At 39.4% G+C, this 57671-nt stretch carries 51 protein-coding genes and 1 pseudogene (2 of these 52 cut by a window edge); 25 read left to right on the plus strand and 27 right to left on the minus strand.

The window, feature by feature from the left end; all coding sequences use genetic code 11:
• Together AOG26_RS11280 and AOG26_RS11285 are read right to left on the minus strand one after the other, a co-directional pair.
• Positions 1–1140: the 5' portion of a diaminopropionate ammonia-lyase gene (locus AOG26_RS11280; protein ID WP_054562575.1), read on the minus strand. It extends 54 nt beyond the left edge of the window; only the first 1140 of its 1194 coding nucleotides appear in the window; it begins with the start codon at positions 1138–1140; its stop codon lies beyond the left edge, outside the window.
• 21 nt (positions 1141–1161) lie between these two features.
• Positions 1162–2409: a Zn-dependent hydrolase gene (locus AOG26_RS11285; RefSeq protein WP_054562576.1), complete on the minus strand. Its 1248-nt coding sequence runs from the start codon at positions 2407–2409 to the stop codon at positions 1162–1164.
• Between the two features lie 138 nt (positions 2410–2547).
• Between AOG26_RS11285 and AOG26_RS11290 the strand changes: the two genes are divergently transcribed.
• The gene (locus AOG26_RS11290; protein WP_054562577.1) at positions 2548–3009 is read left to right on the plus strand and encodes an Lrp/AsnC family transcriptional regulator; all 462 of its coding nucleotides are present in this window, start codon (positions 2548–2550) and stop codon (positions 3007–3009) included.
• 1237 nt (positions 3010–4246) lie between these two features.
• Here AOG26_RS11290 and AOG26_RS11305 read toward each other — a convergent pair.
• Positions 4247–4492: a hypothetical protein gene (locus AOG26_RS11305; RefSeq protein ID WP_054562580.1), complete on the minus strand. Its 246-nt coding sequence runs from the start codon at positions 4490–4492 to the stop codon at positions 4247–4249.
• Complete coding sequence (locus AOG26_RS11310) at positions 4482–4682, minus strand: hypothetical protein (protein WP_054562581.1); 201 nt, start codon at positions 4680–4682, stop codon at positions 4482–4484. The genes AOG26_RS11305 and AOG26_RS11310 overlap by 11 nt, the downstream gene beginning before the upstream one ends.
• A 784-nt stretch (positions 4683–5466) precedes the next feature.
• On the opposite strand from AOG26_RS11310, the gene AOG26_RS11315 reads away from it, so the two are divergent.
• Complete coding sequence (locus AOG26_RS11315; protein ID WP_054562582.1) at positions 5467–6342, plus strand: hypothetical protein; 876 nt, start codon at positions 5467–5469, stop codon at positions 6340–6342.
• Between the two features lie 171 nt (positions 6343–6513).
• Here the strand turns inward: AOG26_RS11315 and AOG26_RS11320 are convergent, their stop codons facing one another.
• The 12 genes from AOG26_RS11320 to AOG26_RS11375 all read right to left on the minus strand — a co-directional run bounded on the left by AOG26_RS11320 (position 6514) and on the right by AOG26_RS11375 (position 24412).
• On the minus strand, positions 6514–6891 hold the full coding sequence (locus AOG26_RS11320; RefSeq protein WP_054562583.1) for a hypothetical protein: 378 nt from the start codon (positions 6889–6891) through the stop codon (positions 6514–6516).
• A 1-nt stretch (position 6892) separates the two neighbouring features.
• Positions 6893–7291: a hypothetical protein gene (locus AOG26_RS20790; RefSeq protein WP_054562584.1), complete on the minus strand. Its 399-nt coding sequence runs from the start codon at positions 7289–7291 to the stop codon at positions 6893–6895.
• A 508-nt stretch (positions 7292–7799) separates the two neighbouring features.
• The gene (locus AOG26_RS11330) at positions 7800–8864 is read right to left on the minus strand and encodes a HEPN domain-containing protein (RefSeq protein ID WP_054562585.1); all 1065 of its coding nucleotides are present in this window, start codon (positions 8862–8864) and stop codon (positions 7800–7802) included.
• A gap of 79 nt (positions 8865–8943) precedes the next feature.
• Positions 8944–9630 (minus strand): hypothetical protein, encoded by a 687-nt coding sequence (locus AOG26_RS11335; RefSeq protein WP_054562586.1) that lies wholly within the window; start codon positions 9628–9630, stop codon positions 8944–8946.
• 571 nt (positions 9631–10201) lie between these two features.
• Entirely contained in the window at positions 10202–11734 is a 1533-nt protein-coding gene (locus AOG26_RS11340) for a sialate O-acetylesterase (RefSeq protein ID WP_152966960.1), read from the minus strand.
• Between the two features lie 14 nt (positions 11735–11748).
• Positions 11749–12669, minus strand: a complete 921-nt coding sequence (locus AOG26_RS11345) for a dihydrodipicolinate synthase family protein (protein ID WP_054562588.1) — start codon at positions 12667–12669, stop codon at positions 11749–11751.
• Positions 12670–12681: 12 nt separating this feature from the next.
• On the minus strand, positions 12682–13812 hold the full coding sequence (gene nagA / locus AOG26_RS11350) for an N-acetylglucosamine-6-phosphate deacetylase (RefSeq protein WP_054562589.1): 1131 nt from the start codon (positions 13810–13812) through the stop codon (positions 12682–12684).
• A gap of 55 nt (positions 13813–13867) precedes the next feature.
• Positions 13868–16702 (minus strand): TonB-dependent receptor domain-containing protein, encoded by a 2835-nt coding sequence (locus AOG26_RS11355; RefSeq protein ID WP_054562590.1) that lies wholly within the window; start codon positions 16700–16702, stop codon positions 13868–13870.
• A gap of 202 nt (positions 16703–16904) precedes the next feature.
• A complete protein-coding gene (locus AOG26_RS11360) occupies positions 16905–19157 on the minus strand; it encodes an exo-alpha-sialidase (RefSeq protein WP_054562591.1) in 2253 nt (750 codons plus the stop codon).
• Between the two features lie 182 nt (positions 19158–19339).
• The gene (locus AOG26_RS11365) at positions 19340–20440 is read right to left on the minus strand and encodes a cyclically-permuted mutarotase family protein (protein WP_054562592.1); all 1101 of its coding nucleotides are present in this window, start codon (positions 20438–20440) and stop codon (positions 19340–19342) included.
• 123 nt (positions 20441–20563) lie between these two features.
• Positions 20564–23470 (minus strand): TonB-dependent receptor domain-containing protein, encoded by a 2907-nt coding sequence (locus AOG26_RS11370; RefSeq protein ID WP_054562593.1) that lies wholly within the window; start codon positions 23468–23470, stop codon positions 20564–20566.
• Positions 23471–23635: 165 nt separating this feature from the next.
• Positions 23636–24412, minus strand: coding sequence for an alpha/beta hydrolase (locus AOG26_RS11375; protein WP_054562594.1), 777 nt, complete (start codon positions 24410–24412; stop codon positions 23636–23638).
• Between the two features lie 139 nt (positions 24413–24551).
• On the opposite strand from AOG26_RS11375, the gene AOG26_RS11380 reads away from it, so the two are divergent.
• The 7 genes from AOG26_RS11380 (at position 24552) to azu (ending at position 31974) form a co-directional block, all read left to right on the plus strand.
• Positions 24552–25517, plus strand: coding sequence for a DUF4862 family protein (locus AOG26_RS11380; protein WP_054562595.1), 966 nt, complete (start codon positions 24552–24554; stop codon positions 25515–25517).
• 82 nt (positions 25518–25599) lie between these two features.
• On the plus strand, positions 25600–26304 hold the full coding sequence (locus AOG26_RS11385; protein WP_054562596.1) for a transcriptional regulator NanR: 705 nt from the start codon (positions 25600–25602) through the stop codon (positions 26302–26304).
• 141 nt (positions 26305–26445) lie between these two features.
• A complete protein-coding gene (locus tag AOG26_RS11390) occupies positions 26446–28791 on the plus strand; it encodes a sodium:solute symporter (RefSeq protein WP_082401614.1) in 2346 nt (781 codons plus the stop codon).
• 14 nt (positions 28792–28805) lie between these two features.
• Positions 28806–29507 carry an N-acetylmannosamine-6-phosphate 2-epimerase gene (locus AOG26_RS11395; RefSeq protein WP_054562597.1) on the plus strand — a complete coding sequence of 234 codons (702 nt, stop codon included), beginning with the start codon at positions 28806–28808 and terminating at the stop codon, positions 29505–29507.
• A 5-nt stretch (positions 29508–29512) separates the two neighbouring features.
• Positions 29513–30397 (plus strand): ROK family protein, encoded by an 885-nt coding sequence (locus tag AOG26_RS11400; RefSeq protein ID WP_054562598.1) that lies wholly within the window; start codon positions 29513–29515, stop codon positions 30395–30397.
• Entirely contained in the window at positions 30385–31191 is an 807-nt protein-coding gene (gene nagB / locus AOG26_RS11405) for a glucosamine-6-phosphate deaminase (RefSeq protein ID WP_054562599.1), read from the plus strand. Before AOG26_RS11400 ends, nagB begins: the two co-directional genes overlap by 13 nt.
• A 327-nt stretch (positions 31192–31518) precedes the next feature.
• Positions 31519–31974, plus strand: coding sequence for an azurin (azu, locus tag AOG26_RS11410; protein ID WP_054562600.1), 456 nt, complete (start codon positions 31519–31521; stop codon positions 31972–31974).
• A gap of 345 nt (positions 31975–32319) precedes the next feature.
• On the opposite strand, the gene AOG26_RS11415 is transcribed toward azu, so the two are convergent.
• The 7 genes from AOG26_RS11415 to AOG26_RS11455 form a co-directional block, all read right to left on the minus strand.
• On the minus strand, positions 32320–32766 hold the full coding sequence (locus AOG26_RS11415; RefSeq protein WP_054562601.1) for a hypothetical protein: 447 nt from the start codon (positions 32764–32766) through the stop codon (positions 32320–32322).
• 111 nt (positions 32767–32877) lie between these two features.
• Complete coding sequence (locus tag AOG26_RS11420) at positions 32878–33279, minus strand: hypothetical protein (protein ID WP_054562602.1); 402 nt, start codon at positions 33277–33279, stop codon at positions 32878–32880.
• A 960-nt stretch (positions 33280–34239) separates the two neighbouring features.
• The gene (locus AOG26_RS11425) at positions 34240–34863 is read right to left on the minus strand and encodes a hypothetical protein (protein WP_054562603.1); all 624 of its coding nucleotides are present in this window, start codon (positions 34861–34863) and stop codon (positions 34240–34242) included.
• A gap of 528 nt (positions 34864–35391) precedes the next feature.
• Positions 35392–35721: a hypothetical protein gene (locus AOG26_RS11435; RefSeq protein ID WP_152966961.1), complete on the minus strand. Its 330-nt coding sequence runs from the start codon at positions 35719–35721 to the stop codon at positions 35392–35394.
• 102 nt (positions 35722–35823) lie between these two features.
• Positions 35824–36138 carry a DUF6572 domain-containing protein gene (locus tag AOG26_RS11440; RefSeq protein WP_054562606.1) on the minus strand — a complete coding sequence of 105 codons (315 nt, stop codon included), beginning with the start codon at positions 36136–36138 and terminating at the stop codon, positions 35824–35826.
• Positions 36139–36601: 463 nt separating this feature from the next.
• The gene (locus AOG26_RS11450) at positions 36602–37900 is read right to left on the minus strand and encodes a PAS domain-containing methyl-accepting chemotaxis protein (RefSeq protein ID WP_054562608.1); all 1299 of its coding nucleotides are present in this window, start codon (positions 37898–37900) and stop codon (positions 36602–36604) included.
• Between the two features lie 450 nt (positions 37901–38350).
• Positions 38351–40450 (minus strand): TonB-dependent siderophore receptor, encoded by a 2100-nt coding sequence (locus tag AOG26_RS11455; RefSeq protein ID WP_054562609.1) that lies wholly within the window; start codon positions 40448–40450, stop codon positions 38351–38353.
• Between the two features lie 207 nt (positions 40451–40657).
• On the opposite strand from AOG26_RS11455, the gene AOG26_RS11460 reads away from it, so the two are divergent.
• The 4 genes from AOG26_RS11460 to AOG26_RS11475 all read left to right on the plus strand — a co-directional run bounded on the left by AOG26_RS11460 (position 40658) and on the right by AOG26_RS11475 (position 44486).
• The gene (locus AOG26_RS11460) at positions 40658–41395 is read left to right on the plus strand and encodes a DUF4198 domain-containing protein (RefSeq protein ID WP_054562610.1); all 738 of its coding nucleotides are present in this window, start codon (positions 40658–40660) and stop codon (positions 41393–41395) included.
• 362 nt (positions 41396–41757) lie between these two features.
• Complete coding sequence (locus AOG26_RS11465) at positions 41758–41970, plus strand: DUF2061 domain-containing protein (RefSeq protein WP_054562611.1); 213 nt, start codon at positions 41758–41760, stop codon at positions 41968–41970.
• A gap of 414 nt (positions 41971–42384) precedes the next feature.
• Positions 42385–43428 (plus strand): flavin reductase family protein, encoded by a 1044-nt coding sequence (locus AOG26_RS11470; protein ID WP_082401615.1) that lies wholly within the window; start codon positions 42385–42387, stop codon positions 43426–43428.
• A complete protein-coding gene (locus AOG26_RS11475; protein WP_054562612.1) occupies positions 43425–44486 on the plus strand; it encodes a fatty acid desaturase family protein in 1062 nt (353 codons plus the stop codon). The genes AOG26_RS11470 and AOG26_RS11475 overlap by 4 nt, the downstream gene beginning before the upstream one ends.
• Positions 44487–44797: 311 nt before the next feature.
• Here the strand turns inward: AOG26_RS11475 and AOG26_RS11480 are convergent, their stop codons facing one another.
• Positions 44798–44983 (minus strand): hypothetical protein, encoded by a 186-nt coding sequence (locus tag AOG26_RS11480; RefSeq protein ID WP_054562613.1) that lies wholly within the window; start codon positions 44981–44983, stop codon positions 44798–44800.
• Positions 44984–45004: 21 nt separating this feature from the next.
• Positions 45005–45361, minus strand: coding sequence for a winged helix-turn-helix transcriptional regulator (locus tag AOG26_RS11485; RefSeq protein WP_054553546.1), 357 nt, complete (start codon positions 45359–45361; stop codon positions 45005–45007).
• A gap of 127 nt (positions 45362–45488) precedes the next feature.
• Here AOG26_RS11485 and AOG26_RS11490 point away from each other — a divergent pair, with 127 nt between their 5' ends.
• The 7 genes and pseudogenes from AOG26_RS11490 (at position 45489) to AOG26_RS11520 (ending at position 51050) form a co-directional block, all read left to right on the plus strand.
• The gene (locus AOG26_RS11490) at positions 45489–46070 is read left to right on the plus strand and encodes an NAD(P)H-dependent oxidoreductase (protein ID WP_054562614.1); all 582 of its coding nucleotides are present in this window, start codon (positions 45489–45491) and stop codon (positions 46068–46070) included.
• 9 nt (positions 46071–46079) lie between these two features.
• Positions 46080–46628, plus strand: a complete 549-nt coding sequence (locus AOG26_RS11495) for a redoxin domain-containing protein (RefSeq protein WP_054562615.1) — start codon at positions 46080–46082, stop codon at positions 46626–46628.
• Between the two features lie 9 nt (positions 46629–46637).
• Positions 46638–47003, plus strand: a complete 366-nt coding sequence (locus AOG26_RS11500; RefSeq protein WP_054562616.1) for a hypothetical protein — start codon at positions 46638–46640, stop codon at positions 47001–47003.
• Positions 47004–47015: 12 nt separating this feature from the next.
• On the plus strand, positions 47016–48218 hold the full coding sequence (locus tag AOG26_RS11505) for a low temperature requirement protein A (protein WP_054562617.1): 1203 nt from the start codon (positions 47016–47018) through the stop codon (positions 48216–48218).
• A 168-nt stretch (positions 48219–48386) separates the two neighbouring features.
• Positions 48387–49289 (plus strand): TIGR03571 family LLM class oxidoreductase, encoded by a 903-nt coding sequence (locus AOG26_RS11510; protein WP_054562618.1) that lies wholly within the window; start codon positions 48387–48389, stop codon positions 49287–49289.
• Between the two features lie 9 nt (positions 49290–49298).
• Positions 49299–50105, plus strand: a pseudogene (gene dkgB, locus AOG26_RS20965) (2,5-didehydrogluconate reductase DkgB); the annotation flags it as partial.
• Positions 50106–50165: 60 nt separating this feature from the next.
• Positions 50166–51050, plus strand: coding sequence for an alcohol dehydrogenase catalytic domain-containing protein (locus AOG26_RS11520; protein WP_054562651.1), 885 nt, complete (start codon positions 50166–50168; stop codon positions 51048–51050).
• A 37-nt stretch (positions 51051–51087) separates the two neighbouring features.
• Here the strand turns inward: AOG26_RS11520 and AOG26_RS11525 are convergent, their stop codons facing one another.
• Positions 51088–51942 carry a DUF417 family protein gene (locus AOG26_RS11525; protein WP_054562619.1) on the minus strand — a complete coding sequence of 285 codons (855 nt, stop codon included), beginning with the start codon at positions 51940–51942 and terminating at the stop codon, positions 51088–51090.
• Positions 51943–52205: 263 nt separating this feature from the next.
• On the opposite strand from AOG26_RS11525, the gene AOG26_RS11530 reads away from it, so the two are divergent.
• From AOG26_RS11530 to AOG26_RS11550, 5 genes are all read left to right on the plus strand, one after another.
• Positions 52206–53036 carry a helix-turn-helix transcriptional regulator gene (locus tag AOG26_RS11530; protein ID WP_054562620.1) on the plus strand — a complete coding sequence of 277 codons (831 nt, stop codon included), beginning with the start codon at positions 52206–52208 and terminating at the stop codon, positions 53034–53036.
• A 26-nt stretch (positions 53037–53062) separates the two neighbouring features.
• A complete protein-coding gene (locus AOG26_RS11535; protein WP_054562621.1) occupies positions 53063–53665 on the plus strand; it encodes a LysE family translocator in 603 nt (200 codons plus the stop codon).
• 62 nt (positions 53666–53727) lie between these two features.
• On the plus strand, positions 53728–54435 hold the full coding sequence (locus AOG26_RS11540; protein ID WP_054562622.1) for an AraC family transcriptional regulator: 708 nt from the start codon (positions 53728–53730) through the stop codon (positions 54433–54435).
• Between the two features lie 98 nt (positions 54436–54533).
• Positions 54534–55454, plus strand: coding sequence for a DMT family transporter (locus tag AOG26_RS11545; RefSeq protein WP_054562623.1), 921 nt, complete (start codon positions 54534–54536; stop codon positions 55452–55454).
• Between the two features lies 1 nt (position 55455).
• Positions 55456–55869, plus strand: coding sequence for an Rrf2 family transcriptional regulator (locus AOG26_RS11550; RefSeq protein ID WP_054562624.1), 414 nt, complete (start codon positions 55456–55458; stop codon positions 55867–55869).
• A gap of 2 nt (positions 55870–55871) precedes the next feature.
• Here the strand turns inward: AOG26_RS11550 and AOG26_RS11555 are convergent, their stop codons facing one another.
• On the minus strand, positions 55872–57671 hold the 3' portion of the coding sequence (locus AOG26_RS11555; RefSeq protein ID WP_054562625.1) for a bifunctional diguanylate cyclase/phosphodiesterase. The gene runs 1509 nt beyond the window's last position; the window shows 1800 of its 3309 coding nt (coding positions 1510–3309); the start codon falls outside the window, past its right edge; the stop codon is at positions 55872–55874.

The raw sequence follows: 57671 nt of genomic DNA on the forward strand, positions 1-57671 counted from the left end.
GAATAGCGCTGGCGCTGTGGCACCTTCGGTGTTAAAAACCAGTACGCTTGATTCGCGGTTGATACCGATTTCTTTCAATTGACCTTGTTTAGCAAGTTTGTTCAACAGCGCCAATCCTGCAACACCAGATTCACCACCAACAATTGGCTTATCGCCGTGTTCGCCATGAGCCAGTTGTTTCATTGCATCAATGGCATCTTCGTCATCAATTAAGGCAAAGAAGTCGACGCAGGGTTGCAAAAATTCCCAAGCAATTTTTGAGGTTTCACCGCAGGCCAATCCAGCCATCACAGAGTCAACAGAGCCAGTTGCTGATGCAGGCTTGCCTTGAATAGCGCTTTGGTACAAGCAGTTTGCTTGACTTGGCTCGACAACAATAAACGTTGGGCGATTCGAGCTGTATTGCTCCCAAAAATAACTGAATACTCCTGCTGCTAAACCACCAACACCGCCTTGAAGAATAATATGGGTTGGTATTTGTTGTTGCGCTTCGAGTTGTTCAGCCGTTTCCGCAGCCATCACACCATAACCTTGCATAACATCTCGAGGTATTTCCGTGTATCCTTCATAAGAAGTATCCGAGACGACAATCCAGCCATTTTCTTTCGCAATACGGTCTGCTTCTTCTACCGACTCATCATAGTTTCCAGTGATACGAACCATGGTTGCACCATATTCAGCAATGGCATCTTCCCTTTCTTGGCTTACTTGAGCATGTATCACTATGGTACAAGGGCACCCACTCGATTGTGCTGCTGCAGCTAATGCGCGTCCGTGGTTACCGTCAGTTGCACTGACCACAGCAAAGTCTGCAAGTTGTTCTCGGTATTCGCCCAGTAGAATTTTTTCCGCGTCGAGTGAAGGGAAATGTTTAAGGATTAAATTTATTAATGCATTGGGAGCGCCTAAAGCTTTAAAACTTCCTAGTTTGGAGCGTTTGGATTCATCCTTTATCCAAAGCATGTCTATGCCTAAAGCATGGGCGGTTCCCATCATTGAGCAGAGTGGCGTAGCATTGGCATTGAGTAAAGGCCAACTGGAAAGCCATTGCTTACTTTTCTGAGCCGTTTCTCTGTTTAGCACTCCCGCCAGTTCAACAGGATAAGGGGCATGTGTTGCATTTGGATTTTTAAATAACATAGTAACTTCTCTCAAAACGAATTATTGCTGGGTAGGATTCAGTAACGCTGCCACAGTAGCTAGAAGCACCTTTGCGCCTTGGACCAAATCTTCAGCTTCGGTGAACTCTTTAGGGTTGTGACTAATGCCATCTTTACTTGGTACAAAAATCATCGCTGATGGCGCAATGCGGGCTATCATTTGTGCGTCGTGACCAGCGCCTGACGTCATTCGGCGATGCGGGATATTGAGTGTATTGGCAGCTTGCTCGATTGCATTCACCAAGTGTTCGTCGAAAGTAACAGGATCAAAGCGAGCTAGTACTTCTGTTTCTATCGTGACACCTTCCTCTTGACGCAAGGCTTCTAGGTGTTCTGTTAACGCCTGCTCAGCTTCGTGTAAGGTCGAATTATCGGGATTACGTATATCGACAGTCAATTCGGCAGCTCTGGGGATAACATTAATCGCGTTCGGCTCGAATTTGATACTCCCAATCGTCGCTAAAGTGCCAGATTTACGTTGAGTGACATCACGTAAAAACGTCATGATAGATGCCGCTGCATAACCTGCATCATGGCGCATGGACATTGGTGTAGTCCCTGCGTGGTTGGCCTTACCCTTAATATAAATTTTTTGCCAGGAAATTCCCTGAAGATTAGCAACAGCTCCAATCTTAATACCTTCTTTGTCTAGAACTGGACCTTGTTCAATATGCAACTCAAGATACTGGCTCGGAACTAAAGTGCCTAACGGCATATCGCCATCGTAGCCAATACGTTGTAGTTCATCCCCCAAACGCGTACCATCTGTACCAACACTATTTAGGACTTGTTCTACGCTTAAGCCTCCTGCATGAGCAAGTGATCCCATCATATCTGGCTGATACCGGACACCTTCCTCATTCGTGAATGCCGCGACGATAATTGGCCGAGAAGGGACTATCTTTTTATCGCGAAACGCTTTAGTCACTGCCAATCCAGCTAATACGCCATAGCAACCATCCAGAGCTCCAGCATTGAACACACTGTCAATGTGAGAGCCAATCATTAAAGCATTGTGTTTTGTGTTGCCAGATTGATCTGGCAGTATGCCAAATATATTGCCGATTTCATCAATATGGACCACCAAGTCCAGTGCCTTCATCCATGAGACGACTTGGTCTCGACCTAGCTTTTCCGTATCCGTTAAGGCAATGCGTGAACGGCCTCCATTTACACTGTCTAAGCCAATGCTTCCTAAAGTCTCGATATGTTCAAGCAATGTGTTTGCATCTAATGTAAGTGCTGTCATATAAGCAATCCTATATTGCAGGGCGAATAGTAACTTTTGATATGACTAGTATAGTGAGACGTAATCGTATAAATTCTCTAAATAAACCACTCAAACGCAAATTTATTGCGTTATTTAGTCATTTAATTGGAAAGTATTGTGATTGAAGTTGATGAATTTGATTTAAAGATACTGCGAGCCATCCAAAAGGACGCCCGGATCGTCCAAAGCGAATTAGGTGAAGATGTAAATTTGTCTACGGCCGCTGTGAACAGACGCTTAAAGAAACTTAAGACTAATGGTGTGATCAAACAATACACGGCATTGCTTGATCAGGAAGCCTTAGGATTTGGTTTAACCATTATTGCGAACATTGAAGTCGAGTCAGAGCAAATACATGAACTAGACTCGACAAGACGTGATTTTGAAAATTGCCCGTACGTACAACAATGTTATTACGTGACAGGAGAATGGGACTTTGTGTTGATTTTTGCAGTAAAAAGCATGGATCAATACAACGAATTGACCCGAGAGCTGTTTTTCCAAAAGACTAACGTCAAACGTTTCAAAACCCTTGTCGCTATGTCCAAAGCGAAAGTTGGCGTGGGTATAGCGTTGTAGAGTAGCTACCTCGACCGTGTATAAAGTTAAACGTATCTAGTCTTGCATGTTCATTTTGAAACTAAAAGTACGGTATGCAATCCATAGGAACTAAGAATACCTCCGGAAGAGAATTGCTGCGGCATAGTAAACTTGGCCATATTGTGAGAGTTCAAATCATAAGGAAAAGTAAGTCGAAATACAGAGAATGAAATTAAGTTGAATTCTGTTCTGAAACACTTTGGGGCAATTGTGAGTTAATTAAACCAAGTGATTGTTGCTAGTAATTGCTAAATCACTAAATATTTATATTTTTTGTCAGGTATTTATAAGTAAAAAAAGTTGTAGTTGAGGCAACGAAACCTCCTACTCCATAATAAAAGGCTACTATTGCGGGTGGAGGAAACTGATAAAACACTATCGAAATGACCATTATTCCACATATAGAACCGACAATTGACATCGTATAGATGTTGAACAAATTTAACCTAAATAACAAAAGAGATGTTGGGTAGCCAATTATGAAGGTGATAGGAACAACAAATATTGGCAATATTAACAACAATAAATCAATCCATTGAAACGAATAATGATGCCATGTTACACCATCAATAGAAGTCTGAGGAGTATATCCTCCCAAAAGTGCAAGCGTTATCGTTGCCATAATTGAAGCGAGAACCAATGCTTTCAATATTGCTCTATTATTCATAATAGTTGTGGCCAGAACTTTCGATAAACAAAGACCGTAGCATACCTACATAAATTACTTAAGATAACTTCATTAAATTCCTCAAAGCTGTCCTTAGAGTAATTCGCCTTAACTCGTTTTGAGGCAATAACAAGTAAGCCTTCATCCAATAAACTATAAATTATCACCTAACAAACATACGTATTTGCACAGTACAAATGAGGAGAACCTGTGTGAAGACATTTTGTTTAGAGCTCGTACTTGGGTTAGTACGAGTCGGTGTGAATAGTATTTATTTGTTTATTTCACTTGCGATATTTTTGTGGGTTCTTGATTACCCCGAAACTTCTAGACTGGCGTCTGTTGACTTACTCGAAGGTTATGAGCAAATTATTTTGGCATACATATGTGCTGATATTTTAAGTTTCATAGAATCAAAATTACGAGACAAATACCTTTAATTCTAAGCGCCCTATGGGCGCTTTTTTAAATTCTGATATAACTACGATTTTACTCTCTTATAAACCGAAAAAGCGCCATAGAGGCGCTTTGGTGGACAAACATAGGAGGTTAGTAAAACCTTAGTAACACATACTCAAGCATCTTTTTCATGCTGGGTGTGTGCTTTTCTGCATAGAGATAGTAGCCCGTTGCACCCATTACAAATTTGGTGCAAAACAGGCTCATTACGATTAGCCAAACGAGATTTTCTGTGGTCTTAAGCTGATAAAACGTAAATCCAACACCACTGAATAGAATCAGTGAGATAACAATCTCTATACGATTGCGATAGATAAATGAGTGTTTAAAACTCATCAATTCCACCGCAAGAAATATCTATCCCCCAATCAGTATCATCAAATACAGAGAAAGAATCACAGTTTGTTGTATCAGAAAAATCACTGTTATCTGTGCCAAATACGTTGCCACCTATATCAACACAATTGCCATTATCAGCATCATTGATAGGTAAACCGGTTGCAGGATTAATCGATGTAGTCGTCATTTTTTAACCTCTTAGAGTGGGTGAGTTCTCTTTAAAAGTTAATGATTTTGTGATAAAAAACAAACTCGTTTGACTGCGAAGCTCAGCAACAAACAGTTTGGATTATCACTTTCTTCTTTTCTATTTATCTCACTATTCACAGACAATATTACTTTGTTTTGTTACGAAGTAGACTTACTTTTTCGTCTGAAAGACATCAAATCCAGCCTAATTCGGAACGAAATTAGGCAATAAAAAGCGTCTCAGAATGAGACCAATAAGTCGCGTAATGTGCCTTAGGCGAAGCCGAAGAAACATGGAGCAGCGCGAATGTACAGCTGGTCTGTACTCACCGCGATGATGTTTCGCCCTAGCGAAATTCGGTTGAAATTGGAACAAATTGAAAAGCGAACCACCTTTGCGATAGAAAAGTAAGCGATATGATGAAGGCGGATAATGGGGCACCCATCGCCTGTTCATAAAGCGGCATTGTGGCGGTGAGTACAGAGCGTAGCTCGGTACATTCGCGCTATGGCTTAATACGCTAGAGCGGTAGCTCGTCGAGTCAGCTCGTTGCGGAGCAACATCAGAGATGACGGGCGTTTTAAGCCATATGTTTGAACAACAACGTTGTGAAGACATCAGCTGAAAGCTGCCTGTTGTTGCGATAATCATCGCGACAACTCTGCCGGGCACGCGTACAAAGCATCCCGGTAGGAAAATCGGCAAACAATCGCTAAAAAGCGATAATTTGCAAGGTAGGTTGTTAGTTAAAGATTCAAACTAACAACCAAGGTCTTTAAACATGAAAAACATCCAAAACAACAATACCAGTAGCCAACTGCAGCTCGCCTACCCTCGCTTTTTTGATATTGATATGCGCTACTATGAAGGTGCAAACAATCATCAAAAGTTTAGCAATCGCCTGAGGCTCTCAATCCTCATTGCCATTCGATTTACAATCATCACACCAGGCCTTGTGAGTTGGCTTTATGCCATCTCACACCGATTAGCCTTAGAGCATTTAAATAGACTCACCAATGATGGCTTTTTAAAGCTCGTTAAAACACATCGCAGCCCCGATGGGCGCGTCTATGTTCCAACCTACAGTGCTGCAAAGTACGCTGAAGAAATAATGAATATTGATGTGTACTTCAGAGCGAATACCAACCCAGCTTTACAGTTTAACCATAACAACGTAATGCATAACTTAATTAACGCCTTCGTGATGCTAAGAGGTATTCACAATTATCACAGTGATGGCACCTACGCCCCCATGTGGCAAAGCTTTATCACTGAACCCGAATTCAAACGCGCCAATACAAGCACAGAGACCCGAACAGTCGATGGCGCAGTTCGCTTATTAGATGACTCAATTGCAGCCATAGAAGTCGAACACTCCTTCAAGAACAAAGCAGCACGGCAAGCCATTCTTTTAAAGTACCTAGCCTCACTTAAAAATGGCGACTACGACAAAGTGTTTTTATTCTCCCAATCGCAGCAAATTTTTGACGACATAAAACGCCTGCACGAACAATTATTCGAAGAAATGACAACTCGATTCGATAAGAAAACTCGCCACCCTCTCCTATCACCTGAAGATGTCGAGATACTGCAATCATCGATTATCTATCGAACCAAGCTATGTGATGAATTAAGTGAGAGGTTTTATGATGACTAAGTGAGTTTTCGGTGTGGGCAGTAGTCATAAGGGCATAACTAGTTACTGGACAAAACACGTTAGAGTATTTAAACAGTAACGCCAGCTTAAACGGTGAAAAATTATGGCGCATATTTTTGCGTGTCTTTGCAAAAAGTGCGACATAATTTTGAATCCGATTTCAAGCGTTTGTTAGGCGATTTGTTTAGGGATTGACTCGTGCAAAGCTCTTGCTATATAAGCATTCCTTCCTTTAGCAGAGTTTTGTTGAAGTGCGGAAGTTATAATAGAGCGGTGCGGGTCTTCCATATCACTTAAAGCCTCATCAAGAATCATCTCTATTTCTTTCAAGTGCATATTTAAGACTTCTTCATCCGTTCTTTTACTATCAACGTTATCAATCTCTTCAAGCATCATCATCAACTCTCGATGCTTGATTAAGCGCTCATGCAAACTACTACGAAACAACTGCTCAGTAGCCACCCTGCGTTTAACAGAAAAAAAGGACAAAGCGACCCCGAGCACTGAAGTCAAAACACCAAGGATTGCTAATATATTTGCAAATTCCATGTTAATTACTCACCCTTCCAAAGTCCCAAAATGGAACACAATCTACAACATGCCTATTGTATCTTTCTAGAGTGTGTATGATGAACACAAACAAAATACTTAGACCTGAATAAAGTTTTAAATCTGACAGTTGAGTGGACGAACCAGCACTAACAATTCCAAATACAACTGAAAAAATAATACTAACAAGTATACATAAACCAAGCATAGCAGCACTCCGCGAAGATAGCCCTATGGCAATTGAATACATTGAAGCTGTTATCGCCAATGTACTATCGGTAGGAGCCCCTTTCATCCAAAACTCTATGAGTAAAGGAAGCAAAGGCAAAAGCATGTGCAATAAAACACAGGTAAAAAAATCTCCCCATTCATTCGGAAGTGCGGGAATCCGTTTAGCCAAGATTATTTTTCCTTCTTTTTCGCTGCATTCTATAACACACCGATAACAACGTCTATAATACGGAGATTGCCTAACATGTTTATAGCGAGCTAATCGCGCGTTTTTCTACCACAGCGTAGCTCGTTTTTCTTATTAGATTATTTCTAACAAACTTCTTAACTAATTGCCATTACTACTAAAATGCAGTAATTCTAGCTTTTGTCTCAGGACAAAAACGAGCGATTGGGTCGTTTTCCTGACTATGCAAGCAATATGCTTTGACGAAATAGAACAGTAATTTCGAACGGCCGAAGCTCGCTCTTTTGAGTCATGCGCCTAAACACGTTTAGGGGCAAATACGCGTAGGCGAAAATTGGACAAAAACAATTTAGCGCCGAAGGATGACTCTGTGCCAAAAGCGAACCTTCACGCCGCACTAAGCGGACTAAAATTGTGGGTAATACTGTGGAGCGAAGCGGAACCAACTATTTTAGTTTCGTTTAAGTTAAGTTTAAGTGCCTTGTTATAGCTATATTCCGGGGATCACATTTGTTTTCATTACAAATTTAAGTAGTGAATATCTAATAATCCTTTCCATACCAATAAACGTAGGGGAACGCTTAATAGCTTTTTTCATATCTTTATCTTCCAACACAGGAGTTCCGTGATGTACTTCTTCATTGTTATTTAAATAATCAACTGACATCCAACCTGAAGGAGTTTTTCCTGCGTGCACATATTTACTTCGTAAATTATAAGCTGCTTTCAATCGTTGTTTGATATCAGATTTAGTTAATTTTGAAAAATCTTGTTGAGACTCAGTTCTCTCAAAAAATTCATCATCCAAACAATCGATTAAGAATTTACAGAATGCCTCTGAAATACCCATTAATTTTTTACTAACTTGCTTATGAAGTTGCTCTCCGTCCTCACCTAAAGTTTTCAACTTTTCTAGTAGTTCTTTACTGTTACTATCGAGGAGCTCATCAACGCTATATTTGAAATATGAAGCTAATATTTCACCAGCAGTAATTAAGCTTAGAAATGCAAGTTCTGGATTTTCTTCAACTATACGAAGTGATTGAACATAGAAACGTCCTGCATACCAAAAGGTCGACTGGGCATCAACAGTATCCTCATCATGTTGAAACAATACATTTTCTATTAATTTTATATTCTCAAGAGCTAATTCTATTTCATAATCAACTCTAGGATCAGAACTGTTTATAGTAAGGTTTTTATTGTGTATCTTGTGATTTGAATTGAGATCTGGGAGGTAAGCCCTGCCATGCTGTTGCAAAAGCCCATGTGAATCAAATACTTTTCCAAAAAGCACTGACATTGCAATACAAAAGTTCTCTCCAATTTGGCTATAATCAGGAACTACTATAGTATCATTTTTATACTCTGGAGTTTCTACTGTCACCTCTATGTACTGCTTGTATGTCCTCTCATCTCTTCTCGCCGATTTCACTCCTAAATTTTCATTGGCCACTACAGCTCTAAACACTTCATTTTCATAGTGCCCAACAAAATGAGATGGAGTAGAGATTAATAGCTTTGTAATATCTTTTCTGGGGATAGGAAGTGCCATATTTACTCCTTAGCTATAACGCCCGCATTTGCGGTTGGTTTGGAGCACAGCGGAAAACAAGTCCGACAACATGCGCTTGTTAGGAGCCATTAGCTAGCTTATGCCTGAATGCTGCATGGACGCCATTAAAAAAATCACTCAAATAATCTAATACCTCTTGGATTGTACTTAGTGCATCAGCATCCAAGTCATACGTTTCTATCAGCTCATCGTTTTGATCGAACATTAATACTAATTTTGCGGGCTTATCCTTATCGTCAAAAGCACCTTCAAACTTTGTCTTTTGAATCCGTGACTTTTTGGCATCCTGATGAGCACTGCCGGATTTTGGATACCTAAAAAACGTGCTTTTAGGGTCAGTTCCACTGACCATGTCAATTTTGGATTTAATATCCGCAGGCATATCCCAGCAAATTGTTTCTGGAAGTACACCTTTGCAATCTTCGTAAGTCACCTCGAAGTATGAATACAGGTCAGATAAGTTGTGGGTATTGTCCATAGGCCGCCACTTATCTCCGACTTTAATTGCTGGCCTGTCTAAACTGAATCCTTCACCGAATTCAATAGAATACTTCTTGTGTAGAATAAAAATCATTGACTTTAAAAATAACTCTATTGCATGTCGATGTAGATAACAAAGAGGGAGAACTCCATCCAAGGATGAACCATGCTCTTTTAGAATGTCAGCAGCATGCCTGAAATTACAGCCTGTAATACCAATGCCGCCGTCATAGTGAGTTACTGGTGGAGTAATTAAATAGTTCATCTAAAACGAGAGCCCTAACAATTTTATAGTGCGCCAATCGCGCATCTTTCTGCCGATGTTACGCGCATGTATTAATAAATCTATCTTTAACAAATAACGTAACACAATGCCAACTATAATATTTTTATTGACACTAAAGGTATTCAGAAAAAGAAAATACGCTCATCGCTCATTTTCTTGAATATATGTGTGAGCTACACAGTGCGGTAATCAATTAACTCTTATTTTAAGCAAAACTCAATGTTTAGCTATTTCTGAAAAATCGACATTTTGAGTATTTATTCCAACTCGTTTTGGGGCAGAAACAAGTTGAAATACTAGTCATGTTTCTAATTACATTAAATGATAAGTAAACAAAAAGGAGTAGCACGCTACTCCTTCATTGCCCTTTAGCCTCGCCTTACATTATCGTTGGCAATACGCTTTTGCATTACCACAATGGAAAAGTATATTTGCGTACAATTCCCTCACTAGTATTATCAGAGCGAACTCTGACTACCCAGATATTGAGTAGTGAGCCGGCAACGTGCGGCTCGCAGTGAATTTAGAGTAAGCGATTAAGGGCCTACATTTATTGTTTGGAGTATATAAATGGTGCAATGGGATCACTTAGCTTTGTAACTAAGTTGGCCTTATCTTTTGGGTCATCAAACCACGCATATCTAATGGCAGCGGGGTTACTAACACTCTCACTCCAAGCGACTAGTAAGTTACCAACAAGCCTAGTTTGTGCACTGTAAAATTTTCCTTGCTGGTCCCCTATCTCAATTCCAATGGCATTGGCTGCAACCGACTTATTTATCATAATTATATCTGTGAATCTGATCACAATTTGTGTGTTTCTAAAGCTAACCTTATCAATTGCTGCATCTACATATTGATTTATGTTTCCGTAAATCTTGTAGAGTATTGATCTTGCAATCCTTTCAGCTAAAGGGTGCTTTTTCTTAGGATGGACATCTTCGGCCTCACCTTGATCATAACTAACAACTAAAGAAACATTCGATAGTTCATTTGCAACTTCGCTTTGTAGTTGCCTGTACTCAGCCCATGGGCGGTTAAGTCCAGGTAATTGAACTATATAAAACGGTAGTGAAGGTTCATCCCAGGTTTGGCGCCATTCTTTAATCAGTGTTTTTAGTTTTAGTTTGTTTAAATCTTTTGAAAAGTAAGGTTCAAGCTTTTGCTTTTCAGTCATCGGTGCATTCGATTCACCTTGATACCAAATAACTCCTTTTATTTGAAAAGGTGAAAGAGGTTTAACACTTGAATCAAAAATAAAGCCTGGTTCATAGGGGTGATGTGCTAATTTTTTTAAAGGAAACTGCTCTGTCCATGAAGATAAATTATAGAGTGCTCGGTCTCTGCACCATGGCATAATACTCTTTATCCAGTCGTTAGCTAAAGGTGCCAATTCAGGGATAGAGGCTAACGTTTGTTTACTAATAAAGTTTTCAGTCATCGTACCGCCGACGGATATATTTATAATACCCACGGGGACATCTAACTCTTTTTGTAATTTAGCTGCAAAATAGAAAGCAACAGCCGAAAAAGTAGCATTGCTTTGTTGCGAACTCAGTTTCCAACCATCTGTTTTTAAATAATTAGATTTATTGAGCTTGGCTAATTTATCGACTGAAAAAACAACCTCATCAGGGTAAAAGTCATCGTTATAATAATCCAGCAAGCGAATCACATTATTACTCGATTTAGCTAACTCACTATCTGCACCAATAGTTTTACTAACTTCAAAGCGCATGTTTGATTGTCCTGCAGCCAACCATACTTCGCCAATGAGTACATCTTTAAAGACCTTATGACTATTAGATGTAGTAATAGTCAAATCACTTGCCTCGTAACCACCGTCCATGGCATCAAGTAATACTTGCCAGTCTCCATACTCATTCGCTTTAGTCGTTTTCAATTGCTTGGCATAACTAACTTCAATAACCTGCTCTGGTTTAGCCTTGCCCCAAATAGGTATGGATTTTTTTTGCTGTAAAATCATATGGTCACTAAATACACTCGGCATTTCCAAACAAAACCCGGATGTAATAGAGCTAATAATTAAACTTAAATACAAAATCACTTTAAATTTAGTCACACCAAGCCTCTGTATTAACTTACTTTATTAGCAAATGATTTAAAGTTAATCGCCTCAAGCTCAGCTGACATTGCTTTAAACTCATCATCAGAAAGGTTTTGGAATGGAGTACGGTTACCACCTAAATCCAAACCTATTACTTTCATAATTTGTTTCCCCGCAACGATATTGCCTCTAAACTTTGCGATAACATCAATTAAATCAAGTGACTGATATTGAAGCTGTTGTGCTTTTTCCAAGTCACCCTCAGCAAACGCTTTCCTTATACCTGTATATAAGTCAGCGGCATAGTTAAATGTGCCACCTATACAACCAGTCGCTCCACCAAAGGCTAGTGAAGGAAGCAGTGTTTCATCTTGTCCATGCAGCATATCGTACTTGCCATTTTCATAGCGTCTGCACTGTGTATACTCGTATAAGCTTTCGAAAGTATATTTAATACCTGCAAAATTAAGAATTCTGTTATCTACAGCTTTTAATAAAGCAAGCATAGAGATGTTTACACCGGTAAAGGCCGGAATATGGTAATAGTAAAATGGCAGTTCAGGGGTTACTGAAGCGATTTGCTCACAGTATGCTGCTAACTCTTCAACACGATTGATCTTTGGAAAAAGTGGCCCCATCACACTCGTTGCATACGCGCCAATTTCAGCTGCATGCATAGCAAGCTTTTGGCTAGTACGAACACTATTAGTACCAACATGAACGATAACTTTAAAATTCTCAGGCGCGGCATTTACCCACGCTTGAGCACAATCCATGCGTTCTTCATCAGTTAATAAATGCCCCTCGCCTGATGAGCCATTAACAAAAACACCTGATACTCCATGATTTACCAACATTTCAATATATCGAGGGATAACTGACAGGTTGATACTGCCATCGTCGTTAAACGCTGTGAATGGCGCGTTGATTAACCCATTAATTTTTTGCATTTTGTTTCCTTATTAATAAAACTGTTCACCCTGGATCCAGGTATTTTTGACGTGATATTCACCGTTACTTTCTTGCCCGAGCAACACAAAATTAGCATCAGCACCAACAGCTATTTGTCCAATAGATGTCGCTAATCCTAGGAGTTGTGCAGGGTAACGGCTTGCCATGTTTATTGATTCAGCAAAAGACGTGTTCAGCATTTTTCGGCTATTATTCACAGCGCTAATCATGTCTAATGCTGAACCAGCTAATTGACCTGTATGACTTACAAGCTTGTCTTGTGCTAATGAAATTTGATGACCATCAAAGTGAAAGGCTTGCTGCTGACTTCCGATAGTCGACATTGCATCTGTGACTAAAATTAGTTTTCCCTTCGGCTTTGCTCTGTAAGCGACTTTCGCGACTGCAGGGTGAACATGATGACCATCTAAAATTATTCCAGTCCAGCATCGGTCATCACTAAGTGCCGCCCCGACCATATTTGGATCTCTTGAAGTTAGCTGCGACATTGCATTGAATAAATGTGTGAAGCCAATAGCTCCTGCTTCGATACATTTAACAACATCTTCATATTCAGCATTTGAGTGACCAAGGCACACAATGACCTCATGTTCGACAAGATAACTAATTTGGGCCGGTGAAATTGATTCTGGAGCCACAGTTACCATTACTTTCCCTAAGTCATTGCGACAATATATCTTCAGCTCATCTTCTGTGATCTTGCGAATGTGTTGACTATTGTGGATACCCTTTTTAACGATGCTTAAATGAGGGCCTTCAAAGTGAACACCTGCGATACCTGGTATTTCTTGCTTAATAGCTTTACTGACAATTTCAGCAGCCTCTTGCAATTTTGCAATGTCACTTGTGATCAAAGTTGGCAATAGGTTTGTTGTGCCAAACATTGCATGCGCTTTAACCATTTTTTGTAGGGTCTCTAACGTTGTTTCATGGTTAAATAATGCACCGCCACCGCCATTAACTTGAGTGTCAATAAAGCCCGGTACCATGACACCATCTAGCTCAATACAAGGCTCATGGTAGTAAGTAACTATTTCTGCGACTTTGCCATTAACAACCCTTATTGCTTTATCATCATGAAATTGCACACCATCAAAAAGTTGAGTAGGTTTAAAAATCATCGGTCTTCCATTATTTGTAATGTGGGCATACCGCCCACATCTGAACTGAGCAAGGTTAGAAGTTAAGCTTTAGGCCCGCATAAAATGAACGACCATATAAGTCATAAGCGGTACCGTTAGTTAGCGTACCAACCTGATAATACTTATGGGTTTGCGTAAGCTGTGGAGGCTGTTTATCAAAAACATTTTTAATGCCAAAATAGGCGTTAATTGAGTCAGAGAAGCTATAGCTGATTCGCGCATCATGATATGTACGAGATTCAATCTCATTTAACTCATCTGTCATCAAGGTGTTGTCGTTACGGTCTTTAGTGCTGTCCCAATAACGTAATTGCCAATAAAGATTAAAGTTTTCGATACTATATGAAGCGTTGATATTAAAGCGTAGTTTTGGAAATAACACTTCACCTTCAAGATGCTGTGTATCGCCAGATTCTATACCCGTAATGCTGTATTCATCGATGTAGTTGGCAGCTAACCCAAGATATAAATCACCGACATCTAAGTTTGTTTGATACGAAACATCTAAATCAATACCACTGGTTTTGATAATGTTTTCATTACCTGAAGCTGAGTTAACATCTAGTGCGGCACCTGAACGGCCATCACGACGAACTAACCCTCCACAATTTGCATCAAATTCACTAGGGTCAACACTGTAACAACGATTTAAAATAACTGTGCGGTCTGTTTTAGCAATTGCGTCATCAATTTCTATATCGTAATAATCAATCGACATCTGTAAGTCGTCTAACCACTCAGGTGTTAATACGATACCTAACGTTAGCGTGTCAGCTTTCTCTTCTTTTACGTTTTCAGAACCACTTAATAGACCTGAAGTATTCTGGCTTTCAACTTGTGTAAGAACAAATGCTCCATCGCTATCAATACGGTTTTGGATTGCACTTATAGAACGACAGTTATCAGCAATGTTGCCAGTATCTGCATTGCTAATACCATTACATGGGTCTACAACAAACGCTGCTGTTGCGGTACCACCTGCGAAAAGGTCACTCACATTAGGTGCTCTCACTGCTGTTGCTAAAGCACCACGCAATTTAATTGAATCTGAAATTGGAGCATCGATACCAATAGTCCAGTTAGTCGTGGTTCCAACAGATGAGTAATCACCTACGCGTAAAGCAAAATCAAGATTAAGTTGCTCTAAAATTGGAACGTGCAGTTCAGCAAAAACGTCAACAACATCAAATTCCCCTTTTGTTTTTGCAATTCGACTACCACGCACTATTCCTGCTTGTCTTAATGGATCTGGAGTCTCTTGACCTTTTTCTTTACGGTACTCAACACCAGCAGCAAAACCTAGGTTGTTTACATCATCACTGAAAGCAAAATCAATATCGCCAGCAATGACTGATGTCACAACATATTGTTCGATTGAACCGTTTAACCCTGTATCTGCTGCAAGATAATTTACGGCCTCTTGCGAGATACCATCATATGCAAATGGATTAAATGGGACACAGCCACTAATGCGAGCAATATCATCGGCACATTGATATCCGCCGGCTCCGTCACTTTCAATATCCAAAGCATAACGAGCACGTTCAAGGTTGATATCACCATGATTTTTTTGGTTTTGATCTGTAACACCATAGGTGGCGCTAACATTCAGATAAATACTATCTGTAAGGTCATATTCGTAATCACCTGCAACGCGAAATGTCGAACGCACATTTTCAGCACCACGGTCACCGAATTCATATAATCGACGGAAGGTTAAGCTCACATCGTCTAGATTAGTTATACCATCTTGCAATAAGGCATTACCTAAATCAGTACCTGCAAACCAAGGGTGCGTCGCAATATCTATCCCTGTAGTGCCACCACGTGATAACTTGAAGATATCGTTGCGTGTATCAAGAGGAATAGGTTCCATGCGAGTGCGTGACTCAACTCGCGAGTAATTTGCGGTAAAGTTAAGACGTGATTTATCATCCAAATCAAGTGATAACCCCGTTGCAGCAAATGTTCTATTCAATGGAGTGATCATTGAACGGTATTCATGGAAATTAAATGCATCTGATGTTTCAACATCACCAGTTCGTACAAATGGAGTGCCATCACCTTTATAACCACCAATTCGGCCTTCAGGGATATGTGATGAACCAACAAACTGCGGCGTATCAGCCAGACCATCACCATCGGTGTCAACAGAGTCTAAATGAACACTTGAATAATCTCGGTCTGTTGCTTTTAGACCTTCATCATCAGAATAACCTAGTGAGAACCAAGCATTTCCGCTATCGAAGTTATGGCCCACTGTAAACTCTAAGTCTGTAGTACCTGCGGCACCGGCTTCTGTTTCACCCTTTTGTAATTTAACCGCTACGCCATCAAAGTTCTTTTTCAGAATAATATTCACAACACCTGCGATTGCATCTGAGCCATAAGCTGCAGATTGACCACCGGTTAATACTTCAACACGTTGAATCATTGTTGTAGGAATAGTATTTAGATCTACACCATACCCTGAACCAACAGACATCCCTGACACATAACGTTTACCGTCAACTAAAACTAGCGTTCTTGAAGAGCCTAAATTTCTTAACGCTATAGTATTCAGGCCACCATCCTGCTCACTTGAGTTTGAACTTGAAGATGTTGTATCACCAACAATTGATGGAATTTTACCGAGTAAGTCACCAACGTTAACGGCACCTACCCCCTCGATATCATCAGAATCTACAACTTTGATAGGTGATGGAGATTCGAAATCACCTTTTCTAATGTGTGAACCTGTTACTAGGATTTTTTCAACCTCTGCTGTTGCTTCAGGTTGCTCCTCTGCAAATGCAAAGTTACTTGCTGCAGCTCCAACACAAATGCTGAGGAGCGATTTTGAAAATAGCGTGGTCAGTTTATTACTCATGTGATGTACCCCGTTGATAGATTATGATCAGCTTTAAGCTGTATTATTGTTAACCTGTTATACCAGCATACCAACTGTTCGGTTTTTGTCAAAAGGATCTAACAGAAAAAATACGATATTTTTATAATGGATTGATATGTATGGAATTTAAAAGCAGGCTATCATGGAGAAAATCCATTGATAGCCTACTGGAAGGGGAAGATTAATTAACTGCGTTGATATTTAAATTGATAAATTTAATATGAGTGCTGCCTGTAGCCTCATACAAAACTGCTATTGTTCCATCATTTAGCGTTATGATGTCAGAGTATGCACTGAAGCCATAAACGATTTGAGTAGGAGAGTTAAAACTCACCCCTTCGTCTTCGCTGACCCATATACCTAAATCATATCGATTAGCACCTGCAGGGTTACCAATTGGTGCCGACACTAAAATCTTATTCTCTGCATCTCCCTGAATAGTCGAACTAAAGCGTGTAATACCAATATCGACTTTAGACACAACAAGATCATGAGTTGTTTGCTGCCAAGTAATTCCGCCATCATTACTTAAAAAGTGATAACGAGTACCGGCTGCAGAGCCATCATTTCTGGCTGTCATCAAAATTCGACCGTCATTTAGCTCAACAAAGTCTGCTTCTGTAGGCCCTGAGATTGGGGTTAGATTTCCTTTATCCCAACTTGCTCCATTATCATCGCTGAACACACTCACAACATAAAATAAACTATCTGAGGCACGCACAATAGCAGGGAAAATAAGTCGCCCATTGTGACTTCCTTGCGCTGAAGACTGCCATTTTAGTTGTATACCATGACCTGGGCCGGCATTAATTGAACGCCAAGTAGGGTCTTTAACTTCATCACTAACGTTAACGGTATTTGACCATGTTTGTCCGTTGTCAGTGCTTGATTTAAAAAGTAGGTAGTTAGGATCATCTGGACCTGTACAGTTGCCATTTTGTGCGCACAAATCGAGCCACTGAGTGTAAAAAACAAATATAGTGTTAGTTGACTCATCAACTAAAGGTCTAGGGTCAGAAAAATCGTATTGTGAACTTTCTTCGATAATTTGCACCGGTTGCCAAGTTTTCCCTAAGTCTAAAGAGCGCTTGAGTGAGATATTTATTAAACCACTTGCACCAGGATCAGCTCCATTAGGACGCCCCTCACTAAAGGCTAAAAGCGTATTATCTTGAGACTGCACAATAGATGGTATGCGATAATTAGACATACCATTGATACCTTCAGATCCACCTACAAATACACTGCTAAGTGCTATCGGTTGAGTACTGTCAGTTACTTCAAAGCGTACATTTTTATAATTTGCAACACCACTTGTGCCTGATGAGCCATTACCAAAGACAATGACATTTTGATTTGATGCTGAGCCTGACCAACTAGTTACCTTTTCACCATCAAACCAAAAAGTGGCTTGTTGAGAACTTGCATCATAGTTTACTTCATAGTCATGATATTGATCTGAGCCTTGCTGCGAAACTAGCGTGTATTGTGCATCACCCTCAACATCAGCAACGAGTGCACCACTTGAATCAATTTTCAAATTAACTAAGTAACGCTTATTACCATTTGCATAGTAATTTGTAATATAGGAACCAGACAGGACTTTAACTGTACTAGACATAGACCAGCCATAATTTGTCGCGTCTAAGTTTGTTTGTGAATCAGGAATAACTTCCCACTCGGCTTTACCAGCACTACCATCGGCTTGCCATACAGTATCACCATTATCATCTAGCAAACTACCTTGCCCTTGAAGGGTGGAGTCATTTGTCCAACCTAACAAATCAGGCGAAGCATCTAAGTTGCTATTAAATAGAGCAACAACATTATTTGGGCGAGTTTTTAAGGCTGCTTCAGCTTTACTTAATATAGAAGAATAGATTTCAGTACTTGATATTTCTCCAGAGAAATACCATTGACCGCCACCATTATCTTCGTTTCGACCTATGTTCATAGAACTTAGGCTGTCGACACTATTTAAAAATGAAGTCGATGAGTTTTGAGCTAGCAATTCACCGTCTACGAGAATGCTAGTACCATTTTCATCAGTTAAAACCACCGTTTTATGTTCACGGTTATCATTAAACGCCTTTGTTGTTTTCAAGTTATTTATGAAGGCGCCATTTTCCCTGGCATGGATGCGTAATGTACCATCTCCGTCGATTACTAATGCATATTCGCTAGATGCCTCGTTCGCATTGGATACGCTGAACAATGTTCCAGTTGTGCCTGTTGCTTTAAAAGCTGAATAAATACTGCCTTTAGTTAAGGAGTTAACTAGATCTAAATCAGAATCAAGTGATACATACGTAGAAGATCCATTAAAACTAGTTGTTGATGTGTCCCATTGCTTAACAAGTTCAGCATAAGCTAATGAGCTATTTAGGAGTAAGAAGCTAGTCGTTAAAAAGCTAGCTCCGATCGTATTTCTCATGTTTTCCTCACATTCTAATAAAGCCCTTACAATGAAGGGGTAACTTTATTACGTGACTAAACAACAAAATTAGTTACGCAAAGTGGTTGTCATCACAACAGCAAAAGCGTGAACCTTTATATGAGACACTGGTATAATAGGTCAACAGTTACACCTTTAGAATACGAAAAAATTCTTAATGTTTATTTTTTGTTAATTATTAATGCTCGATATATGGCCGGCGTTCTCTCTACAGCTTTAATCTCTCCAGATAACCAATATACAAACTTCTGATCTAAAACCGTCTGTAATGGCCCTGCGCCACCATAAAATGGCACACGTTTATTCAAAGTAAGCCATTCATTATTTGGAATATTGAAAATAAATTGCTGGCGGCTGAAGTTAAATTCCTCAGGTGACATTGCAAAATATTTTTTCTTAAAATTAATTAACTCTTCACCTTCCAACGTAGTGAGTTGTTTTAAGGCATCATCAAATACCTTTTTATTCACCCCACCCAAGATCAAAACATGCTGGTCATCCAAAGCTAATGCGCTTCCCCCTGCCACAGAGAAAGGTTTTCCACTAAAGGTTATTTCAGATAACGCTTGCCAATTGAGTTGCTCGAAGTCAAAACTGTAACTATCTGTTAGTACATGAGAAGTACTATTTGGTGTTTGGGCAATACCAGAAAAAATATAAAACTTGTTAGCAATTCTTGTGCTTGCAAATTGCACTCGGGGTAAGCCTGGAATAGAAGTAACTTCGCAAGCACTTTTAGAGAAGGAATAACGACACATTTGTGCTTGGGCTTTTCCATCCCAATTGCCAGCAAACAAATATAACTCATTATTGAAAATATCAGCCGCACCATTTGACCATGTAAACGGCAAAGTAGTAATTTGACGAGTATGTACTTGAAGCTGACGATCAAGCGTTAGCTCAAGTACGACATTCATATCTCCATTTTCATTCTTACCACCAACTAGCCATAAGCCATTCTCTGTTTTGATCGTCGCTCCATATGCCTGAGGAACTGGTAATTGGCCTTGTGCAACTAGGTCAAAAGCTCCATTTTGAATATCATACACATACACGTTGCTATGAAAGACTTTGTTTGCCTTATCAAAAACAGGATGTCCATTCGGAAAGTTTGCTCCACCTGCAATGACTAAGTAATGATCTATTATTCCTGTAAACATAGCGGATAATCCAATAGGCTTACCTTGGCTATCTTTACTTTCTAACTCCGCTACTTTCTGCCACTGTAAATCGAATGTTTGCTTATATAAATCCTTTGCCATTAGATTCTTTGATATCAGCAAAGTAAAGCCTAAGATTATAATTCGTAACACTTTTAACCCTTTTTAAAATATAAAAACCTAATCTTAAAGATTAGGTTTTGGTTCTAACACAGGAAGAATCAATTAGAATTTGAGCTTCATACCAGCAAAAAATTGTCTGCCAATAATGTCATAAGCTCTCGGCTCTGTATTGGTACCCGCCGCAGATCCGGTCACAGTCAAGCGTGGGATAATATCTGGCTGCTCATCAAATAGGTTGTTAGTACCAACATACACATTCAATGAATCGGTTACATTGTATGATGCTCTAACATCTAAGTAATAAACTGAGTCGAGGGTATTAATATCGTCTGATAATGTTTGGTTCACATCATTATTAACGTCATTTTGCGTTTCATCACGATAAGTGAGTTGAGCAAAAAGGCTAATATCATCAGTAAGACTATAAGTACTTTGTAAGGTGTAACGGAATTCAGGGTATAGAACTTCACCTTTATAATCTCGCTCTACACCTGCGGCACTGGTCGTTACATACTCGTCAAGGTATGAAGCTGATAAGCTTAAGTCGAACCCTTCATATGTATAATATGCTTCAATATCGACACCACTAGTTCTTACTTCACTTTCATTAATAGCTTGAGAGGTAATATTAAGAATTGGGCCATTTACTGCACGTACAACATTACCACCGCATGTTGGATCAAATTCACTTGGGTCAACGTCATAGCATCGACTGATTATCTCACCAGCACCAACATTTAAAATCGCGTCCTCAATTTCAATCGAATAATAATCAACAGATAACGAGAATGCTTCTACTGGCGTAAAGATGGCACCTAATGTATAGGTATCAGCGGTTTCTTCTTTAAGGTCCGTTGACCCTGTTTGCAAAAAGCGCTCATTCTGGCTTTCTGAGCCAACTAATGTAAATGCTCCGGTAGAATCAATGCGGTCTGAAATTGCGGCAATGCTGCGACAGTTTTCAGCAATATTTCCAGTGGTGCTTGCATCAACGCCATCACACACATCATGCCCACCTGTTGCACTGGCAGAGCCTGATGAATATAGATCATTCACGTTTGGTGCTCTAACCGCACTAGATACACTCGCTCTAAAACGAACGTAATCATTAACCGGTGCATCTAAACCAAGTCGATAAGTGGAAGTGCTGCCAATTGAAGAGTAGTCCCCTGCACGCAATGCTAAACTCACGCTTAACCAATCAGCAACTGGGACAAAAAGCTCTCCAAATGCTTCGTACGAATAAAAACTACCCTTTGTAGGGAATACCTGTAGGCGTCTGGTAATACCTGCTTGTCTAAAAGCGTCTGGAGTTTCAGCACCTTCTTCTCGGCGATATTCAATACCTGCTGCAAAACTTAGATTTTCATCATTTAAAGTAAATGGTAATTCACCCGATAATGCACTATTAACAACATACTGCTTGATTACGCCATTTTGACCGGTATCTACAGAGATGTAATCAACTGCTTCATCAGAAAAACCAACGATTCCTGCTTGGCCTAGCTCACTATCAACAGTACCAAATGGGTTAACTGGCACACAACCTTGCCATCTGTCTGTTACATCAGCGCATTGATAGCCACCATTTCCATCTTCTTCAATATTTAGTGCAGAACGAAGAGCAACTAAATTTACATCGCCAGTATTTTTTTGAACTTGTGTAGTCGTACCGTAAACTGCAGATGTACTCCACAGAAGACCACTGTCTAGCTCATAATCTAAGCTACCAGCTACACGGAAAGTTGTTCTTCTATTTTCAACACCAAGATTGTCAAACTCAGCAAGACGTCGAAATGTTTCTACTCGATCTAAAGAAGTACTGCCATCACCACTATTTAATAGATAAGGAAGCAACTGACTCTGCGCACTACTGCCATTAAAGAAAGGGCTATTCGCAACATCGATGCCTGTCGTACCGCCACGGTTAACGACAAAAACGTCGTTTACTACGCTTAAAGGTGCTGTCTCAATATTTGTTGATGAGTTAACTTCTGAGTAGTTTATTTCAAGATCTGCAAATAACTTATCAGAGATATCAAAAGTCATACCTGCAGCAGCAAACTGGCGTGTATATGGAGCAATTGCTTTACGATAATAAGTCTGGTTATAGAAATCACTCTCACCGTTAAGCTGACCATCTGAAGTAATTGTGGGTGCATTTTGGCTAAATGGATCACCGTTACCGAATATACTTAAATCACCAAACTTAAAAGCACCTTCATCAACATGCATTGGCCCATTACGAACATGCAATGTTTCTCTTAAACCATCGCCATCATCATCCAGTACATTGATACTATTTCGTGAGAAGTCACGGTCTCGAGCATTTAAGTTATCTTGATTCGCAAGTCCCAATGAAACCCAAGCATTGCCTCCATCAAAATTCTTACCATAAGTAAAATCTATATTTTGACGAGCAGCACCACCTGCATCTGAATCTGCTCCGAAAGCATTAATCTCTACGCCATCAAAGTTTTTCTTAGTAATGATATTCACCACACCAGCAATTGCATCTGAACCATAAATTGCAGATTGCCCACCAGTTAGAACATCAACACGTTCGATGATAGATGTAGGGATAGAGTTTAAATCAACACCATACCCATCACCAGCAGAGGTACCTGATACATAACGACGGCCATTAACCAATACAAGAGTACGTGCCGTACCTAAATTACGTAACGAAGTAGTACTAATACCTGAGCTACCGCCACCATCATGATTATTCGACGCATCATTTGTGCCTGCAGTGACAGAAGGTAATCGGCTTAGCGTATTTGAAATAGAAATTGCACCGATCCCTTCAATTGTTTCTTTACCTACCTCAACTACTGGAGATGAAGATGTAAAATTTACGCTACCTTTGAAAATATTTGAGCCTGTAACATTTATACGCTCAATACCTTTTTCAGCTTTAGCTTCCTCTGCAACAACCTGTTGACTCATCGCCGCAGCAATACATGTCGCAAGCGCTGACATGTGAAAAATACTTTTATTGTTATTCATGGTTTCCCTCTATGTGATCGTAAAAAAGTGACAACAGCTCAAATATCACCCAGTCAACCTATCATACCAGTATACCTTCAGCAATATTTTTGTTCACAAAAAAGTAATAACAAAATGATATAAACTTATTCGGAAATATCTAAATTATTGAATATTAATAAGAAGCTAAGTTAGAGTTGACTGAATTAAATCAGTTATTTTGTTCCAACAACGTAAATCTGATGTGAAACCAGGAAAAAAGTTAAAGTGGTCTTTGCCCTTCAATCTATCGATTAAGATATTTGAATTTTGCTCAATACTTGATAACTGATTAATACTCACTTCTTCATCTTCGGTGCCATGGAGGAAATGGTAGTTCACTTTAGAATCTAGCAGCTCTAATGGATTGCTATCCCTTAGCCTTGATGCAATTTGAAAGTTATTACCTGACAATAACTTTGTAACTTGCTCAGGTTGCCCCAAGTCTTCGGAGCGTCTCAAGTCCACCACTCCTGATATAGAAATCGCATGTTTTATTTTTAATGGATCATTATGATATAGAGGACTTTCCTTGTTAATATTCTTTCGTGAAGCACACCAAGTAGCCAAATGTCCCCCTGCTGAGTGACCAACAATAGTTATATTCTCAAGATCCAAATACTCACTTCTTTCGATCGTTTTTAAATAATCAACGGCCATTGCAACATCCAACAATGAAGTTGGCCAAGGCGCACTGTGATTATCACCAAAAGCATTCATTCTGCGATACTCAATATTCCAGACAGCTATATTTTTATCAGCAAAATACTCAACGATTCGTTTAGTCGCATAACTATCTAAACTATGGTTATCTTTCCAGTATCCACCGTGAATGACGATAAGAACTGGCACCATTTGTGTATTATCAGGACGATATAATTGGCAATATTGCTGTGAGTCTTCACCGTATTTGAAGATTTTCATGATTGTTTCTCTAATTAAACTTGTGTAAAAACCATACCACTGGTATAACAGCTATACCAACATAATAATTTAAATATTAATAAAATTTAAAAATGTACTTTTGAGTTTTCATTAAAAGTACTCATTCTGAGGGATTTACATGAAACTGATTGTTGGCGCTTATGCATCTGCACCTTCTAACAACACATGGAACAAAGAAGAAGAATCAAACTATTACGATGCTTTAAAAAGAAACGATGCAATCGATGGGCTGGAAATACCATTCACTTCTAAACTGCATTCCTTCGATGAGCAGTGGTATTTGAGCATGCTCAGTGCAAGATGGACATATGTTCTGACTTGTATTCCTGGAACAATGATGGCTCTCAATCAGGATGCGTCTTTTGGCCTAGCTTCAAATCAAGCTGCTGGACGAGAAAAGGCGATGCAATTTTACAAAGGCGCGGCTGAAGCAATTGCCACTATTAATAAGCAATTAAAGAAACAGGCTGTAACTCATGTATTAATTCATACTGCTCCATCTAATCCACAATATAGATGTGATAAAGCACTTGAAAAATCCTTATTAGAATTATGTTCATATGATTGGCATGGTGCCAAGTTACTAATTGAACATTGTGATGCATGGCAGCCAGAAAATCCTTTTGAAAAAGGCTTTATGGATTTAGAGTCTGAACTAGCAATTGTAAGTAAAGTTAATCAAGAGTCTAAATGTGGGATAGCTTTTTCTTTAAACTGGGGTCGATCAGCGATCGAGTTTCAAAGTAAGTTAGGAGCAATAGAGCATATAAAGGCCTGTAATGCGAAACAATTACTCAATGGGTTTATCTTTTCAGGGGCAAGTGCAAGCTCTGACATTTATGGAAAATGGCGTGATAGCCATATGCCACCCTCTTTGGAGTCCTTGGAAGACCCTACATTAGAAGACTCGGAATTAGATACTCAAGCAATAAAAGATTCTATTAACGAATTAAACTCAAGCTCGCTTGACTTCATTGGCTGTAAAATTTCCTTGTTACCTACATCTAGAGCTACAGAAGAAAAAATAAAGTGCATACATGACACTGTAGCTGTGATAAAAAATGTATTAGAAAATAGAATTTAAAAATAATTGTTTTGGTTAATTTGCTAATCTAAGACCCTTCGGTATGATAGGATGATAGCTTGATAGAGGATAGGTTAAAGACATGTCGTTAAAAGTAACACGCCCTGTAGAACGTAAGAAACTTTCAGAGACTGTTGAAGAAGAATTAGAACTCATGATCCGCCAGGGTGAGATAGCTGAAGGTGAAGCTCTTCCATCTGAACGAGATTTAATGGCGGCTTTCGGTGTCGGCAGACCATCAATTCGAGATGCACTCTCTGCATTAGCGAGAAAAGGCTTAGTTAAGATCAGCAGTGGTGAAAGAACCAGAGTAACTCGCCCTTCTGCTGATACTATCATCTCAGAGCTTTCAGGCATGTCTAAAGACTTTTTAGCACAGCCAAATGGTTTAAAGTATTTTGACCAGCTTCGCCGTTTCTTCGAATCAAGCTTAGTCAGACATGCAGCAGCCTATGCGACTCCAAGTCAAATAAAAGAACTGGAGGATGCACTAGAATTAAATGGCAAAGCAATTGAAAACGACAGCCAATTTAGAAAAACTGATATTTATTTCCACAGAGTTATCGCTTCTATACCTGGCAATCCGATTTTTCTTGCGGTGCATCAAGCTTTAGTTGATTGGTTGATCGATGCACGCCCAGACAGAGTTAATACTGCTGAATTGAATAAACGCAGCTACGATGACCATGTTGCTATTTTTGAATGTATAAAGAATGGCGATGTTGAAGGAGCTGATGCACAGCTTATGGCCCATATAGATTACGTTTTCGATAAGTACTACGGGTAATAACTCTCCATAAAGTTGAACAAGCAACATCCTAAAAGGCTATAAATTAGCCTTTTTTTGTGCCTGAAATTTAAATTAATGATGGATTTTTAGACTCACCACTGGTATAACAGGTATACAGGATAACAAAAAGAAGCTGTTATGAAAAAAATAATTATATTTATCATCGTATTATTCATGTATGTATCATCAACATCAGCTAATACACAATCAACTTGGCAACAAGACGCACAAGCTGTGGAGCCGGATATTATTAGCAACCCATTAGCTTTTCAGATATTTAATAATGAAAAGCAGCCAGAACTCGATGTTGACCCCTCATCTCTAATTTTACTTTACGGTGATAGTTACATAGTTATTAGTAGTAACAAAGCTGATAATTTAGTCACCAAGAAGGTATCTTTTAATCAAAATTCATCACAGCAAGAAATTGAAAAGCTTTCTGTTCTTCCTAATCACTTTGATAAGTTCCAAGCTACTATCTTAGAGAATAAGCTATATCTTGTTGGCTACCGAAAAAAATGGCTCTTTTATTCTTTAGATTTGCAAGAAGAGCAAGCCCAATGGCAATCTTTGCCGACACCTGTGTCACCAAATAGTGCTGTAAAAAACGTTTATTTAGCAGCTCAAAGTGACGGTGAAAAAATAGCGATATATAGCATTAGCCAGCTAAGCTCGCCGACGAAAAAAATAAAAGTTAGCCAATTTTTATCAAAAGAAAGTGGATGGAAATCTATAGCACCAGCTAATCAAATAGCTGTATTAGACCCAATTTCATTTAGCTCTGCTTTTGCACAATCACACATCTTAGTAATGACTCAATCAGCACAGGTAATTGGGTTTAATACTGTAACAAAGGCATGGAGTGAATATCATGAAGCAAGCCCTTACCTTAGAACTATTCAAGCAAAGTTAGTTGGCACAGAACTAGTAGCTTCATTCAACAATAGTGAAAGCGGTTCTGATTCAATTGCAAGATTACAGCTTAAAAACACAAATAAAGACTTTGGTTTAGTTAACATGTTAGTGCTAGTCGTTTATTTGCTAGCTGTTGTAGCTGTCGGTTTGTTCTTTATGTTCAAAAATAAAAATACAGATGACTACTTCCGAGGTGGTCAGTCTATTCCTTGGTGGGCAGCGGCCTGTTCAATATATGCAACAATGCTAAGTTCCCTTACTTATATTGCATTACCTGCTGTCGTTTATCGCTCCGACTGGGTGTTATTACTAGGTATTTGGATGATCATTGCTGTTGCTCCTATTGCAGTTTACGTTGCGATTCCATTTTTCCGACAACTAGATGCAACAAGTGCTTATGAATACTTATCAAAAAGATTCAATCTACCCGTGAGATTATTTGCGAGCGGATTATTTACGTTATTCCATGTTGGAAGGATGGGTATTGTAATGGCGCTTACTGCACTTGCATTATCCGCAGTTACTCCACTTAGCGCGGCCGAAAGTGTTCTTATTATGGGAGTCTTGTGCTTACTTTATTGTACTTTAGGCGGTGTTGAAGCCGTTATTTGGACAGATACAGTACAAACTATCGTATTGCTAATAGGTGCTTTTGCTTGCTTTGCAATCATCATAATGGGATTAGATGGTGGATTTACTCACTTTATCGAAATAGGCATTGCCGATAATAAATTCACATTTGCAAATGTTGATTTTAGCCTTAATAGCATAACAACGTTATCAATTTGGGTCATAGTAATCGGCGGCATTGGCCAAAATATTTCTAGCTATACAGCGGATCAAGCAGTAGTGCAACGATACATGGTAACCGAATCTTCAAATGCAGCTACTAAATCTATTTGGGCAAATGCATGGCTTGCAGCACCCGGCGCACTACTCTTCTTTTGTATTGGTACTGGATTGTATGTGTTCTATCAACAACACCCAGAAAAGCTTGATCCAAGCCTGCAAATCGACCAAATCTTCCCGGCATTTATTTCAAATGAGCTACCAATCGGAGTAGCAGGTTTAATAATCGCAGGTATTTTTGCCGCAGCTCAGTCAACTGTATCTACCAGTATGAATTCAATTGCAACAACTGTTGTGACTGACTTCGTACGTCCGTTTCAGTTAGTCAAAAATGAAAAGTCATACATGAAAGTAGCTAGAGCATTAACATTTTTATCTGGCTTACTTGGAACACTCGTCGGTCTTATCTTCATCGACCCTGAGATTCGTTCATTAATGGAGGCTTACTTCAAAGTGATAGGTATGTTCATGGGGGCATTAGGCGGAATATTTGTACTAGGGGCATTAACTAAAAGAGCAAACTCTTTAGGTGCAATTGTAGGCCTCACAAGTGGTGTACTCGTCATGATATCGGCTTGGCAATTTGGTTGGGCTAACGGTTACCTATACGGAACAATCGGTATTTTGACTTGTTTAATTATTGGTTACGTAGTCAGCCTTATCAGCCCTAAGCACCAGAAAGATTTAAATGGCTTAACTCTATTTACGATGAACAAATAGCAAGGTAGAAAATCATGTCAAAGAACCTACAACTCGAGGCCGAACTCTTAACTTCTCTTAAGGGAAGCTTAATTGCCTCATGCCAACCAGTCGATAATGGTCCAATGGATAAGGTTGAACATATTGTAGCAATGGCACTAGCAGCTGTTGCAGGTGGAGCTAAAGGACTAAGAATTGAAGGTGTTGAAAATGTAAGAGCGGTTGCTTCAATAACCAAGGTTCCAATTGTTGGTATTGTGAAACGTGATTTAAACGATTCGCCTATACGCATTACACCGTATGTTGAAGATGTCATTGCGCTAGCTAAAGCAGGAGCAAAAATAATCGCTTTTGATGGCACTGATAGAGCACGCCCTGTTGATTGCTTAACCCTACTCGCAACTATTCATGAACAGGGGTGTATAGCAATGGCTGACTGTGCGGATTATAAAATGGGCCGCTTACTTTTCAATGCAGGGTGTACCTTCATAGGTAGCACAATGTCTGGCTACCTAGATTTATCAAATACGCCTAACGAGCCGGACTATAAGCTCGTCAGTGATCTTGCAGAAGTCGGGGTGCCTGTAATAGCTGAAGGTAGATATAACACACCTGAGAGAGCTGCAATTGGTATGCAAATGGGTGCACATTGCGTCACTGTAGGATCTGCAATTACACGTATTGAGCACATAACCAATTGGTTTGTTGATAGCATTGAAAGCCAAGCAAGAGCGTAGCAAATATGGATATATCAATTGATGTTGGTGGAACAAAAATCGCGTGTGCTCTTATAGAGGAAAACCAAATTCTAAAGAGTAAAAAAGTCGATTCGATAATTCATCAAAACCTTGAATCTCTACCTAATTATCTATTTGATTTAATTAAAGATTGGTTACCAAAATCAAGTAGCGTGAACGTTGCCTGCACAGGGCAAGTTAGTCAAGATTCAGTAAGTTTTCTCTCTGCTGGCAAAAAGTTACCACTGAAATCCCGTTTAGAAGAGTTAACCAATTTGCCCGTCACTATTATTAATGATGCTGCAGCTGCAGCTTGGGCTGAATACGAGTTAAACCAGAACTTAAGTAAACAAGATTTTGTATACATTACTGTGTCCACAGGTGTAGGTGCAGGCATTGTCTGTAATGGCAACTTAATAACTTGCCAAGATGGGTTTTGTGCTCATCTAGGTCATACAACAGTCCCCGTTAAAAATAATAACGTTTATCCATGCCACTGCGGGCGAAGTAACTGTGTAGAAGCAATAGCATCAGGAACAGCCATCGCTAAACATGCCTCCTCAGTATTAGGTGAAATTATCGATTGTAAAACTGCATTTGACTACTCTTCGCAGCTAAGAGCTGTCAATGAAGTAATCAATCAAGCAGCTGATGCAATTTCAGAACTGATCTTCAATATGAAAGCTACACTCGGTAATCAGCATGTGGTGCTTGGTGGCAGTGTAGGTAACTCAGAACTCTTTTTTGAAATGGTAAATGAAAGAATCAAAAGAGCTTCAAGTTTATATCAAGTAACTCTCATTAAACCCGTTACAGGCGCGAACGCGGATATGCTTGGTGTTCACTATTACGCGCAAAAGCTGAAAGGAGTTGAACTATGCAAGTCTTAATTTTTGATAATAAACAGAAGGTTGCTTTTTTTGCAGCTCAACTTTTTAAAGAGTTACTTCAACTAAAACCTGCAGCAACGTTAGGACTAGCAACAGGTAGTACGCCAATTGAACTTTATAAAGAATTAGTAAAACTTTATGAGAAACAGGAGATCAGTTTTTCCAAAGCTGCCAGTTTTAATTTAGATGAATATTATGATATCGATGAAGGTAATAGAAACAGTTATCGCTATTTCATGAACTCCATGTTATTTGAAAAAATCGATATAAATTTGAAAAACACATACCTACCAACTTGTAATCAATATCAAAACCCTAGCCAGAAAGGTAAACATTACGAAGCGCTAATCCAAGAGTCTGGGGGAATTGATTTACAGCTACTTGGTATTGGCGCTAATGGCCATATTGGATTCAATGAGCCAACATCAAGTTTAGCATCGCGTACTCGAATAAAATCCCTAACTCCTCAAACAATTCAAGATAATAGCCGCCTTTTTGAGAAAGGTGAAAGCCAACCACAGTTAGCAATGACTATGGGAATTGCTACTATCTTAGATGCAAAATATATCGTGTTGTTAGCGACAGGCGAAGCAAAAGCAAGAGCCGTATCAGACATGGTTAATGGCCCATTATCTGCAAACTGCCCTGCGTCAGCACTGCAAATGCACCCAAATACAATTGTTCTTTTAGATGAAGCAGCTGCGAGTCAACTAGATAATAAAGAATATCTTCAATGGGTCGCTAACCAAAATGAATCCATCGTAAAGAAACATGGTTACTTTAAGGATTTATAAAAAACAGAATTATACTTGTTGTCATGCTTGCTCTTGATGAGTTAATCCTGTCCTCTTCTTGAGTAAGCATTTTTATCTATCGTTGATAGTATGTATTTAATTACTACTTAGTCGAGTAAATTTTTAGCTCAGTCTAAATGCTTTCCCCACTCTTCTTTCACCTTACATTCTTAAAATATGAAACCAACGTTTATTAAATAAAAATCTTTATCTATTACCTCTAAAGCATCTGTTTTATCAATCAAATAGATTTAATTTATTAGTTAGAGAGTTAAGGCGTAACTTGATAATTTCAATTCTAATTTCTCCAACTATAAATGAGGTCACATGTCTATCCGTAACATTTTACTTGGTCTATTTTTCACAGGGTTCATTTCAGCTGCTCATGCACAAGACAATTGTACTGTCGATATAGAAGCTACTAACAATATGACATTTTCTAAGGACGAAATAACCGTACCTGCAACATGCTCAGCAATCACTGTTAATTTAAAAAACACTGGGGAATTACCCGCAGCTTTAATGGGACATAATTTGGTTATCTCCAAAAAAGAGGATTTAATAGGGTTAACGAATGACAGCTTTGAAGCTGGTTTTAAGAATAATTATGTAAAGCCAAATGACTCGAGAGCAATTGTGGTTTCGAAGGTTATTGGTGGAGGTGAGTCTACTTCAGTGACATTTAAAACCGATTTGTTCAATAAAGAAGATGAATATGTCTTTTTCTGCGCATCACCTGGTCATTGGTCAATAATGCAAGGGAAATTCAAATTAGTACAATAATGATTCTATGACTAAGCCACACTTAAGTGCCTTCATATCTAATTATTTAAAGTATCCACTATATCTAAAATTATCACTGTATTAAGTGAACTAATAAATTGAAAAAGGAGTAGCACGCTACTCCTTCATTGCCCTCAAGCCTCGCCTTACATTATCGTTGGCAATACGCTTTTGCATTACCACAATGGAAAAGTATATTTGCGTACAATTCCCTCACAAGTATTATCAGAGTGAACTCTGACTACCCAGACATTGAGTAGTGAGCCGGCAAATAACGGCTCGTGGCGTATTTCGTGAGTTATGATTAGGCCGCTATTTTTAAATGCAAAAATAGCTTTCTTTATCCTATGAATGCGTTTGTTTGATTTGCGATATGGTCTCTTTTATAGAGTTTCGAGTACGCTCATTATTAATCTCTGGCTCGAACTCACGCTCAATTTTTTCCTTAAAGTCATCATCGAAGTCATTCTCTAATTCCGTATCGAATAGATCATCAAAGCGCTCAGGGTTTTCGTTGCAAGGTTGGTCATCGTAATCCGAATAATCAAAGGTGTCCTCCTGAATATCTTCGAGCAGAAAAACCATCATTTTATAAAACAACACTTTTACACCACGATAGTTCAGTTGCTTATTGACATAAACATCAGGCTCGACAATTGACCAAAGCCCCTCAAAATCAGGGTTCTCTTTGTTTAACATTAAATGATTAATTTTATGGTCGTTTTTGAGAATGATACTGCGGATTGAGTCAACTAAAGTTAGAAGATCCTGCGTTGATATATATCTAAACATAGATATGCTCCTTTATTTTTGTATGGGTTTTAAGCCGCAGTTACGGCTTTTAACTAAAAAGGAACGAGGAAGGGGAAATATTAAGAAAGCGAACCCAAGGGTTCGCCAGTTTTAACTTTTTTCGATGATTTCTAACCAGCTATCTTCAGCGTGACTGAAGAAAGTTGTTGGTTCAATTAAAAATATCGCTTCGAACTCTGCTGAAAATAAATGACAGAATTCTTTTATTTGCTCAATATACAGAAGCAAAAAAGCATACATTTCTACACCATCTAAATAGCGCCCTGAAAAATCAGGATTATCATCAAAAAGCTGCTTTGAGATGCTTATACCCAATACACTGCCTACCCTATCTCTGTGCATATAAATGTAATGGCTAAAACTAAGCTCGATTGAGTCACTTGTAGACGCTTCGTCAACATCTGCTAAAAGTAGAATTGTTGAATTGTCATCCCAAGGTGATTTACTCGCGCGTTGATACTCTCTGATGAATTGTGATTTTGATGTACTCATGAGTTTCCTAGTTAGTGTTTTACCTAACACTAACTAGGCTTATGTGATGGTAACGAATAGTAAGTAACAGAGGTAAGTTTCATCTCTGTGTTACGCATTTATCATTCTGTGTTACGAACTAATAGCGCTGTGTTACGTCGTAATTGAAGTGAAAATCAAGGAGGGAAAGCGTGTGAAAAAATGCATAAAATTGATAAAAAAGTCGATTTAGTTAATACAATTTGCTTTTCCATCAAACTTAGTTAATACTTAGCTTTGTTGTTGATTAGTCAAAAATCACCAACACAAAAAAGAACACAGCAAAATTCAACTATTTGTTTTTCCTCATTAAATTCTGGCACCTAGTACTTATCACAGTTAATACATTTGTTATTGATGAGTAATGCCATGACACACCTTTAAGCACGATGATGGAGTATTGCTTTTAAAAGCTAATCTAGATTCAAAAAGCAGCGAAAATTGCAGCCGCGTAATATAGATTGCTACGAATGAAGTTTCTTTGATCTAGATCAAGTTTAAAAGTAGTTAAGATCCTTCGAGAGCGATATTTCAGTAGTAATGCAGTGAGATTATCTACCGAACCAAGCTATGTGATGAGATAAGTGAGGGGTTTTATGGTGACTAGATGAGTTTTCGGTATGGGCAGAGTCTTAAGGGCATAGCTCGTTTATGGACAAAAGTGCGATAGAGGATTTAATCGTATCGCTCCGCAAGCCTGTTGTAGGCGCGAAGTGGCTAAAATTTATAAATTTTAGCCAGGTAATGAAAATAAGTATTTAGCGGCTTGTTATGTATTTTTTTTAAAAGAATACTCTTCTATTTCACTTACAGAGCGTAGGGTAATCTCTGGGAAGTCCACACAAATACGCAGGCTATAATACGAAAGGGAGCGAAGGGAGCCTGCGTGTTTTTGTCCCAACGAGCACTAATGAGTGACCGAGACGGTCATTTATCAACCATTCACTCAGCACTACCTCTAAAGGTTTTTGGAATATAGCGAAGTAATTGTTCAGAACTTTGAATAGTTAAACGCTGCTTTGGGAACTCATGTAGTTGAATATTTAAGTACTCAGTTTTTGAAACCGGTTTAGCCATACACTTGAGAAAGCTCGGAGTATTTTCTGAAAATAAACCACTTTGTAATGTAACAGCCGAGATTTCTTGCCAGGGAATAAACAGGTTTTTATGACCAAACTTAAAGGGAAAAAGCACTCTTAAATAAAGCCCCCTGTTATTTGCTGCAACCTTTAAGATTCCGTTATGTCGTATTTTACCAATATACCCACTTCCAATTCGGAAGCTTTCTTCTAAATCACAGTCATTATTTTTTCTGTATCTTTTAGCTAAGTTTTGCCAACCACTTTCTTTTCCTAGTCCATAACAAACTCCAAACCAACCAACTACAAAAACAACATAAAACCAGTTTGAAGTGAGAAAAGACGATAAAACTGCCTGAAAGTAGATCACATACTCTTGAGCTAAAGGAGGTATTTCACCTCCACTTCCAACGTAGATAAATAGAACAAAAAATGAAAGGAAAGAAATAGTCCAAATCAACCCAATAAACTTAAAAACAAACTTCATACTTTCCTTTTGCCCCAATCAGCTTCCGGGCGACATAATTTTTTTATATACGTGTTTATTACAACCTATCAAATTTCATTACTCTGTAAAACTCACCAGAATTAGAGCATTTATAGTTGCTACCATTTAAACCTCCGCCTTTGACCTTAACGAGAGTTTTGTCTTCGAAATAACACGTATTCATAGTGGACGTGAATATAGCCTCACCTCTGAAATGATTAAACCCGCCATAAATGGGGGCACCATTTTCAGTCATCTGTGATATTGCAGTTACAAACTTTAATTTTCGAGACAAGTGCAGAAATCTTCCATAAGTATCAACGCTCCGATAAGGGGCTAAAAATTGTTTGCTAAATGTTGAGGAGCCAAAACAGCAAACTGTTTTTTTGTCCTTGTTTATTAGATTGTTAGGGCTACTTTTACCCAAATGGTGATTTAAAGCAACCACGTTTATACTCTTGAATTATAATACGGAACGAAGCTGCTTGTTTGTTCTACCGAACGAAGTGAGTGAGATTTGAACTTCACCTAAACTACCGTATAAGAAAGAGTAACTGGTGAACCAATATAAACAGAAGCCTTTGCAATAAGGCTTGGTAACTTTAAGATCCTAGAGTCATATTCAGTAGCAAACGAAATGAAGATATCTGTATTTTCTATTTTTATATTATTTGATGTCACAAAACTTGTTATCGATACCAGAGAAGATTGAGTCAGAGGAATACATACAACATAACCACCTAGCTTTTTGTTTGGTCTACAAGATGAGACTTTAAGGCTTAATTTAGCTTCGCTTACTAACTCTTCTGAAAGAGCCAAGAATCTGAAGCTGATATTAAGTTCAATGCCTGCGTCCATTTGGTCTGTCCCTAGATGCATAATAATTTGATAGTGCGAGCTACATATTTTTCTGCTTATTCGGAATACGAAAAGGCTATAGCAATATGCAGCTTTAATTTGTTATGCAACTTCCAACCACAAATCAATATTGAATTCCTTTAGGTGTTTTTTAATTGCACCTATTAGATTAATAATTTCTTGTTCAGGCATTACTTGGGCTTTGATATAAATATCGCTATTACCCTGACCATACTTGGATATCCACTCATCGGAGAAGATGGTATCCGTATAACTTTGAATCTTAGTTTTCAGAAGTTGTTCGTGATACTCACAATCCCTTAGTGCACTTGACAATACAATAACCAAATCGACACCACCATCTTTTCTTTCTCCAACGATATCGATTTTATCTAAGTTCTCAATAGGGTCATCCATGTTCAGATTCCTTAAGTTACGTGATATTTAAGTCTTTGTGACATGCGGTTTGTCAGGCAAGAGCAAAGCAACTGGTTTTGTCAGCGCTTTTGATTTGCCTTGCTATATGCAAGTGACACAAATTTCAATATGTCATCTAGCAATATTAGTATTGCAAAGCTAATGATTAAAACAATTAAATAGTACAAATTATAAGGTGACCAACTAGCAAGTAGTGTGGCTTTATCACTATCTGATAAACAAGACTCTAAAATGCCATTTAAGCAGCGTTTTTGAGCTAAAATGAACTGCTCACTACTTCTATATGACATTCCAAACATAGTACTTGTGTAGCCTAATATGCCAAACAAGAGTCCTTTCAAAATCCTTTCATACATTTATTAGACACCCTAAACTTTCATGTGAATATAATTTTATAGTGTTCTTCCCCTGAACAACTACTCCTTTATTCGATAACCCTTTACTAAAGATTCGTTTTAAATTGACTGACGGCCTCAACCACTTCTTTAGCACCTTTTTGAATATCATCGATTACACTTCCTGCGCTATTAGATAACTCTAATGCATCTTTTGCTTCTACTAGACTAGATTCAATTTGAGTTACCGCATCTTGTGTTAGTACTTTATTTTCAGTCACGACACCTATTATCTGCTCAGTAGCGGCACTCGTTCTTGAAGCAAGCTGCCTTACTTCATCAGCCACAACAGAAAAACCGCGTCCTTGCTCTCCAGCTCTTGCAGCTTCTATTGCAGCATTGAGAGCAAGAAGATTAGTTTGGTCTGCAATACCTTTAATACTATCGACCAAGTCAGCTACTTTAGCTGACTGTACATCTAATTTATTGATACCTTCACTGGCTGTTTCGAGTTTCTTAGAGAGGGCTTTCATCGTTGATATTGTTTGCTTAACAACTTCTAAACCGTTTTCTGCATCTGCGTCTGTTTGCTTTGAAATATCGTAAGCAATCTCTGCAGTCTGTGAGATTGCTTGCTCTCTTTTCATTTGTTCTGTAATGACAGTCGCGAACTTAGCAACTTTATATAAATCACCATTGTCGTCATGAATTGGGTTATATGAGGCTTCAAGCCATACCTCATTACCGTGGCTATCAATCCTTTTAAAACGATCTGAAATAAAGCGCCCTTGCTTCAGCTCAGACCAAAACTGTTTATAAGCACTCGATTCAACTTCATGTGGATCACAAAACATACTGTGGTGCTTTCCTAGTATTTGATCTTGAGAGTACCCCATGGCTTTCAAAAAGTTATCGTTAGCATTGAGTATTATGCCATCCAGGCTAAATTCAATCACAGCAGAAGAGCGACTGAGGGCAGTAAGCATATCTTCTTTCTCTCTTGATTGAGATATGGTTCTTGTCAGTTCAGCTGAATACACGGCAAGTTCGCCATTTATTGGTTGTAAAATGCTCCTGAGCCACAGTTCACGACCTGTATTAGTTTGTAATTGTAAGGCGCCGTGCCAATGGTTTAACTTATTTATTGCCGAGAGTAATTTTTGTGTGTGGGGTTTATTAATTGATTTTTTTAGGAGCAAATCATTTAAGTTTTTACCAATTAGATCATTCGCTTGAAGGTCTAGCGCTGCTGCAAATCGCTCATTTACTTCAATGATGGTGCTATTTTTGTTCAGTAGAAAATACAACATCTCTTCTTTGAGCTCATGCTTTATGTTTTCGTATTCAGCAGCCTGCTCTTTTAAATAAATATTTTCGGATAACAGTTTGCGATTAGTAAACCACATTAGGTATGTTCCTTTGGATTATGAACTCAAGATTTGACTAATTTTTATCATCATACAAATATAGTTGGTTATTAATAGTACATTAAGATGAATGGGTACAAAGAGAAGTTAGAAACCATGTAAGTTAACTCTAAGCTCCAAACATAGTTTACAAAGAGCTTACTTACTGCTCGAGGATTATAAAAGATCACTTTTTCTAGTTCAGAGCCTTACATTATCGTTTGCAATACGCTTTCGCATTACCACAATAGAAAAGTATATTTGCGTACAACTCCCTCTCTTGTATTTTCAGTGTGAACTCTGTCTCTAGAGTAAAAAACCACCACCTTATAAAACAAAAAACGAACCCGAAGGTTCGTTTTACTTTTAACTCTAACAGTGTCAGCGGCGCTCTTACTCATGAATATGAGTAAGAGCTAAGTGCTCTAGCCTGCTGTATTTTGGTCTAGTTTAAAAATTATATTTTAAGCTAACCTTATAATTTAATGGCTCACCTGGTTGAGTCCAAATTGCAGAGTATGAATTAGCGTAATAAGTTTTATCCAATACGTTATTTACAACAAACTGTAAGCTCAAATCATCATTAACATGGTAATTTGCAAATAGATTTACCAAGGTATATGAAGGTAAATAATAGGTAGGATCAATCGCTTCACCTAAACGTTCACCAACATATTGAACAGACACACCAACCGTTGAATTCGAATCGATTAAATCGCTAAGATCTCGTTTAATTTGTGCATTGGCACTGTGCTTTGGAATATTCAGTAAAGGGCTACCTTTTGGCAAACTAACCCACCAATCGGTATTAACCGTATCTTTTGCTGTTTTGGCATCAGTATAAGTGTATGCAAGATCAAACGAAGTTTGGCTTGTAATATTACCGTGTAAGTCTAGTTCAACACCATCACTTGTAACCTCGCCTAGAGCCCTAGATACACCTGCTTGTAAGTCTGTGCTTAGCATGTTGCTCTTTTGCGCATTAAATACTGTAAAGCTACCACTAACAATGTCGGTATTAAACTTAACTCCAACTTCAATAGAGGTTGTTTCTTCAGGCTCAAATGCTTCTCCATCAGCATCGAAACCGCTATTAGGTCTAAACCCTTCAGAGTAACTGCTATAAAATTGTAGATCATCAGAATGAGCATACACTAAACCTGCTCGAGGGCTGAATGTGCTTTTGTCAGCATCTGAACGGGTTACGTTTTTATGGTTATCAATTCTTTGATCAAACCAATCGTAACGACCCCCAATTTGCATTTTCCATTTTTCAGTGATGTCGACTTGGTCTTGAATATAAATACCATAGCTATTCTGTACTTCTGTAGTGTCGAATAACAGTGAACCTTCAGGCGCCGTTTTACCATATTCAGGCTCATACATATTTATAGCGTAACTCGTGTCTTCGAGAGTCGGGCGATATCTGTACCAAATCTTATCAAAGTCAAACTTACTAGCATCAGCACCAATTAAAAGATGATGAGTGAAACCAGCAGCTTTTATACTACCGCTAAGCTCCGAACGTGCAGATATATAGTTAGTTTGAAAGTCACGTTGATTATGTTGTCTGCTCAGTGTCACGCCATCAATAAAATAAACTTGTCGGCTTGGAGCAAGCTCAGCATCACTTGATTCGCTCAAAAACTCTGAATCGCTATAACTAATACCTGTTAGAAGCGACCATTCTCCTAATTGATGCTCAAGGGTAAGCTGATGAGAAATAGCCTTAACTTCTGTAGGTTTATCACTTGGCTCACCTAAAAAAGTTTCAATGGGTAGTGCATCAATTTTACCATCTACAGCAACAATACCTCGATCGAAAGTTAAACTTTGATCAACGTACTCTAGCTCATAATTCAACTTCGTTTTATCTGAAATTAGCCATAAAATTGAAGGTGTTAATACCGTTTTTTCCGATTCATGGTAGTCTCTAAAACCTTCACTATCTTCAACTGCACCATTAACTCTAAAGGCCACTTGGTCCGTAATTGCGTTAGTATAGTCGCCTTCTGCGCGATAACTTTGCCAGCTACCAGCTGTCACTTTTACATAGCCTTGTTGTTCAAACTGCGGTTTTTTTGTAATGATATTAATCGTACCGCCAGGCTCAGAGCGTCCATAAAGTGCAGAGCCAGTTCCTTTCATGATTTCGACATAATCAATATTACTCGTATCACGAACACCGCTAAAGCTACGTCCAGACGAGAAACCGTTAATTAAAAAGCCTGATGGAATATTCTCATCGCCCACTAAACCACGTATAGCGAAGCTTTCCCATAAACCACCAAAATCATTTTGTTCTGAAATACTTGGAGTTAAATCGAAAATGTCACTTAAGGTGGTTACACCAGCCTCATGAAGTGTGTCTGATGAAATAAACTCGACAGATTGTGGCTGCTCATTTAAAGGAACATCCCCACGAAAAGCTTGTCTTACACCCGACACAGATATTTTTTCTATATCTGATGGCTCTGTAGTGGCATATACGGAAGATGTAAAAATTGCGCTAATCATGATTGAAAGGGCTGATTTTTGGTATCTGTTCATTCTATCTCTCAGGTATGAATGTAGTTATTCAATAAAGCTTGTAGTTATTAGGTAAGGGCTTACATTATCAATTATCTGTATACGCAATTAATAATACTTATCATTTATAGTATGATATACAATTAAACAGCCGAGAACTAGCCTCGCAAACAACAGAAATTAAAAAACTTAAATCAACGCTCGATTTATAAACACTTAGAGAAAAAAATGAACAAAGTTACTTTAGCCTGCATTACATTAGCTATATCAATTTCCAGCATTTACACCGCAAAAACACAAGCACATGCAATATGGTTTGCTGAGCGCTCATCACAACTAGCACTGATATATGGTGAAGGCGCACAAGATTTAGACACCGTTAAGCGCCAAGACAAAGTTAAAACAGTTACTGGCTATAACAAAAATTGGCAAAAACAAAGTGTAAAACTTGTTGAGTCAGGACATATGATGATACTGAGCGATAACACGGTTTATGCTGTTACAGGAATGCTAGATAACGGTTTATGGAGCAAAACTAAAGATGGTAAATGGTTTGCTAGTGGCCGTGATCAAATCCCTGATGCAGTTTTAAGCGAGCATACAAAAAAACATGCTGTACACTTGCGTGGCCCTCTTACAGAAATTCCTCAACTTAAAGAACAACAGTTACAAATTATCCCAATAGGTGAGAGCTTTTCAGATCAAAAAGGTGCATTGGTTAGTTATCGCATAATATTTAATGGTAAGGCAGTTCAAGGCGCTAAAGTGATTAATGATATTGTGAACGACCCAGATCAAAAGCCTCTGATAAGCAATCATGAAGGCGTAGTGACATTGCCACTACGTAATCAAGGTTTAAACGTAGTTGCCGCAATATATGATGAAAAAAGTACCAATCTCGCTGTATTTGATAAGACCAAGCACTTAGCAACACTTTCATTTGTTTTACCCCATGCTGAAGAGTAGTTTTTAATTAGCTACTTATATTCAAACAAAACTTTGTGGGCCTAGACTTACAATAAGTCTAGGCCCTTATGCACTTTTAGTGGCCCTTTAAATAAGTGAGTAGCACGCTACTCCTCCGCTGCACTTAAGCCTCACCTAGTGTTGTTGTAAATTACAAGTTTAATTATTACAGTAGAAAGCATGTTTACGAACAGTTCTAAACTTCTACGTTAAGGTGCACATTTCAACTTGAAAATTCACAAGTAAAACCGAGCCCCACCATTCCATTTAATCAATCACTACAATCTTTTTATTCCATTTTAAAGATGAACAATAATGAGCAATACTAAAATCATCAAATTATGAGAGTTAGGGTATTCAAAATGATTAAGACAGTTACTTTTGCAATGATGCACTTCGCAATCGCTTTTGCAGTGACTTATTTTTTAACCGGTAGTTTTTTAATTGGTGGCTTGGTTGCTATTGTTGAGCCAGCTGTAAACACTGTTGCGTTTTACTTTCACGAAAAAGTGTGGCGTAAAGTTGAAACTCAGAATAACTTTAAACAAGATTCAGATGGGATAATGTTTGCATAAGAATTAACTAGATTAAATTGGCTCACAAACCAACGAATATCCCCATATTACACCTCGAACTGTAAATTAAGCTTTGCCACTAGAGCCGGTGGCAGAGCTTCAGACCAAAACGGCTAAAACTGTTTTTAATTAATAACCGAAATTAATGAGCCTTTTGATTATTCTTAGTAAAAGAGTGCAAGGCTTCCCCTCCTTAGATACATGCCAAGCCACGCTAAATAAATAAGTATATAACTATGAATTTAAAGGAAAAAATAGCAATCCATTTAACTATATTTTATTAAATATAAACTCTTAATAGCGAGCTAATGCCCTCCAATTTAGAGCTAATACTCAAATTAGGCTTGCAATTATCGCTTTTCAGCTTACACTCGTACGCCAAGTGAGCGTACAGCTGTAAGCTATAGGCGAAAAATGAGAGCGTTATTAAATTCATTATCAAAACATTTACTGCATCATCAATCATGGGCTGGGTACTGGGAGCCGGTGGTTCAGTGCTTTAAACCTGGCTGGCGCGAAGGCTACTTCCGTGCACAAGTAAAACATGTACAGGTGTTTGCTGAACAAAGCGTTGAGGTGATTATTGAGCCAGAAAAAACATGGCCAGTTCATCAAGCAGGCCAGCACATTGCGTTAACAATACAAACGAATGGTCGACTGCTAACGCGTGTATTTACCATCGCAAGCGAACCACAACTGGCAAGGCAGCAGCGACAAATTCGTTTATTGATCCGCAGCCAAGAGAGCGGCGCATTTACGTCAAAGCTAACAAACTTGAGGCCAGGGCAATGGCTTAATATTTCTGAGCCTAAAGGCCAGTTTGTTATGCCAAATACCGCGCGTTCTTTAATCATGCTTGCCGGTGGCTCAGGCATTACGCCATTTATAGCCATGCTTAAATCAATACCTGCTGATAGCAAACAAACTATAACCCTGCTTTATTATGCAAAGCCGAACAGCCACTGGCTTAAAGATGAACTTGAGCAACTAAAGCAATCGCTGAGCAATTTTGATTATCACTTACTTGAGCGCAACAAAGATGGTGATGCGACGACATGGCTGACAACAAATGCGCATAAACACTGGTTAGTGTGCGGCCCAGCAGCTTTGTATAAGCAAGCAGCCGCTTTAGCTAAGCAATTAAATACGCCTATCGACAGTGAGCATTTCAGTGCAGTCCCTGCTGTTTTAGCAACCTCTGATAAGCACGAACTAACACTCACTCATCAGGGCAAAACATTCACTATTGATAACCAACAAACCTTACTGACTCATTTACAAGCGAATGAACAACCGGTGTCAGTTGGCTGTGGTATGGGAATTTGCCATCAATGCCAATGCGTTAAAAAGCAAGGCATCGTGCGTGATATTCGTACCGGTGAGCTCTCTGATAGCTCAGAGCAATTAATTCAACTTTGCATATCGCAACCTGTCAGTGACGTGGAGTTATCAGCATGAACACAACAAAAACAGTCAATTTTGAAAAATTAGCAGCTCAACTCGATAGCGTTAAAGCAGATGTAAAATCAAAACTCGGTGAGCAAGATGCAAAATACATTCGCCGCGTTATTGTTTGCCAGCGAGTGTTTGAATGGGGTGGCCGAGTTTTATTAATGCTAGGCTTTATTCAGCCTGTTTTATGGCTAGTGGGTGTGCTTAGTTTAACCACAGCAAAAATCCTCGATAACATGGAAATTGGCCACAATGTGATGCATGGCCAATACGACTGGATGAATGATAAATACATAAATTCAAAGTCTTACGAGTGGGATATAGCGTGCGATGGGGCTAGTTGGAACCGTGTTCACAACTACGAGCACCACACCTATACCAATATTATTGGTAAAGATCGCGACTTTGGCTATGGATTACTTCGCTTATCGAATGACTTTCGTTGGCGGGTAAAAAACCTATGGCAATTTGTTACTTACCTATTACTCAGTGTGCTGTTCCAATGGGGAGTGTCGTACCATGAAATGGCAGCCGAGCGAGTATTTTTTGGCAAGAAAAAAGATGACCGCGATTACAAAGTACCGCACAGCGAACTGAAAAAGCGCTTTTTTAGTAAAGGTGCGCGCCAGCTAGTGAAAGACTACCTGCTCTTTCCACTGATTGCTGGGCCTTTATTTTTGTGGGTTTTGGCGGGCAACCTAGCGGCTAATTTATTACGTAACCTGTGGACCTCAACCATTATCTTTTGCGGGCACTTTACCGGTGAAGTTGAAACATTTAACCAGCAAGACTGCGAAAATGAATCACAAGGTCAGTGGTATTACCGCCAAGCGTTGGGCTCATCAAATATCAAAGGCGGTAACCTGTTTCATGTAATGACTGGGCACTTGAGCTATCAAATAGAGCATCACTTATTCCCCGATTTACCCGCAAAACGCTACCGCGAAATTGCCCCTAAGGTACAAGCTATCTTTAAAGAACACGGTATCCACTACAATACCGGCGGCTTCTTTCGCCAGTACTTTTCTGTCGTAAAACGAATTGTGCGCTACTCTTTTCCGTAATTGATAAACGCCAGTGCATAGCGCTGGCTTTTTTATAAATAATTTTATGGCAAGGAATTAGCTTCGAGAATCAGTTCGTTAATTTCTAACTGTAATTCATCATCTGCTGTTTGTTCCGTGAAAGTTAAAGCTGTATTGGCAAAGTTTAGCGCTAGGGCCTTATCAGCTTTCTCTAGGTAATTCTCTGCAATCGCAAAATTAATCGACGCTAAATAATCCTCTAGTTCGAGTAACGTTGCTAGCTCTAGCGCTTTGAAATAATAGCTAAGTGCAACTTCTGGCTTTTGATAGGTAAAGTCAGCGAGCGTTTCCTATTGAAACGGATGATCAAGCGGTGTGCCTGCAAACTTGTCGCAGATTTCTTTTATTTGATTGTACGCCACCCACTCTTGTTGTTTATTGTTAGCATTAACAATATCAAGCGCAAGTTGATGAATCGCCTCATAATGAGGTGGCTTTTTAATTGATTCAACCTCTCCAAATTGTTCCTTATGCATTCCCTGCCCTCTCTAAGCTAATTAAATCTCATTCGATTCAGACCAAACCCGTAACTCATCGAGTATATGCAGTGCTGAGCGGCCAAAATCAGTAAGTTCATAGGTCACTGCTATCGGGCGGGTGCTAATAACATGACGGGTGATCATCGCTCTACTTTCAAGCTCTTTTAGGCGCTGGTCGATCATCTTTTTGCTTGCCCCACCCAGCATACGCGTTAAATCATTAAAGCGCACAGGGCCATCTTTTAAATGATAGATAATAGAGCCCGTCCATTTACCGCCAATCAAACGCATGCCTTTTTCAATAGCACACGGCTCCATGCAAGCATTTAAAACTTTTTTTCTACCCTTACTATCTGTTTCTACTGAACTTTCCAAAACAACCTCGCGTTTTTCAGCCTAGTTACAAAAAGGTGACTGGTTGATTAAATAACCCAGGTTACTATTATATACCACGGAATATATTTTGAACACGATAAAGTAATTAGCAAACGGATACTCAACTATGAAAAACGTATTAATTCTTAACGCGCATCACTATTACCCTTTTTCTGAAGGTAAGTTAAATGCTGCTTTAATCGAAAAAGCCGACGCTTTTTTTCAAGCAAAAGGCTATCAAACTCGTGTGGTTAATACACAAGACGAATTTGATGTAGAAACTGAACTTGAGAACCATCAATGGGCAGATATCGTCTTTTTGCAATCACCTATTAATTGGATGGGCATGACTTGGTCATTCAAAAAATACATGGATGAAGTGTACACCGCGGGTATGGGTGGAGCGCTTTGCCATGGTGATGGTCGCCATCAAGACAATCCAAAAGCCAATTACGGTAAAGGCGGCACCTTAAATAACACTCAATATATGATGTCGCTGACCTTAAATGCACCTGCAGAATCATTTGCAGATGCCGCTGACTTTTTTGAAGGTAAAAGTGTTGATGACCTTGTTTTCCCAATGCATATGAACTTTAAATTTTTCGGTATGCAAGCGTTACCTACTTTCGCCTGTTATGACGTGATGAAAAATGCAGACATCGAGAGCGACTTTGCGCGCTTTGAAAAACACTTAAACGATAACTTTTAAGGAACACTCATGAGTAACGAATCTGTTTATAGCAATAAACTCCATCCGGGCAGTGCATTTCCTAGTATTAGTGCTGCACTTTTGAATGGTGAAAAGACTGTTCTTGGTCAACCTCAACACGGTGCAAGCTGGCAGCTTGTTGTTGTTTATCGTGGTAAGCATTGCCCTTTATGTACTCGCTATTTAAACAGCCTCGAGCAGTACAAAGCTGCGCTATTAGAAACGGGTGTTGATGTAATTGCTGTTTCAGGCGATAGCAAAGAGCAGTTAGAAGCGCATTTAGAGCAGTTATCAGTGTCATTTTCACTTGTTTACGGTTTGACTACAGAGCAAATGAAAACATTAGGTACTTACATATCTGATCCCCGTTCACCGCAAGAAACAGATCACCCTTTCGCAGAGCCTGCACTGTTTGTGGTTAACGAGCAAGGTAATGTACATGTGGTTGATTATTCTAATAACCCATTTGTAAGACCTGATTTAGCAACCTTGGTAAGTGGGCTTAACTGGATACGCGATCCAAAAAATAACTACCCAATTCGCGGTATGCATAAGTAGAGAGTAGCCATGAGCAAATTTACAACTTTGCTGATTGGCTTGGTGAGCATAATAATGTGCTCGCCACATGCCTTTTCAGCACAACTCCCCCATGCACATATTGCTTCACCTAATCACTATGAAGTATTGCTAGATAACAGTGACGTACTTGTTTTGCGTATGACTTTAGCACCAGGTGAGCAAGATAATTGGCATAAGCATAATGCTGAAACTGTCTACTTTGAGACAGGTGGTAAGGCAACCATCAGTACAAAAGAGTCACAAACAACACTTGAGATCCCCAATGGCTATGTGATGTGGCATGACGCATGGACTCACCAAGTCAAAAATGAAGGTGAAACCACCATCACTGCAATTATTGTTGAGAGCAAATAGGTAGGAGCAATTATGGCATTAGAAAACCACCCTATGTGGCGCTTACCTAAGCATCACCTAGATTTAAAAAGTTCACATGACCATGTTCATTGGGTTGAATTATTTTATGACCTTATTCATGTGGTAATCATTTTTCTGCTAGGTAATTTTTTAAGCGACCACTTACATTTAAGTGGTTTTCTTACTTTTGCAGGTTTATTCATCACCGTATGGTTCGCGTGGGCTGACTCCAGCGTTTTTAACTCACTCTATGTCAGTACAGATGTAAAACATCGGCTGATCATGGCCTGCCAAATTGTCACCGCCATGGTTATGGCAGCCTCTATTCCCCATGTACTTGACAAAGGCTGGACATATTTTGCATTGGCCTATGCAGCTAACCGACTTATTACAGCGTATTTATTTCATCGCACCAATCAATTAGGGATCGAATCAACAAAATTAGCACGCAGTGTGAGCCGTAACTACTTTGCTCTTGCCATTATCTTCGCAACCACAGCTTTTATGCCTGCACCCTATAGTTATTGGGTATTTGGCACTGCGATTGCCGCTATCCAAGTTTTATATATGGCTCCAAAAATTGGTGTACTTGAAAATAAACGTTTTTTACCACGCCTTGGGCATATGTCTGAGCGCTTTGCCCTTTTACTGCTCATTGTCTTAGGCGAAGGTTTCTTTAAATTGGTGATTACTTTATCAGAAAAAGGAATTTATAAAGTCGACCCCTCTGTACTAGCTAACTTTATGTTTGGCGGTATTGCAGTATTTGTGCAATGCTGGATTTACTTTGACTTTGTTGGCAATGGTAAACCTAAAAATCAGCATAAATGGACACTCGTAAGTTGGTGGTTAGCACACCTATTTTTAATGTTATGTGCAGTTATGGTTGGCGTTGCACTCGCCGGCGAAGTGAAAGCTGGGTTTTGGCAACCTTACCCACTTAAATATGGGGTCATTGGCTGTGTAGGGTTAGCAGGCTACTTATTGAGTTTATTGTGGATCCAGTTAATGATCGAACACCGTGTAGCGCATCGTTTTGCAACAGCTAAAGTAAGAATGTTTGGCGTTATACTCGCTTTGGTTACTATTCCTATTTTACCTCATGTACCTTCGCTCATTGGCAACATACTTTGGGGCACTGCACTGATTTCACAAATTGCCTACCCAGTCACTCGCGCATACTTTACCCTTTCAAAAGAAGAAGCTAATTCATAAAGATTAAAACACCTTTGCAAAAACAACAAAGGTGTTTTGTTATCCCTGCTGTTTTTCGCAAAAAAATTAGCGCCACAATACCCTCATTACTTAACCATAAATCACTTTCAGGGCCGCATTAAATTGTTAAGTTTCGCTTAGCTATGCCCCTTAAAGTTTGGAGTCATAATGAGTTTTGATAAATTAGCACATAAGCCATTCTCAATTGGTGTTGAACTTCCACTTGATAATGACTGGGCAAATTTCAAACAACAATCAAATCAATCATTTGGGATCCCTGATTTAGCTAACCATGAATCACGTGTTCAACTTGCTGATGAGCTTGGCTATGTTGCGGCATGGGTTCGCGACGTGCCGATTTATGACCCTCAATTTGGTGATGCTGCCCAAGTTTATGAAACTTTCAGCTACCTTGGCTATTTAGCAGCTAAAACCAAGAATATATTACTTGGCACCGCAGCGGTTGTATTGCCATTGCGCCAACCTTGGCTTGTTAAAAAGGCAGCAAATACTGTGCAAGCGCTAAGTAATGATCGGCTAATTTTAGGTGTTGCCAGTGGTGATAGACCCATTGAATACCCTTTATTCGATATTGATTTTGCAAGCCGTGGTGAGCAACTACGTGAATCTGTTTCGCTACTTAAAGGCGCCCCTAAGCGACCTTTAGAAGCGGGTCAAAAGCTACTACCAGAAGTGAAAGATTTCCCACTTTATGTAGCAGGTCTTGCTCAGCAAAGCCCTCAATGGGTTGGCGAAAACATGGACGGCTGGCTTGCTTACCCAGGCACACCTGATGACCATCAAAAGCGTGTCGCCTTGTGGCGAGATGTCGCAGGTAATAAGCCGTACGTTAGTTTTATTCATTTAAATTTATTAGATGATCCTGATGCACCTATAAAACGTCACCGTTTTGGGGTTGAAACAGGCGTCAACGGACTCATCTCAGAGCTAAAGGCAATGAAAAATGCCGGTGTGAATCACATTGGCCTGCATTTTAGACGTAACGAATTACCCATCGAATGGGCATTAAAGCACATCGGCGAACATGTTTTGCCCAAGTTCCATAATTAAGGAGTTATGATGTCACAATCAATTATGCCAAAACTGGGTTTTGGTACATTTAGATTACAAGACGAAGTTGCATATCAAAGTGTGCTAACAGCTATTGAAGAGGGCTTTAGACACATCGACACCGCGCAAATTTACGGTAACGAAGAAGCTGTTGGCCGAGCGATTAAAGACAGTGGTGTTGCACGTGGTGAGTTATTTATTACCACCAAAGTATGGAATGATAAGTTAAATAAAACGGACTTTATTAACAGCGTAAAAGAGAGCCTGACTAAACTACAACTAGATCACGTCGACTTACTGCTTATTCATTGGCCAAGCCCAGCCAATGGCGAAAGCATGCATGAGTATTTAACCGAGTTACAATCAGCAAAAGAGCTTGGTTTAACGAAAGAAATTGGTGTTTCAAACTTTACCATTGCACAAATGGAAGAAGCCTTAAGTATTTTGCCAAAAGGCGCGTTATTTACCAATCAAGTTGAAGTTCACCCCTACCTAACCAACCAAAAAGTACGTGATTTTTGTGCGCAAAACGACATTCTCGTTACTGGCTATATGCCATTTGCGGTAGGTAAAGTACTTAAAGATCCAACCATTAAAGCGATTGCAGACAAACACCAAGTGAGCACCGCTGAAGTGGTCATTGCTTGGGAATTAGCTCATGACATGGTGACGATACCGTCATCGACCAAACGCGAAAATATGGCTACCAACTTAAAAGCCCTTTCGTTTAGCTTAAGCCAAGACGAGATCAATCAAATTGATGCCCTTAGTTGCGGCGACAGGCAAGCAAACCCGGATTTTGCTCCTGACTGGGATCATGATGAAGTAAAGACAACTCATGCTTGGCAGTTTCAAGGTGCTGATAAAGCACTCGCTTTGGGATTAAAAGCTGTACCAGCACTTAAAGCAGGGCAAATTTTAGTCCGAAATCTAGCGGTTGGCATCAATCCAGTTGATTGGAAGTTTATTCAAGCTGATCCTATTAATTGGACAGATACACATACACCTGGCGTAGACGGTGCTGGGGTTATTGAGCAGGTAGGCGATGGTGTCGATAGCAAACTAATCGGTAAAACAGTCGCTTATCATCATAGTTTGAGTGAAAACGGTAGCTTTGCTAAACACACAGTACTTTATGCAGAGCGTGTTATGCAGGTGCCAAAAGGGTTAGCTGCTAATGTTGCTGCTGCATTACCTTGCCCACTGCTTACTGCATGGCAAGCTTTTAGCAAAATACCATTACGCAAAGATGAAAAAGTATTAGTAACCGGCATGGGAGCTGTTAATAAACTGCTTACACAAATGCTGAATCACAGTGGCTTTGAAGTACATGCTTTATCAAAAAGCCTAACGACTGAGCAAGCCGAAAAGCTTGGCGTTAAGTTAGTATTACGCGACGCGCCTTCTGAGGGTGGCTACTTTGCACTCTTTGATGCTAATGGTCCTGAAGAAGCTAAAAAGTTAGTGCCACTTCTACAGGCAAATGGTCATGTGATCAGTATTTTAGGACGCATTGAAACACCAGTCGATGAGCCATTCACGCGCACTATTTCTTATCATGAAATTGCCCTTGGTGCATTACACGATTATGGTGATACACAGCAATGGCAACGTCTTGTAAGTGATGGCGAAAAGCTCCTTAATGACATTGCGTCGGGTACTTTAAATGTTGAAGAACCCACTGACTTTGAATTTAACAATCTCAACGATGCCCTTGAGTTTTCTAAAGTTCAAAAGCAAAAAGCCGTTGTAGTTGTTTAGTTATCATTTAAAAGGCCTCTTCTGAGGCCTTTTTATTTTATTCTGCTGTTTCTTTAGGTGTATTGTTGAATACAGCTAAATGATAAATAATCACTAAATTCGCTATAAACCACAGATCTTTAATTACAAACTGACCTAATCGCTCAAACACTGTAACGCTGCTAAGCGCATTAGGTGCGGTAATTAAAAATGTTTGTGTCATGATAAATACCGAGCAACAGGCTAGTCCTGCAAGTAAAATAAGTTTCGCATTTCTGATAAATAAGCCAACACCTAACAGCGCCACACTCAAAATATCAAATATGCCAATCGCATTTGATGCTCCTTGCACGCTAAAAACAATATACAACCAAGACATAAACGGTGAAGACTCAACAAGGCTAACAATCGCATTTGCTTCAAAAGCAAAAAACTTCATGGCGCCAATCCAAACCAACACTAATGCCACCGATGCATAATTTAAAGCAATATGCGCTTTATCACTCAAAGCATCTTTATAAAACACAAATAAAAACAGCGGAATAACAGCAAAATACTTAATGATCCCCTGCCCCGACCCAATTACAGGAAAGCCCCCTTCACTTGCAAGCCAACGATTAGCGCCAAACAGCGTAATCAAACAAAGCATTGATATAGCAAATGCAGTGATGGTCGGAAGCGCTCTATTAAGAAACCCTAAATGTGAATGAAGGCTGGTAATGCCAACAAAGCAAAATGCAAAGCCTGCGAGCATACTCATGATATGAGCTGGCACCTGAGCGTCTAATTTATAAAATGAAAAGATACTGCCAATGGCATTGGGGTTTGCTCCCAAGATAAAAGACAAGCCCAATAACGAAAAACTGATGGTGATAATTGCAACCACTAAATTATTTGATGTACGTAAATTCATTTAAACCCCTCTCTACTGCTTGTTTAAAAGACCTTAGTTAGGGGTAAAAACATTCATAATTAAATAAAATACAAGAAAAGTCTGAGTATTAGTTTATCTAGGCAACTGAAAAACCGAGAAAAAATCGACACTATTTGCTGTTATTTAGGAAAAAAGAAATCGGTATAACTCAATATAAGCAATTTTGTTCAAGTTTTTAGGTTGCCTGCTTCGCTATATTGGCGTAGGAATAATAACGAAGCGCACAACCTTCAGGAGCATCTGTGAGCAAAGACAATCACTTTAAGTACATCAACAACGAACAGCATCAGAGCATCTCGATGTTGACGGCGACTATGAGTGATTTTACCTATGCAAAGCATGCTCACGAAGAGTATTCAATTGGCATTACTCTACAGGGGCGGCAAGATTTCTTTTGTCGTAATGCGTTTTATAAAAGCGTACCTGGCAATGTTATTTTGTTTAACCCTGAAGATATTCACGATGGTCACTCTGGCACTGAGCAAAACCTAGAGTATCTAATGCTGTATATTCATCCCGATGAATTTCAGCCTTTGTTCAAAGCGCTAGGATATAAGCAAGATTGCACATTACGTATGGCAAACACCTTATATGCTGATCCATTACTGCGTAATCAAGTGATTCACTTATCAAGGCTTTTACAAACAGATTGCACGAGCAAAATAGAGCGAGAAGCTGCACTACTGCAAATGGCGCAGTCTTTAGTAAGGCTCAACGGAAGCCTTGATTTACCGGCTTTAAGCACCCGTGTTGATAGCTTACTACTGCGCGCAAAAGACTATATTTTGGCAAATATCGACAATGACATCTCTATTGATGACATTGCCCATGCTGCCACTATGTCGAAGTTTCATTTTATCCGCCGCTTTCGCGAGCACTTCGGTATTACTCCACATCAATATGTTTTGAACTGTCGTATTAATTATGCCCGTAGAGCGTTACAAGTTGGCCGCGATGCCACCAGCGTAGCGGTTGAATCTGGATTTGCAGATGCCAGTCACCTCAATCGTAACTTCAAACGAGTATTCGGTATGACACCAAAACAATTTCAACTGCAATGGGCTCGTAGATAGAGCTAAATTACTGATTTGGAGCTGTTATGGCAGATATTTTTGCATATGCTATTGGCATTATGTACACCCCAGGGCCAATCAATTTACTCGGTTTAAGCAGTGGCTTAAATAAACAAACACGTTCACACCTTGGGTTTTTTATCGGCGTGGGTAGCGCGATGTTTATCTTATTTGTGCTGCTTGGCTACCTTGGCTTACAAGTGATCAACCCGCAGTTTTTGCCTTATGTGAGCTTAATTGGTTGCGGCTATATTTTGTATATTGCTTGGAAGGTCGCAAAAGCAAAAGTACAGGTGAGTGATACCTCAGGGGATACCTCTCTTAGCTTTTTCGATGGCCTGTTTATGCAGCTATTAAATCCAAAAGCCTTGGTGGCCACTTTGCCAATTGCTACGATTCAGTTCCCAAGCGTGGATATTACCGGCGCTGCAATCGTATTTTGGTCTCTTATTTTAGCCATTCTTGCCTTTGGTGCTCCTACAAGTTACTCGTTAGCTGGCTTAATGCTTGGCAAACAAGTATCACGACCGGGTGTTTTTAATGTGTTTAATAAACTGATGGCTGTTTTGTTGGTTTATGTCGCGCTAATGATTGCCTACGAGCATGTGCTGACCCCGTTAATGGCCTAAAATTGATCATCCCGAGCAAACAGGCATAATAGCCTTATTCAGCAAACAGTTATCACAAAACGATGCAAGGCAATCTATCTATTCGCTCTTACAGTACTAAGCCTGTTAGTCATAGCCATGACTATCATCAACTTGTACTGCCTTTAAAAGGTGTGATTGCTATTAGTGTGGGTGATTTTCAAGGTAAAGTCGCCCCCGGTGAATGCGTGGTTGTCAAAGCCTCGCAAACGCACCTGTTTACCGCAATGCCAGAAGCCCGGTTCGTGGTGGCCGATATGCCAAAGCTACCAGATAACCTGGCCACTGCTGAGCGCTGCGTGTTTGCTATTAATCAATCACTTTGGGCATTTTTGCAGTTTGTGGCAAAGCAACTTGAGCAAGCGGTTAATAATGAGTTAGAACTTGCCATGTTTAACACCTTCGATTTGCTGCTAGCTGAGCAAATTATGCAGCCTAAGGTCGACAGCCGAATTAGCGAGGCACTGCTTTATATTGACAGTCACTTAAGCATTGCTCTTCACATCAAACACCTTGCCAGCATTGCCTGTTTAAGCCCAACGCAATTTAAGTTGCTGTTTAAGCAACAAACCGGATTGACTGTCATGAACTATGTAACCAAACAGCGAATGGAAAAAGCCCAAGCCTTACTCAGCCATACCGACTATCCGTTACAACGTATTAGTGAGTTAGTTGGTTACAATGAGCTTTCGTCTTTTAGCCGCAGTTTTTCAAAGTACTTTGGTTTATCACCAAGTAAATTCAAAAAATAACTTTAGTTTTTAACGTCAACAAAACCGTCCTTTTTGTCAAAAATTGCACATCAATTCTGATTATGCTTTTGATATCTTAAATTTAAAGCGAATCACCAATGAACCATACCATCGCGACCATTGCCGTTTTAGTTGCCAGTGTGTTTTGGGGCACAACGGGTACAGCCGCAAGCTTTGCACCAGACATAAGCCCTTTTGCAATAGGAGCCTTTGCGATGGGATTTGGCGGGGTATTACTTTGCCTAACCTCACTAACTCAGCTAATAAACAATGCGAGTACACTGCGTAAGCATTACCCTCTACCCCTACTAGGCTCAGCCTGTGTGGCTATATATCCTCTAGCATTTTATACCTCAATGAATAGCGCTGGCGTAGCAATTGGCACTGTTGTTTCGATTGCCAGCGCCCCTTTATTTACCGTCTTATTGGAATACTTAATTGAGAAAAAGCCTTTTGCAACTCGCTGGCTAGTCAGCTTTTGCTTTGGTGCAGTAGGCATTTGCTTAATCGCGTTAGGCAAAGACTCACACTCTGCTGCTAAGGGGCTGTTTAGCCAAAACATCGGCATTTTACTTGGCTTAATTGCAGGGCTTACCTATGCGGGCTATTCATGGGTTGCCAAACGTTTAATTAGCAACGGCGTTCATTCAAGAGCGACTATGGCAAGCCTATTTGGCGGCGCTGCATGTGTACTCTTGCCTTCGTTATTGATCACTGGAGATACGCTTTTTGCCACAGTTACTAATACCAGCGTGGCGCTTTACATGGCCATAGTGCCAATGTTTTTAGGTTATTGGCTATTTAGTATTGGCTTAAAAACCATAGCTGCGAGCCAAGCCGTGCTCATTACTTTACTTGAGCCTATTATCGCCACCGTACTGGCTATTGTTATTTTAAATGAGCAATTTCAGCAAATTGGCTGGCTTGGAATTGGTTTAGTGGGCGTTAGTTTGGTAATTCAAACGGTCAATATTAAGCAGTTCGTGATACACTGCAAAAAACGCATATTGACGATTTAAGATGAGAAAAGACAGCCGACTATCGCGGGTTTTACATGTGCTGATCCATTTAAACAGTTACAGCCACCCTGTTACATCAGAGACATTAGCAAACATGTTAATGACCAACCCTGTGGTTGTACGCCGTACTATGGCGTTACTACGTCAAGCGGGTTATGTATCGGCAATAAAAGGTCACAATGGCGGCTGGCTACTGGCCACTCCCTTAACAGACATCACTTTATTTGATATTCACCAAGCGCTTGGCGAAAAGAACCTATTTGTAATTGGTCTAACCGATGAGCACAGCAACTGCCCTATTGAGCATGCAGTTAACAGCGCCCTGCAAAATGCGATGGATGACGCAGAAGCACTGTTATTAAAACGTTTTGCTGAAGTGTCGCTTGCAGAGCTTGCCAGTCAATTTAAAAAGTAGGCTTACCTTGAAAAACTTGGTGACTTCACAAACTTATACAACACTGTAATTGGCAGGGGTTTACTAAAGTAATAGCCTTGTACTTGAGAACACTCAAGCTCTTTCAGTATGTTCAGCTGCTGCTCGCTTTCAACGCCTTCAGCAATTGACTCCATATTTAACGCGCTGGCTAAATCAATCATGGCTTTAACAATTGCCTTATCAGCATCGCTGGGGTTTTCTAAATCATCAATAAATGATTTGTCTATTTTGAGCTTATCAAGCGCAAAGTCTTTTAAGTAATTCATTGATGAGTAGCCTGTGCCAAAGTCATCAATCGACATTTTAAACCCTGCTTCACGCAGTTTAGTAATCGTACTTAAAGCAAACTGAGGGTTACCAATGGCAATTGTTTCCGTTAATTCAAGTTCAATACATTCAGGCTCAATAGAGTAAGTTTGTAATACCGAAATTAAATCACCAAGCAGCTGCTTTTTAACAAACTTCGTTGCCGATAGATTTATTGCAAAGGTCATTGCTGGCATATTGTCATCTTGCCACTGGCGAATTGTTTTAACAGTATTTTCGAATACCCAGTCATCAATTTTGCTAATGAGGCCACTGCTTTCAGCAATGGGAATAAACTCAGCAGGTGATACATTGCCTAATGTTTCGCTGTGCCAACGTAATAATACTTCAACAGCCACCACAGCACCTGAGGCAATATCAATTTGCGGTTGAAAGACTAAATAAAGCTCATTATCTTCAAGGGCAAAATTAAGAGCATTGATGATTTGTAATTGCCTAAGCCCAGATTTATTCATTTCTTCGGCGTAAAATAACGCATTGTTTCTACCTAACCGCTTAACCTCAAACATCGCTGATTCAGCCATTTGCAATAGGGGCTCAAATTCTTTACCATCAATTGGAAACAAGGAAACCCCGACCGATGCTGTAACAACAATGAGTTCATCATTTATTGTAAGTGGCTCACTGATCACTTTTAATAAATCGTGGCTGCTCTTATTTATAGCGCCGGTGGAGGTATAGGGCGTGATAAATGCAAAGCGGTCGCTTTGCAGCCGTGAAACCATAATATGCTCACCCATAAAGTTACAAATTCGCGCACTCAAGCTTTGTAACACTAGGTTGCAACTTGCCATACCCAATGCTTTATTGAGAATTTTAAAGTTATCTAAACCAATTAAAATAAAGGCTGCTTTTGTATCTGCTTGAAGCTTAATGGTTTGTTCAAATTCCATCTGCAACTTGTCTTGGTTTGCAAGCCCCGTTAGCTGATCAAAATAAGAAAGTTGATGTATGAGGGTTTCACTTTCGACTTCTTTGGTTACATCATGCTGAAACGAAATGTAGTTACTTACCTTCCCTTGCTTATCCATTATTGGGTAAATGGTCGTTTGCTCAACAATCACCTTACCGTGCTTGGTCATGTTAACCAAAGCACCCACCCAGGCTTTTCGATTTTTTAAGTGCTCCCACATTGTTTGATAAACAGCTGGTTCAGTTTGACCGGCACTGATTTTATGCGGGCTCTGACCTATTAGTTCATCATACTCGTACTGACACATATCGAGGTAAGCGCGATTCATATACTCAATTTTTGCATCTGTATTGGTAAACATAATGGGGTGTGGGTTTTGCTCAACCGCTTGAGACAATATGTGCATGCGTTTGTTTAGAGTAATTTTATGAAACCATTGCCACACTGACTCAGCCCAAACCGTTAGCATGTTTTTATCTTGTACACTAAACACCTTGCTTTGATGCTGCAAAATAATGGCCATATGGCACTGACTATGGCG

Source organism: Pseudoalteromonas sp. UCD-33C, assembly GCF_001306895.1.
In the GTDB taxonomy this organism is placed as follows: Bacteria; Pseudomonadota; Gammaproteobacteria; order Enterobacterales; family Alteromonadaceae; genus Pseudoalteromonas.

What these genes read in the sequence shown, in the direction of transcription:
- AOG26_RS11355 (WP_054562590.1), bottom strand. Translation starts at nt 16,702, where the DNA reads ATGAGTAATAAACTGACCACGCTATTTTCAAAATCGCTCCTCAGCATT.
- AOG26_RS11415 (WP_054562601.1), bottom strand. Translation starts at nt 32,766, where the DNA reads ATGTTTAGATATATATCAACGCAGGATCTTCTAACTTTAGTTGACTCA.
- nagA (WP_054562589.1), bottom strand. Translation starts at nt 13,812, where the DNA reads ATGATTTTTAAACCTACTCAACTTTTTGATGGTGTGCAATTTCATGAT.
- AOG26_RS11450 (WP_054562608.1), bottom strand. Translation starts at nt 37,900, where the DNA reads ATGTGGTTTACTAATCGCAAACTGTTATCCGAAAATATTTATTTAAAA.
- AOG26_RS11490 (WP_054562614.1), top strand. Translation starts at nt 45,489, where the DNA reads ATGAAAAACGTATTAATTCTTAACGCGCATCACTATTACCCTTTTTCT.
- AOG26_RS11315 (WP_054562582.1), top strand. Translation starts at nt 5,467, where the DNA reads ATGAAAAACATCCAAAACAACAATACCAGTAGCCAACTGCAGCTCGCC.
- AOG26_RS11540 (WP_054562622.1), top strand. Translation starts at nt 53,728, where the DNA reads ATGCAAGGCAATCTATCTATTCGCTCTTACAGTACTAAGCCTGTTAGT.
- AOG26_RS11420 (WP_054562602.1), bottom strand. Translation starts at nt 33,279, where the DNA reads ATGAGTACATCAAAATCACAATTCATCAGAGAGTATCAACGCGCGAGT.
- AOG26_RS11390 (WP_082401614.1), top strand. Translation starts at nt 26,446, where the DNA reads ATGAAAAAAATAATTATATTTATCATCGTATTATTCATGTATGTATCA.
- AOG26_RS11510 (WP_054562618.1), top strand. Translation starts at nt 48,387, where the DNA reads ATGAGTTTTGATAAATTAGCACATAAGCCATTCTCAATTGGTGTTGAA.
- AOG26_RS11475 (WP_054562612.1), top strand. Translation starts at nt 43,425, where the DNA reads ATGAACACAACAAAAACAGTCAATTTTGAAAAATTAGCAGCTCAACTC.
- AOG26_RS11480 (WP_054562613.1), bottom strand. Translation starts at nt 44,983, where the DNA reads ATGCATAAGGAACAATTTGGAGAGGTTGAATCAATTAAAAAGCCACCT.
- AOG26_RS11375 (WP_054562594.1), bottom strand. Translation starts at nt 24,412, where the DNA reads ATGAAAATCTTCAAATACGGTGAAGACTCACAGCAATATTGCCAATTA.
- AOG26_RS11385 (WP_054562596.1), top strand. Translation starts at nt 25,600, where the DNA reads ATGTCGTTAAAAGTAACACGCCCTGTAGAACGTAAGAAACTTTCAGAG.
- AOG26_RS11400 (WP_054562598.1), top strand. Translation starts at nt 29,513, where the DNA reads ATGGATATATCAATTGATGTTGGTGGAACAAAAATCGCGTGTGCTCTT.
- AOG26_RS11380 (WP_054562595.1), top strand. Translation starts at nt 24,552, where the DNA reads ATGAAACTGATTGTTGGCGCTTATGCATCTGCACCTTCTAACAACACA.
- AOG26_RS11500 (WP_054562616.1), top strand. Translation starts at nt 46,638, where the DNA reads ATGAGCAAATTTACAACTTTGCTGATTGGCTTGGTGAGCATAATAATG.
- AOG26_RS11460 (WP_054562610.1), top strand. Translation starts at nt 40,658, where the DNA reads ATGAACAAAGTTACTTTAGCCTGCATTACATTAGCTATATCAATTTCC.
- AOG26_RS11370 (WP_054562593.1), bottom strand. Translation starts at nt 23,470, where the DNA reads ATGAATAACAATAAAAGTATTTTTCACATGTCAGCGCTTGCGACATGT.
- AOG26_RS11455 (WP_054562609.1), bottom strand. Translation starts at nt 40,450, where the DNA reads ATGAACAGATACCAAAAATCAGCCCTTTCAATCATGATTAGCGCAATT.
- AOG26_RS11525 (WP_054562619.1), bottom strand. Translation starts at nt 51,942, where the DNA reads ATGAATTTACGTACATCAAATAATTTAGTGGTTGCAATTATCACCATC.
- AOG26_RS11345 (WP_054562588.1), bottom strand. Translation starts at nt 12,669, where the DNA reads ATGCAAAAAATTAATGGGTTAATCAACGCGCCATTCACAGCGTTTAAC.
- AOG26_RS11425 (WP_054562603.1), bottom strand. Translation starts at nt 34,863, where the DNA reads ATGAAGTTTGTTTTTAAGTTTATTGGGTTGATTTGGACTATTTCTTTC.
- AOG26_RS11310 (WP_054562581.1), bottom strand. Translation starts at nt 4,682, where the DNA reads ATGACGACTACATCGATTAATCCTGCAACCGGTTTACCTATCAATGAT.
- azu (WP_054562600.1), top strand. Translation starts at nt 31,519, where the DNA reads ATGTCTATCCGTAACATTTTACTTGGTCTATTTTTCACAGGGTTCATT.
- AOG26_RS11365 (WP_054562592.1), bottom strand. Translation starts at nt 20,440, where the DNA reads ATGGCAAAGGATTTATATAAGCAAACATTCGATTTACAGTGGCAGAAA.
- AOG26_RS11435 (WP_152966961.1), bottom strand. Translation starts at nt 35,721, where the DNA reads ATGGACGCAGGCATTGAACTTAATATCAGCTTCAGATTCTTGGCTCTT.
- AOG26_RS11465 (WP_054562611.1), top strand. Translation starts at nt 41,758, where the DNA reads ATGATTAAGACAGTTACTTTTGCAATGATGCACTTCGCAATCGCTTTT.
- AOG26_RS11335 (WP_054562586.1), bottom strand. Translation starts at nt 9,630, where the DNA reads ATGAACTATTTAATTACTCCACCAGTAACTCACTATGACGGCGGCATT.
- AOG26_RS11535 (WP_054562621.1), top strand. Translation starts at nt 53,063, where the DNA reads ATGGCAGATATTTTTGCATATGCTATTGGCATTATGTACACCCCAGGG.
- AOG26_RS11545 (WP_054562623.1), top strand. Translation starts at nt 54,534, where the DNA reads ATGAACCATACCATCGCGACCATTGCCGTTTTAGTTGCCAGTGTGTTT.
- AOG26_RS11395 (WP_054562597.1), top strand. Translation starts at nt 28,806, where the DNA reads ATGTCAAAGAACCTACAACTCGAGGCCGAACTCTTAACTTCTCTTAAG.
- AOG26_RS11495 (WP_054562615.1), top strand. Translation starts at nt 46,080, where the DNA reads ATGAGTAACGAATCTGTTTATAGCAATAAACTCCATCCGGGCAGTGCA.
- AOG26_RS11550 (WP_054562624.1), top strand. Translation starts at nt 55,456, where the DNA reads ATGAGAAAAGACAGCCGACTATCGCGGGTTTTACATGTGCTGATCCAT.
- AOG26_RS11440 (WP_054562606.1), bottom strand. Translation starts at nt 36,138, where the DNA reads ATGGATGACCCTATTGAGAACTTAGATAAAATCGATATCGTTGGAGAA.
- AOG26_RS11330 (WP_054562585.1), bottom strand. Translation starts at nt 8,864, where the DNA reads ATGGCACTTCCTATCCCCAGAAAAGATATTACAAAGCTATTAATCTCT.
- AOG26_RS11305 (WP_054562580.1), bottom strand. Translation starts at nt 4,492, where the DNA reads ATGAGTTTTAAACACTCATTTATCTATCGCAATCGTATAGAGATTGTT.
- AOG26_RS11505 (WP_054562617.1), top strand. Translation starts at nt 47,016, where the DNA reads ATGGCATTAGAAAACCACCCTATGTGGCGCTTACCTAAGCATCACCTA.
- AOG26_RS11470 (WP_082401615.1), top strand. Translation starts at nt 42,385, where the DNA reads ATGAGAGCGTTATTAAATTCATTATCAAAACATTTACTGCATCATCAA.
- AOG26_RS11320 (WP_054562583.1), bottom strand. Translation starts at nt 6,891, where the DNA reads ATGGAATTTGCAAATATATTAGCAATCCTTGGTGTTTTGACTTCAGTG.
- nagB (WP_054562599.1), top strand. Translation starts at nt 30,385, where the DNA reads ATGCAAGTCTTAATTTTTGATAATAAACAGAAGGTTGCTTTTTTTGCA.
- AOG26_RS11360 (WP_054562591.1), bottom strand. Translation starts at nt 19,157, where the DNA reads ATGAGAAATACGATCGGAGCTAGCTTTTTAACGACTAGCTTCTTACTC.
- AOG26_RS11285 (WP_054562576.1), bottom strand. Translation starts at nt 2,409, where the DNA reads ATGACAGCACTTACATTAGATGCAAACACATTGCTTGAACATATCGAG.